The sequence below is a fragment of the Glaesserella parasuis genome, assembly GCF_017352235.1.
GTDB lineage: Bacteria > Pseudomonadota > Gammaproteobacteria > Enterobacterales > Pasteurellaceae > Glaesserella > Glaesserella parasuis.
On sequence record NZ_CP071487.1, the window covers coordinates 803,988 to 861,149 of the forward strand.

The 57,162-nt window shown below is 39.0% G+C and carries 60 protein-coding genes and 5 pseudogenes (2 of these 65 running past the window's edge); 50 read left to right on the forward strand and 15 right to left on the reverse strand.

Translation table 11 applies throughout. From position 1 onward, the window contains the following. From J1G47_RS04090 to hscA, 8 genes are all read left to right on the forward strand, one after another. Positions 1 to 1,473, forward strand: the 3' portion of a protein-coding gene (locus J1G47_RS04090) for a polysaccharide biosynthesis tyrosine autokinase (RefSeq protein ID WP_207326775.1). The gene continues 615 nt to the left of window position 1, outside the view; only the last 1,473 of its 2,088 coding nucleotides appear in the window; its start codon lies off the left edge, out of view; its stop codon occupies positions 1,471 to 1,473. A gap of 234 nt (positions 1,474 to 1,707) precedes the next feature. Beyond that, on the forward strand, positions 1,708 to 2,154 hold the full coding sequence (locus tag J1G47_RS04095; RefSeq protein ID WP_005713704.1) for an Rrf2 family transcriptional regulator: 447 nt from the start codon (positions 1,708 to 1,710) through the stop codon (positions 2,152 to 2,154). A gap of 31 nt (positions 2,155 to 2,185) precedes the next feature. Continuing rightward, complete coding sequence (locus J1G47_RS04100) at positions 2,186 to 3,406, forward strand: IscS subfamily cysteine desulfurase (protein ID WP_005713706.1); 1,221 nt, start codon at positions 2,186 to 2,188, stop codon at positions 3,404 to 3,406. Between the two features lie 164 nt (positions 3,407 to 3,570). After that, positions 3,571 to 3,954, forward strand: coding sequence for a Fe-S cluster assembly scaffold IscU (gene iscU / locus J1G47_RS04105; RefSeq protein WP_010785899.1), 384 nt, complete (start codon positions 3,571 to 3,573; stop codon positions 3,952 to 3,954). A gap of 330 nt (positions 3,955 to 4,284) precedes the next feature. Further along, on the forward strand, positions 4,285 to 4,608 hold the full coding sequence (iscA, locus tag J1G47_RS04110) for an iron-sulfur cluster assembly protein IscA (RefSeq protein WP_010785898.1): 324 nt from the start codon (positions 4,285 to 4,287) through the stop codon (positions 4,606 to 4,608). A 9-nt stretch (positions 4,609 to 4,617) separates the two neighbouring features. Next, positions 4,618 to 5,139: a Fe-S protein assembly co-chaperone HscB gene (gene hscB / locus J1G47_RS04115; RefSeq protein WP_016528206.1), complete on the forward strand. Its 522-nt coding sequence runs from the start codon at positions 4,618 to 4,620 to the stop codon at positions 5,137 to 5,139. Between the two features lie 120 nt (positions 5,140 to 5,259). Then, positions 5,260 to 5,895, forward strand: a complete 636-nt coding sequence (locus tag J1G47_RS04120) for a DUF2625 family protein (RefSeq protein WP_160404926.1) — start codon at positions 5,260 to 5,262, stop codon at positions 5,893 to 5,895. A 174-nt stretch (positions 5,896 to 6,069) separates the two neighbouring features. Further along, positions 6,070 to 7,926 carry a Fe-S protein assembly chaperone HscA gene (hscA, locus tag J1G47_RS04125; RefSeq protein WP_160428805.1) on the forward strand — a complete coding sequence of 619 codons (1,857 nt, stop codon included), beginning with the start codon at positions 6,070 to 6,072 and terminating at the stop codon, positions 7,924 to 7,926. Positions 7,927 to 7,964: 38 nt separating this feature from the next. Here hscA and J1G47_RS04130 read toward each other — a convergent pair whose 3' ends face one another. Next, a complete protein-coding gene (locus tag J1G47_RS04130) occupies positions 7,965 to 8,936 on the reverse strand; it encodes an IS110 family transposase (RefSeq protein ID WP_012621529.1) in 972 nt (323 codons plus the stop codon). Between the two features lie 246 nt (positions 8,937 to 9,182). Between J1G47_RS04130 and fdx the strand changes: the two genes are divergently transcribed. Both fdx and iscX read left to right on the forward strand, forming a co-directional pair. Continuing rightward, complete coding sequence (gene fdx / locus J1G47_RS04135) at positions 9,183 to 9,524, forward strand: ISC system 2Fe-2S type ferredoxin (protein WP_005711412.1); 342 nt, start codon at positions 9,183 to 9,185, stop codon at positions 9,522 to 9,524. Then, the gene (gene iscX, locus J1G47_RS04140) at positions 9,524 to 9,718 is read left to right on the forward strand and encodes a Fe-S cluster assembly protein IscX (RefSeq protein ID WP_005711410.1); all 195 of its coding nucleotides are present in this window, start codon (positions 9,524 to 9,526) and stop codon (positions 9,716 to 9,718) included. Before fdx ends, iscX begins: the two co-directional genes overlap by 1 nt. Before the next feature lie 84 nt (positions 9,719 to 9,802). Here iscX and J1G47_RS04145 read toward each other — a convergent pair. The 3 genes and pseudogenes from J1G47_RS04145 to luxS all read right to left on the reverse strand — a co-directional run. Then, positions 9,803 to 10,231, reverse strand: a pseudogene (locus J1G47_RS04145) (ATP-binding cassette domain-containing protein); the annotation flags it as partial. Then, positions 10,230 to 10,409, reverse strand: coding sequence for a hypothetical protein (locus J1G47_RS04150; RefSeq protein WP_160416548.1), 180 nt, complete (start codon positions 10,407 to 10,409; stop codon positions 10,230 to 10,232). The pseudogene J1G47_RS04145 and the gene J1G47_RS04150, both read right to left, overlap by 2 nt. A 116-nt stretch (positions 10,410 to 10,525) precedes the next feature. After that, entirely contained in the window at positions 10,526 to 11,035 is a 510-nt protein-coding gene (luxS, locus tag J1G47_RS04155; protein ID WP_021118024.1) for an S-ribosylhomocysteine lyase, read from the reverse strand. 263 nt (positions 11,036 to 11,298) lie between these two features. On the opposite strand from luxS, the gene typA reads away from it, so the two are divergent. Together typA and J1G47_RS04165 are read left to right on the forward strand one after the other, a co-directional pair. Beyond that, the gene (gene typA, locus J1G47_RS04160; RefSeq protein ID WP_005711406.1) at positions 11,299 to 13,146 is read left to right on the forward strand and encodes a translational GTPase TypA; all 1,848 of its coding nucleotides are present in this window, start codon (positions 11,299 to 11,301) and stop codon (positions 13,144 to 13,146) included. A gap of 48 nt (positions 13,147 to 13,194) precedes the next feature. After that, on the forward strand, positions 13,195 to 13,458 hold the full coding sequence (locus J1G47_RS04165) for a GrxA family glutaredoxin (protein WP_012621534.1): 264 nt from the start codon (positions 13,195 to 13,197) through the stop codon (positions 13,456 to 13,458). A gap of 391 nt (positions 13,459 to 13,849) precedes the next feature. Here the strand turns inward: J1G47_RS04165 and J1G47_RS04170 are convergent, their stop codons facing one another. Beyond that, complete coding sequence (locus tag J1G47_RS04170) at positions 13,850 to 14,194, reverse strand: DUF5339 domain-containing protein (protein WP_005711402.1); 345 nt, start codon at positions 14,192 to 14,194, stop codon at positions 13,850 to 13,852. A gap of 429 nt (positions 14,195 to 14,623) precedes the next feature. On the opposite strand from J1G47_RS04170, the gene J1G47_RS04175 reads away from it, so the two are divergent. From J1G47_RS04175 to cysS, 25 genes are all read left to right on the forward strand, one after another. Beyond that, entirely contained in the window at positions 14,624 to 16,174 is a 1,551-nt protein-coding gene (locus J1G47_RS04175) for a cytochrome ubiquinol oxidase subunit I (protein ID WP_005711400.1), read from the forward strand. A 13-nt stretch (positions 16,175 to 16,187) separates the two neighbouring features. Further along, entirely contained in the window at positions 16,188 to 17,336 is a 1,149-nt protein-coding gene (gene cydB / locus J1G47_RS04180; protein ID WP_010785889.1) for a cytochrome d ubiquinol oxidase subunit II, read from the forward strand. 11 nt (positions 17,337 to 17,347) lie between these two features. Further along, a complete protein-coding gene (locus J1G47_RS04185) occupies positions 17,348 to 17,446 on the forward strand; it encodes a CydX/CbdX family cytochrome bd oxidase small subunit (protein ID WP_005619000.1) in 99 nt (32 codons plus the stop codon). Position 17,447: 1 nt separating this feature from the next. Continuing rightward, positions 17,448 to 17,738 carry a cyd operon YbgE family protein gene (locus J1G47_RS04190; protein WP_005711396.1) on the forward strand — a complete coding sequence of 97 codons (291 nt, stop codon included), beginning with the start codon at positions 17,448 to 17,450 and terminating at the stop codon, positions 17,736 to 17,738. Positions 17,739 to 17,907: 169 nt separating this feature from the next. Continuing rightward, positions 17,908 to 18,306 (forward strand): tol-pal system-associated acyl-CoA thioesterase, encoded by a 399-nt coding sequence (gene ybgC / locus J1G47_RS04195; protein ID WP_005711394.1) that lies wholly within the window; start codon positions 17,908 to 17,910, stop codon positions 18,304 to 18,306. Between the two features lie 24 nt (positions 18,307 to 18,330). Beyond that, positions 18,331 to 19,011, forward strand: coding sequence for a protein TolQ (gene tolQ / locus J1G47_RS04200; RefSeq protein ID WP_012621536.1), 681 nt, complete (start codon positions 18,331 to 18,333; stop codon positions 19,009 to 19,011). 65 nt (positions 19,012 to 19,076) lie between these two features. Next, on the forward strand, positions 19,077 to 19,517 hold the full coding sequence (gene tolR, locus J1G47_RS04205) for a colicin uptake protein TolR (protein WP_005711390.1): 441 nt from the start codon (positions 19,077 to 19,079) through the stop codon (positions 19,515 to 19,517). Between the two features lie 16 nt (positions 19,518 to 19,533). Continuing rightward, positions 19,534 to 20,835 (forward strand): cell envelope integrity protein TolA, encoded by a 1,302-nt coding sequence (gene tolA, locus J1G47_RS04210; protein ID WP_176443549.1) that lies wholly within the window; start codon positions 19,534 to 19,536, stop codon positions 20,833 to 20,835. A 19-nt stretch (positions 20,836 to 20,854) separates the two neighbouring features. Next, the gene (gene tolB, locus J1G47_RS04215) at positions 20,855 to 22,141 is read left to right on the forward strand and encodes a Tol-Pal system beta propeller repeat protein TolB (RefSeq protein ID WP_005711387.1); all 1,287 of its coding nucleotides are present in this window, start codon (positions 20,855 to 20,857) and stop codon (positions 22,139 to 22,141) included. Positions 22,142 to 22,159: 18 nt separating this feature from the next. Then, positions 22,160 to 22,621: a peptidoglycan-associated lipoprotein Pal gene (pal, locus tag J1G47_RS04220; RefSeq protein WP_010785885.1), complete on the forward strand. Its 462-nt coding sequence runs from the start codon at positions 22,160 to 22,162 to the stop codon at positions 22,619 to 22,621. Between the two features lie 145 nt (positions 22,622 to 22,766). Further along, the gene (djlA, locus tag J1G47_RS04225; protein ID WP_207326776.1) at positions 22,767 to 23,627 is read left to right on the forward strand and encodes a co-chaperone DjlA; all 861 of its coding nucleotides are present in this window, start codon (positions 22,767 to 22,769) and stop codon (positions 23,625 to 23,627) included. Then, positions 23,627 to 24,250, forward strand: coding sequence for a DUF2238 domain-containing protein (locus tag J1G47_RS04230; RefSeq protein ID WP_075605301.1), 624 nt, complete (start codon positions 23,627 to 23,629; stop codon positions 24,248 to 24,250). Before djlA ends, J1G47_RS04230 begins: the two co-directional genes overlap by 1 nt. Before the next feature lie 49 nt (positions 24,251 to 24,299). Further along, positions 24,300 to 25,220, forward strand: coding sequence for a tRNA dihydrouridine(16) synthase DusC (gene dusC / locus J1G47_RS04235; protein ID WP_234924184.1), 921 nt, complete (start codon positions 24,300 to 24,302; stop codon positions 25,218 to 25,220). Beyond that, positions 25,220 to 26,266, forward strand: coding sequence for a TIGR01620 family protein (locus tag J1G47_RS04240; protein ID WP_160441368.1), 1,047 nt, complete (start codon positions 25,220 to 25,222; stop codon positions 26,264 to 26,266). The genes dusC and J1G47_RS04240 overlap by 1 nt, the downstream gene beginning before the upstream one ends. A gap of 273 nt (positions 26,267 to 26,539) precedes the next feature. Then, on the forward strand, positions 26,540 to 27,328 hold the full coding sequence (gene truA / locus J1G47_RS04245; RefSeq protein WP_005711374.1) for a tRNA pseudouridine(38-40) synthase TruA: 789 nt from the start codon (positions 26,540 to 26,542) through the stop codon (positions 27,326 to 27,328). A 68-nt stretch (positions 27,329 to 27,396) separates the two neighbouring features. After that, on the forward strand, positions 27,397 to 28,872 hold the full coding sequence (gene rng / locus J1G47_RS04250; RefSeq protein WP_021114665.1) for a ribonuclease G: 1,476 nt from the start codon (positions 27,397 to 27,399) through the stop codon (positions 28,870 to 28,872). A 158-nt stretch (positions 28,873 to 29,030) separates the two neighbouring features. Continuing rightward, the gene (locus J1G47_RS04255; RefSeq protein ID WP_149351288.1) at positions 29,031 to 30,071 is read left to right on the forward strand and encodes an extracellular solute-binding protein; all 1,041 of its coding nucleotides are present in this window, start codon (positions 29,031 to 29,033) and stop codon (positions 30,069 to 30,071) included. 137 nt (positions 30,072 to 30,208) lie between these two features. Beyond that, positions 30,209 to 30,787, forward strand: a complete 579-nt coding sequence (gene lptC, locus J1G47_RS04260) for an LPS export ABC transporter periplasmic protein LptC (RefSeq protein WP_075605303.1) — start codon at positions 30,209 to 30,211, stop codon at positions 30,785 to 30,787. A gap of 25 nt (positions 30,788 to 30,812) precedes the next feature. Next, a complete protein-coding gene (gene lptA / locus J1G47_RS04265) occupies positions 30,813 to 31,316 on the forward strand; it encodes a lipopolysaccharide transport periplasmic protein LptA (RefSeq protein ID WP_005711367.1) in 504 nt (167 codons plus the stop codon). 9 nt (positions 31,317 to 31,325) lie between these two features. Then, complete coding sequence (gene lptB, locus J1G47_RS04270) at positions 31,326 to 32,051, forward strand: LPS export ABC transporter ATP-binding protein (RefSeq protein ID WP_005711365.1); 726 nt, start codon at positions 31,326 to 31,328, stop codon at positions 32,049 to 32,051. A 43-nt stretch (positions 32,052 to 32,094) separates the two neighbouring features. Further along, positions 32,095 to 32,634, forward strand: coding sequence for a PTS sugar transporter subunit IIA (locus tag J1G47_RS04275; RefSeq protein WP_005711363.1), 540 nt, complete (start codon positions 32,095 to 32,097; stop codon positions 32,632 to 32,634). Next, a complete protein-coding gene (rapZ, locus tag J1G47_RS04280; RefSeq protein ID WP_005711360.1) occupies positions 32,625 to 33,485 on the forward strand; it encodes an RNase adapter RapZ in 861 nt (286 codons plus the stop codon). The genes J1G47_RS04275 and rapZ overlap by 10 nt, the downstream gene beginning before the upstream one ends. A gap of 1 nt (position 33,486) precedes the next feature. After that, positions 33,487 to 34,668 carry an FAD-dependent monooxygenase gene (locus J1G47_RS04285; protein ID WP_207326778.1) on the forward strand — a complete coding sequence of 394 codons (1,182 nt, stop codon included), beginning with the start codon at positions 33,487 to 33,489 and terminating at the stop codon, positions 34,666 to 34,668. A gap of 196 nt (positions 34,669 to 34,864) precedes the next feature. Then, complete coding sequence (locus J1G47_RS04290) at positions 34,865 to 35,278, forward strand: hypothetical protein (RefSeq protein WP_026916524.1); 414 nt, start codon at positions 34,865 to 34,867, stop codon at positions 35,276 to 35,278. 84 nt (positions 35,279 to 35,362) lie between these two features. Next, complete coding sequence (gene cysS, locus J1G47_RS04295) at positions 35,363 to 36,742, forward strand: cysteine--tRNA ligase (RefSeq protein WP_160405007.1); 1,380 nt, start codon at positions 35,363 to 35,365, stop codon at positions 36,740 to 36,742. A 66-nt stretch (positions 36,743 to 36,808) separates the two neighbouring features. Here cysS and J1G47_RS04300 read toward each other — a convergent pair. Both J1G47_RS04300 and J1G47_RS04305 read right to left on the reverse strand, forming a co-directional pair. After that, positions 36,809 to 37,345 (reverse strand): annotated as a pseudogene (locus tag J1G47_RS04300) (hypothetical protein). Between the two features lie 136 nt (positions 37,346 to 37,481). Next, positions 37,482 to 39,077 carry an ABC transporter substrate-binding protein gene (locus J1G47_RS04305; RefSeq protein WP_010785873.1) on the reverse strand — a complete coding sequence of 532 codons (1,596 nt, stop codon included), beginning with the start codon at positions 39,075 to 39,077 and terminating at the stop codon, positions 37,482 to 37,484. 308 nt (positions 39,078 to 39,385) lie between these two features. Here J1G47_RS04305 and J1G47_RS11795 point away from each other — a divergent pair. Continuing rightward, positions 39,386 to 39,595, forward strand: a pseudogene (locus J1G47_RS11795) (L-serine ammonia-lyase, iron-sulfur-dependent, subunit alpha); the annotation flags it as partial. 68 nt (positions 39,596 to 39,663) lie between these two features. On the opposite strand, the gene J1G47_RS04315 reads toward J1G47_RS11795, so the two are convergent. Beyond that, complete coding sequence (locus J1G47_RS04315) at positions 39,664 to 39,906, reverse strand: hypothetical protein (RefSeq protein WP_160412884.1); 243 nt, start codon at positions 39,904 to 39,906, stop codon at positions 39,664 to 39,666. 207 nt (positions 39,907 to 40,113) lie between these two features. On the opposite strand from J1G47_RS04315, the pseudogene J1G47_RS04320 reads away from it, so the two are divergent. The 4 genes and pseudogenes from J1G47_RS04320 to J1G47_RS04330 all read left to right on the forward strand — a co-directional run. Continuing rightward, positions 40,114 to 40,257 (forward strand): annotated as a pseudogene (locus J1G47_RS04320) (ATP-binding cassette domain-containing protein); the annotation flags it as partial. A gap of 4 nt (positions 40,258 to 40,261) precedes the next feature. Next, a pseudogene (locus J1G47_RS04325) lies at positions 40,262 to 41,351 on the forward strand (iron ABC transporter permease); the annotation flags it as partial. Between the two features lie 190 nt (positions 41,352 to 41,541). After that, positions 41,542 to 41,712 carry a TonB-dependent receptor plug domain-containing protein gene (locus J1G47_RS11800; protein ID WP_234924174.1) on the forward strand — a complete coding sequence of 57 codons (171 nt, stop codon included), beginning with the start codon at positions 41,542 to 41,544 and terminating at the stop codon, positions 41,710 to 41,712. A gap of 108 nt (positions 41,713 to 41,820) precedes the next feature. Next, complete coding sequence (locus J1G47_RS04330) at positions 41,821 to 43,068, forward strand: TonB-dependent siderophore receptor (protein WP_234924185.1); 1,248 nt, start codon at positions 41,821 to 41,823, stop codon at positions 43,066 to 43,068. A gap of 108 nt (positions 43,069 to 43,176) precedes the next feature. Here the strand turns inward: J1G47_RS04330 and glgP are convergent, their stop codons facing one another. The 4 genes from glgP to nhaB all read right to left on the reverse strand — a co-directional run bounded on the left by glgP (position 43,177) and on the right by nhaB (position 48,008). After that, the gene (gene glgP, locus J1G47_RS04335; protein ID WP_207326779.1) at positions 43,177 to 45,576 is read right to left on the reverse strand and encodes a glycogen/starch/alpha-glucan family phosphorylase; all 2,400 of its coding nucleotides are present in this window, start codon (positions 45,574 to 45,576) and stop codon (positions 43,177 to 43,179) included. A 159-nt stretch (positions 45,577 to 45,735) separates the two neighbouring features. Continuing rightward, positions 45,736 to 45,900 (reverse strand): DUF5363 domain-containing protein, encoded by a 165-nt coding sequence (locus J1G47_RS04340; RefSeq protein ID WP_005711342.1) that lies wholly within the window; start codon positions 45,898 to 45,900, stop codon positions 45,736 to 45,738. A 7-nt stretch (positions 45,901 to 45,907) separates the two neighbouring features. Continuing rightward, entirely contained in the window at positions 45,908 to 46,447 is a 540-nt protein-coding gene (gene dsbB / locus J1G47_RS04345; RefSeq protein WP_005711340.1) for a disulfide bond formation protein DsbB, read from the reverse strand. 16 nt (positions 46,448 to 46,463) lie between these two features. Further along, positions 46,464 to 48,008: a sodium/proton antiporter NhaB gene (nhaB, locus tag J1G47_RS04350; RefSeq protein ID WP_005711338.1), complete on the reverse strand. Its 1,545-nt coding sequence runs from the start codon at positions 48,006 to 48,008 to the stop codon at positions 46,464 to 46,466. A gap of 163 nt (positions 48,009 to 48,171) precedes the next feature. Between nhaB and fadR the strand changes: the two genes are divergently transcribed. The 6 genes from fadR to mnmA all read left to right on the forward strand — a co-directional run bounded on the left by fadR (position 48,172) and on the right by mnmA (position 52,305). Then, positions 48,172 to 48,894: a fatty acid metabolism transcriptional regulator FadR gene (fadR, locus tag J1G47_RS04355; protein WP_005711336.1), complete on the forward strand. Its 723-nt coding sequence runs from the start codon at positions 48,172 to 48,174 to the stop codon at positions 48,892 to 48,894. A gap of 195 nt (positions 48,895 to 49,089) precedes the next feature. Next, positions 49,090 to 50,142: an FAD:protein FMN transferase gene (locus tag J1G47_RS04360; protein ID WP_005711334.1), complete on the forward strand. Its 1,053-nt coding sequence runs from the start codon at positions 49,090 to 49,092 to the stop codon at positions 50,140 to 50,142. An 11-nt stretch (positions 50,143 to 50,153) separates the two neighbouring features. Further along, complete coding sequence (nqrM, locus tag J1G47_RS04365; RefSeq protein WP_021109364.1) at positions 50,154 to 50,408, forward strand: (Na+)-NQR maturation NqrM; 255 nt, start codon at positions 50,154 to 50,156, stop codon at positions 50,406 to 50,408. A gap of 24 nt (positions 50,409 to 50,432) precedes the next feature. Further along, entirely contained in the window at positions 50,433 to 50,855 is a 423-nt protein-coding gene (locus J1G47_RS04370) for a nucleotidyltransferase substrate binding protein (protein ID WP_026916556.1), read from the forward strand. Then, positions 50,834 to 51,154 carry a nucleotidyltransferase domain-containing protein gene (locus J1G47_RS04375; RefSeq protein WP_016528186.1) on the forward strand — a complete coding sequence of 107 codons (321 nt, stop codon included), beginning with the start codon at positions 50,834 to 50,836 and terminating at the stop codon, positions 51,152 to 51,154. Before J1G47_RS04370 ends, J1G47_RS04375 begins: the two co-directional genes overlap by 22 nt. Continuing rightward, positions 51,154 to 52,305, forward strand: a complete 1,152-nt coding sequence (gene mnmA / locus J1G47_RS04380) for a tRNA 2-thiouridine(34) synthase MnmA (protein ID WP_207326780.1) — start codon at positions 51,154 to 51,156, stop codon at positions 52,303 to 52,305. The genes J1G47_RS04375 and mnmA overlap by 1 nt, the downstream gene beginning before the upstream one ends. A gap of 195 nt (positions 52,306 to 52,500) precedes the next feature. Here the strand turns inward: mnmA and dxs are convergent, their stop codons facing one another. The 3 genes from dxs to J1G47_RS12200 form a co-directional block, all read right to left on the reverse strand. After that, positions 52,501 to 54,348, reverse strand: coding sequence for a 1-deoxy-D-xylulose-5-phosphate synthase (dxs, locus tag J1G47_RS04385; RefSeq protein WP_207326781.1), 1,848 nt, complete (start codon positions 54,346 to 54,348; stop codon positions 52,501 to 52,503). Positions 54,349 to 54,400: 52 nt separating this feature from the next. Then, positions 54,401 to 55,213 (reverse strand): inositol-1-monophosphatase, encoded by an 813-nt coding sequence (gene suhB / locus J1G47_RS04390; RefSeq protein WP_207326782.1) that lies wholly within the window; start codon positions 55,211 to 55,213, stop codon positions 54,401 to 54,403. Positions 55,214 to 55,530: 317 nt separating this feature from the next. Further along, positions 55,531 to 55,647 (reverse strand): surface lipoprotein assembly modifier, encoded by a 117-nt coding sequence (locus J1G47_RS12200; protein WP_075620685.1) that lies wholly within the window; start codon positions 55,645 to 55,647, stop codon positions 55,531 to 55,533. A 318-nt stretch (positions 55,648 to 55,965) separates the two neighbouring features. Between J1G47_RS12200 and mraZ the strand changes: the two genes are divergently transcribed. Together mraZ and rsmH are read left to right on the forward strand one after the other, a co-directional pair. After that, complete coding sequence (mraZ, locus tag J1G47_RS04405) at positions 55,966 to 56,424, forward strand: division/cell wall cluster transcriptional repressor MraZ (RefSeq protein WP_021116667.1); 459 nt, start codon at positions 55,966 to 55,968, stop codon at positions 56,422 to 56,424. Between the two features lie 18 nt (positions 56,425 to 56,442). Next, positions 56,443 to 57,162, forward strand: partial view of a 16S rRNA (cytosine(1402)-N(4))-methyltransferase RsmH gene (gene rsmH, locus J1G47_RS04410; RefSeq protein ID WP_207326783.1) — the 5' portion only. Its footprint extends 219 nt past the window's final position; 720 of the gene's 939 nt are visible here — the first part of the coding sequence; its start codon is at positions 56,443 to 56,445; the stop codon falls past the right edge of the window.

Below are 57,162 nucleotides of genomic sequence, written 5' to 3' on the forward strand. Positions count from 1 at the left end.
AAACAAATTTCGGTAACAGAGAGTGGTAAGCAGACAGGCATTATTGAAATTTCTATTAATGGAGAGAATAAAGCTCAAATTAAGAAGATAGTAAAGAGTGTATCTGAAAATTATTTGCTGCAAAATATTGTTCGTGATTCTGCAGAAGCGTCTAAGAGTTTAGAGTTTTTGTCTAAACAATTACCAGAACTTAAAGCTCGTTTGGCAGAGTCTGAGAATAATTTGAATGAATTCCGCTTAAAAAATGAATCAGTAGATCTCAGTCTAGAAGCTAAATCAGCATTAGATACTATAGTTCAGTTAGAAGCAGATTTAAATGAGTTAACATTAAAGGAGAGTGAAATTTCTCAGAAATTCACTCGAAATCACCCTGCTTATGTTGCTTTGATTGATAAGCGTAAAGTATTAAATGAGGAAAAAATTCGTTTAAATAAACAAGTAGAACGTTTACCTAATACTCAAAAAGAGGTTATTCGGTTAACTCGAGATTTGGAGGTAAACCAGCAAATTTATATTCAATTGTTGAATAAAATGCAAGAGTTAGAAATTGTTAAGGCTAGTACGGTAGGAAATGTTCGTATTTTAGATGAGGCGCAAGTTTTGCCTAATGCCGTTTCACCTAGAAAAATGATTGTGGTTGCCTCGGCATTTATGTTAGGACTTATCTTTGCCTCAGTTACTGCGATAGCGAAAACGCTACTGCATAGAGGTATTGAGGGAACATCTGAATTAGATGTGTTAGGCTTGCCAACGTATGCTATGATTCCATATTCAAATGAACAGCCTATTTTTTCTAAGCATAAGGTTCAGCATTTTAAATTATTGTCGGAGTCAACGCCTACAGATCCAGCAGTTGAGGCTTTGCGTAGTTTGCGTACAAGTTTGCATTTTGCAATGTTAGAAGCTAAAAATAATATATTAATGATTTCTGGAGCTTCTCCGTCTGTGGGAAAAAGTTTTATTTCAACCAATTTGGCTAATGTTCTTGCTAAAGCTGGGCACAAGGTGTTGTTAATTGATGCAGATTTAAGAAGGAGTTATTTGCGTCGATTATTAGGTTTAGCAAAAGAGGTTGGATTGAGTGATGTGATTGCACAGCAAATTCCTTTTGAACAAGTGATTCAACATTATGATAATTTTGATATTATTGTTAAAGGAGAAACTCCACCAAATCCATCTGAATTACTATCTAATGCTCGTTTTCAGGCACTATTAGAATGGGCGGCAAAAGAATATGATTTAGTGATAGTGGATACAGCGCCTATTTTGGCTGTTACAGATGCAGCTATTATTGGTAGGTATGCAGGAACATCTTTACTTGTTGGGCGTTTTGGTGAAACTACACTTAAAGAAGTTGGATTAGCTAAAGAACGTTTTGAACGTGCAGGGGTCTTTATTAAAGGTTTTATTTTGAATGGTATAAAACGTAAGGCTTCTAATCGTTATGATTATTATCAATATGATTACAAATAGTTGCTAACTTTGTAATCTTGATGTAAGCGGTGGGATTTTAACTATGGTTATAAAAATAGTTTAGAATTTCGCCGCTTAGTGTTTTATCTAAACTTTAAAATAATGTTTATGTGAATAAGATTAGCAAATTGATTAAAAAAACCTTTTGATTTAATTTGTGTAGAAATATTGACTAAATTAGTAGGGTATATAGAATTCTTTCTTAACAATCGAGCATTTTTAAAAGGTTTGAGTATGAAATTAACTTCACGAGGACGTTATGCTGTAACTGCAATTTTAGATATTGCGTTGCATGGCAAAGATATGCCTGTGAGTTTGGTAGATATTTCAGATCGCCAAGCCATTTCACTTTCTTATTTAGAGCAACTTTTTGCACAACTTCGCCGAGAAGGTCTTGTGCATAGTGTGAGAGGCCCTGGCGGTGGCTATCAGTTAGCAAAAACGCCTGAGGAAATTAATGTGAGCTTGATTATTGCCGCTGTGAATGAAAGTGTTGATGTATCTAAATGTAAAGGCAATGGGAATTGCAGTAATAACAGTCGTTGTTTAACCCATTCGTTGTGGGAGCGTTTAGAAAATCAAATCGAACAGTATTTACATACGATAACTTTAGCCGAATTAGTTGAAGAAAATAGCGATCACGATTGTGAGAGTTCTCACTGCCACGATCATCACCATTAATCTTATAAAAATCTCTTAGTTAGGAGTAACAATGAAATTACCAATTTATTTGGATTATGCCGCAACTACGCCCGTTGATGAGCGTGTTGCAAAAAAAATGATGGAATATATGACAAAGGACGGCGTGTTTGGTAACCCTGCATCTCGTTCTCACAAATTTGGTTGGGAAGCAGAAGAAGCGGTTGATGTAGCTCGTAATCAAATCGCTGATTTAATCGGTGCAGATGCTCGTGAAATCGTATTCACTTCAGGTGCAACCGAGTCTGACAACCTGGCAATTAAAGGTGCAGCACATTTCTACCAAACCAAAGGTAAACACATCATCACGGTTAAAACTGAACATAAAGCGGTATTAGATACGTGCCGTCAGTTAGAGCGTGAAGGTTTTGAAGTGACCTATTTAGAGCCTGAAACAACAGGTTTAGTGGATATTGCTAAATTAGAAGCTGCAATTCGTCCAGACACAATTTTAGTCTCCGTAATGCAGGTGAACAATGAGATCGGCGTTATTCAACCAATCGAAGAGATCGGTAAAATCTGCCGTGCAAAAAAAATCATTTTCCACGTGGATGCAACACAATCAGTAGGTAAAATCCCTGTGGATGTTCAAGCATTAAACGTAGATTTAATGTCTTTCTCAAGCCATAAACTTTACGGGCCAAAAGGTATCGGCGGTTTATATGTTTGCCGTAAGCCTCGTGTACGTTTAGAAGCGATCATTCACGGTGGTGGCCACGAGCGTGGTATGCGTTCAGGTACATTACCTGTTCACCAAATCGTTGGTATGGGGGAAGCATATCGTATCGCAAAAGAAGAAATGGTAACTGAAATGCCACGCATCAAAGCACTTCGTGACCGTTTATACAACGGTTTCAAAGATATGGAAGAAGTGTATGTGAACGGTACAATGGAAGCAGGTAAACGTGTTGATAGTAACCTGAATATCAGCTTTAACTTTGTTGAAGGCGAGTCAATGATGATGTCATTAAAAGACATTGCGGTATCTTCAGGTTCTGCTTGTACTTCTGCAAGTTTAGAGCCATCTTACGTACTTCGTGCATTAGGCTTAAACGATGAATTAGCACATAGCTCAATCCGTTTCTCAATCGGTCGTTGGACAACGGAAGAAGAGATCGATCACACTATCGAAATCGTGAAAAAAGCAGTAACAAAATTACGTGAACTTTCACCACTTTGGGATATGTTCAAAGAAGGTATCGACTTAAACTCAATTGAGTGGTCGCATCATTAAAATGAAATTCTTCCCCCATGTAATGGGGGAAGTACCTTGCGAAGCAAGGTGATGGGGGCAAATAATCAAGTAAATTTTTCTATATATTCAATCCCCCTTCGGTTTCGCTTCGCTCAACCACTTCCCCCGTAAACGGGGGCAGAATAAAACAGAGGAATTAAAAAATGGCATACAGCGATAAAGTTATTGATCACTATGAAAACCCACGTAACGTAGGTTCATTCGACAAAAAAGCATCAGATATCGGTACAGGTATGGTGGGCGCACCAGCGTGTGGTGACGTAATGCAACTTCAAATTAAAGTGAACGAACAAGGTATCATTGAAGATGCTCGTTTCAAAACTTACGGTTGCGGTTCAGCGATTGCATCAAGCTCACTTATTACTGAATGGGTAAAAGGCAAATCATTAGATGAAGCTCAAGCAATCAAAAACAGCGACATCGCAGAAGAGCTTGAATTACCACCAGTAAAAGTACATTGCTCAATTCTTGCAGAAGATGCAATTAAAGCAGCGATTGCAGATTACAAAGAGAAAAACGGTAAGTAATCTTTAACAAGCGGTTGGTTTTTGCGAAAAATTTGCAAATCTGACCGCTTGTGTTTTCGTTTATTGTTAATTTTAAAAAGGTTTTATTGTATCAGACGAATGAAAGAAAATTTACTTCGCTCTGCTCCCCTCTTTAGCAAAGAGGGGCTGGGGGAGATTTGGCAGAAGTAAAGAACGAAGAATATAAATTGTTTATTCCCAAATAACAGTAACTCTGTTCTGAATTATCTCTCACTTCGTTTATTCGTTTGACAAATCTCCCCTAACCCCTCTTTACTAAAGAGGGGAATGAGATCTTTTTAAAATTAACTATATTCACAAGGAGAAAAAATGAGTATCACCCTAACAGAAACTGCGGCAGATCGTGTTCGTACCTTCCTTGAAAACCGTGGCAAAGGCATTGGTTTAAGGTTGGGTGTTAAAACGTCTGGCTGTTCAGGGTTAGCTTATGTCCTTGAATTTGTTGATGTATTAAACGAAGATGATCACGTTTTTGAACAACACGGTGTTAAAATTATCGTCGATGAAAAAAGCCTTGTTTACCTGAGTGGTACAGAATTAGATTTTGTCAAAGAAGGATTAAACGAAGGATTTAAGTACAACAACCCAAATGTGAAAAACGAATGTGGTTGTGGTGAAAGTTTTAACGTCTAAGAGGTTCTGATGTCAAATCCATTTACGCTTTTTGATCTGCCTGTGCAATTCCAAGTAGATAATGCTCAACTCTCTGAGCGTTATTTAGCCTTACAAAAATCGCTTCACCCCGATAATTTTGCGGCAAGTTCTGCGACAGAACAGCGTTTAGCAATGCAGAAATCGGCGGAAATTAATGATGCGTTACATATTCTCAAAGATCCGATTTTGCGTGCTGAAGCGATCATCGCTATTCATACGGGTGAACAGCAAGATATTGAGCAAAAAAGTAACCGAGATATGGCGTTTTTAATGCAACAAATGGAATGGCGTGAAACCTTAGAAAGCATTGAAACCACAAAAAACGAAGCGGATCTCACCGCTTTCACCCAAGAGATTGAGCAACAGCAAAAAGTCATTTTGCAACAACTTGAACAGGCTCTCAGTGCTCAACAATGGACGGACGCACTAGCCATTAACGATAAACTTCGTTTTATTAAAAAATTATTGGTAGAAGTTGAGCGAGTAGAAGAGAAGTTGTTTGAGTTTTAATTGTGTGGTATTCGCACAAAAGAAAGTAGGGACGCCACGCTTGGCGTCCATTGAATATAGACTTTTCACTCATCTAAAGAATGGACGCCAAGCGTGGCGTCCCTACATAGAAAAATAAATATGAAAACCCTCGAAGAACTGAACGATAAACAAAAATCCGCTTGGCCAATTATGCAAGATTGGTTCAAGCAAGCGAATAACCATTATGAAATCCTGCCGAGAGATGTGGAAAATGCAGGGGCAGAATTGGTGGGAATGCAGTTACCGACAAGTACGCCACTGGGTGCGGTAATTTATGAAACGGGCGGTATTTTAGTCGATCACGGCTGGTTACGCATTTTAGGTTCGGGTAATGAGAAACTGCCACGCGGTTTGTTTGAGTGGAATTTTGGTAAAACCTTTGAACAATCGGGCGAAAGACCGTTTCATTTACTGATTGCTGATGATGCCATTGGTGGTTATTTTGCGGTGAACGGGGGCGGATTAGGCGAAAAAGTCGGTTTAGTTTATTATTTCCACCCGAAAAAGCAGAAATGGGAAAGTATTGGCTTAAATTATTCACAATTTATCGGCTGGGCATTAACTGCCGATACTGCTAGTTTTTACCACAGCCTGCGTAGTGAAAATTGGCAAGCTGAGATTGCAGATTTAAACGGCAATCAAGTGATAAATTTAGACACAAAACAAAAACAACCGATTGAACGCCATTATCAAGCGACATTTGCACCTGATGATATGGGGTATGCGGTGAATTAACATAATCCCTTCCCCCGTTTACGGGGGAAGGTGCCGAAGGCGGATGGGGGCAAACGAAGTTTGCAAAATTTTTTCAAAATCAAACCGCTTGTAGTTGTCCTAACGGACAATCCCCCCCTCCCTAGCCCTCCCCCGTAAACGGGGGAGGGGAATGAGTTATAGAGAGATAATAAAATGTCATTACTTCAAATTGCAGAACCAGGGCAAACGGCAGCGCCGCACCAACATCGCTTGGCGGTGGGGATTGACCTTGGGACGACAAATTCTTTAGTAGCAACGGTGCGTAGCGGACAAGCTCAGGTATTACTTGATGAGAAAGAGCGTGCGTTAGTGCCGTCGGTAGTACATTATGCTGCTGAGAATAAAGTTGTTGGTGTGGAAGCCTTTGAGCAAGCAGTAGCTGATCCGCAACATACAGTGATTTCTGTAAAGCGTTTAATTGGTCGTTCTTTGGCAGATGTTGAACAGCGTTATCCAAATTTACCTTATCAATTTGTTGCGACGGATAACGGCTTGCCGTTAATTCAAACGCTACAAGGCAATAAAAGTCCGATTGAAGTGTCTGCCGATATTTTAAGTCACTTAAATCAATTTACAGAAAAACGCTTAGCAGGCGAATTGGCTGGCGTGGTGATTACTGTACCTGCTTATTTTGATGATGCACAACGTCAAAGTACCAAAGATGCCGCTCGTTTGGCAGGGCTTAATGTACTGCGTTTATTAAATGAGCCAACTGCTGCGGCTATTGCTTATGGTTTGGACAGTGGTCAAGAAGGTGTTATTGCCGTATATGACTTAGGTGGCGGTACTTTTGATATTTCGATTTTACGCCTGAGCCGTGGTGTGTTTGAAGTTTTGGCAACAGGTGGCGATACCGCTTTAGGTGGCGATGATTTCGATCATCTGTTAGCGAATTGGATTGCGGAACAAGCAGGTATTCAGCCAAATACAGTAAGTCAGCAACGTGAACTACTTACTCTTGCCACTCAAGTGAAAATTGGCTTGTCACAAGCGGAGAGTTTTACTGCAAAATTTGCAAATTGGCAGGGTGAAATCAGCCGTTTGCAATTTAATGAGCTAATCCAACCGCTTGTAAAACGCTCGTTAATGACTTGTCGCCGAGCCTTGAAAGATGCTGGGGTAGAAGCTCAAGAAGTGCGTGAAGTGGTGATGGTTGGTGGTTCAACGAGAGTGCCTTTTGTGCGTGAACAAGTGGGCGAGTTTTTCGGCAAAACGCCATTAACCTCTATTGACCCCGATAAAGTGGTGGCGTTGGGGGCGGCTATTCAAGCGGATATTTTAGTCGGCAATAAGCCTGATGCAGAAATGTTGTTATTAGATGTGGTGCCACTTTCGCTAGGAATTGAAACGATGGGCGGATTAGTAGAAAAAATCATTCCACGCAATACCACTATTCCTGTGGCAAAAGCACAAGAGTTCACCACATTTAAAGATGGACAGACTGCGATGACGGTTCACGTTGTACAAGGTGAACGTGAGTTAGTCGATGATTGCCGTTCACTTGGACGTTTTACCTTGCGTGGTATTCCTCCGATGGTCGCTGGTGCAGCACACATTCGCGTGACTTATCAAGTTGATGCGGACGGGTTACTGAGTGTCACCGCAATGGAAAAATCAACCAAAGTGCAAGCCTCTATCCAAATTAAGCCGTCTTACGGTTTAACGGACGAAGAAGTCACTGAAATGATTAAATCGTCAATGACGAATGCGAAGCAAGATATGGAAGCCCGTCAGCTGGCGGAACAGCGTGTGGAGGCAGATCGTGTGATTGATAGCGTTGTCATTGCGTTGCAAGAAGATGGTGCAGAGCTACTTTCGGTTGATGAATTTAAAGGGATTGAAGCGGAATTACAGAAATTGATTTACGCAAAACAAGGAACAGATCGCCAAGCTATCCAGCAAGGTATTAAAGATCTTGATCTTGCCACCCAAGAATTTGCCGCCAGACGAATGAATTTATCCATTCAAAAAGCCTTAGCAGGTAAGGCGGTTGATGAGGTGATGGGATAAAATCCAGTAGCAACTGTGTTTACACACAAAAAAGTTATTCAATTTTGACCCACAGATTCTGTGGATAAGTAGCGTGTAGCATCCCATTTTTCATTGCGTCTAACCAACGCATTCATAATGGTTAGCAGTTTACGCATACACGCCATAATAGCGACTTTCTTCGCTTTGCCTTTTGCAACCAATCGGGTGTAAAAGGCTTTAAAAACAGGTTCAAAGCGAATTGCCGATAGTGCTGCCATATATAAGGCATTACGAACAATCGCTCGACCACCATAGCAAAAGGATTTTCCTTTCCATTGACCGCTTTCCTGTGGATGCGGAATAACGCCAACGAGTGAGGCAATTCTTTTGCTGCTTAGCTTGCCTAATTCCGGCAGGCTTGACATCATCACGGCGACGCAATTTTTGCCAACGCCTTTGATGTCTGAGATAAGGTCAGCTTTATCACTAAAATGCTTACTTTGGTCGTCGATATCTTTATCAAGTTCGGCGATTAATTTATCAAGCATTTCAATGTGTTGTTGGATATTGTCCAACTGGGTTTCGTGGCTTTGTTGCAAACGATTTAGCTCTGCTACTCGCATATCGACAAGCTGACGACGGCGAACCACAAGGGCTTCCAGCTGTTCTTCTTGCTCAGAAAGCGGAACATACAACTGATGCTCTACTTCGCCTTTAAGCTCACAAGTGAGCCCATAGAAAGCGAGATTAACCGCATCTTTTGCATCGGTTTTGGCTCTCGTTTGAGATTTTGCAAACTCACTGGCTTTCAGTGGATTAGCAATAAATACACGATAACCTGCTCGAGCAAGGGCTTTTGCCACGGGGATTTCTAATCCACCCGTTGCTTCAAGCGTTATCAGAGCCACATTAAACTGGCTTAAATAGTCCAAGGTATGTTGAATACCTTTGGCGTTATTGGTTTCGGTTTTGGTCTTTTTCTGATGGGAAAAACCAATCACGAAATTGCGTTTAGCAACATCAATACCACAATAAATCGGAGCGTTCATCGGTAACCTGCCTTGTATTCGGGTTTATATTTCAACTGTTCGGTTTTGCTGATGAAGTTATCCACGCCTACGCTACAGAACGAGTTTTAGCTCTAGGGACACCCAAGCTGTGGATAACGTTATGGTTTATGTTGCTAGTTTACTATAATTTTAATATACAAGGGACACACTGCGTGTGTCCGCAAAATAAATAACGGACACACGCAGTGTGTCCCTACAAATAAACAGAAGATATTAGAGGACATTATGCCAAAAATTGTTTTTCTTCCACACGAAGAATTTTGCCCAGAGGGTATGGTTGTTGAAGCTCAAACAGGTGAAAACTTATTAGAAGTTGCTCACAATGCAGGAGTTGAAATTCATCACGCTTGTGACTGTTCTTGTGCTTGCACTACTTGTCACGTTGTAATTCGTGAAGGTTTTGACAGCTTAAATGAAACATCAGATCAAGAAGAAGATATGTTAGACAAAGCGTGGGGCTTAGAAATCGACAGCCGTTTGTCTTGTCAATGTATCGTGGGTGAAGAAGATCTCGTTGTTGAAATTCCAAAATATAACTTAAATCACGCAAATGAGGCAGCACACTAATGAAATGGACTGATGTAAGAATGATCGCAGAAAATCTGTATGATATGAACCCAGATTTAGATCCAACCACCGTGCGTTTTACTGATATGCACAAATGGATCTGCGAGATGGAAGATTTTGATGATGATCCAGAAGCGTCAAATGAACATATCTTGGAAGCGATTTTAACGATTTGGTTAGAAGAGTATGAATAACCCCATAGGGCTGTAGAACAAAAAGTTGGTAATAATTATATTCCTGATTCTTACCAACTCTTTGATTTAAATAGTTCTTCTATCTTATATATTGTCCTGTAATTCCTGCAAGAACCCACCACTTTGATGAGCCCACAGTTTTGCATAGACACCATTGAGAGCTAATAATTCCTCGTGACTACCTTGCTCAACAATTTCGCCTTTATCTAATACAATCAAGCGATCCATTGCCATAATGGTCGATAAACGGTGTGCAATGGCAACGACAGTTTTCCCTTCCATTAATTCGGTCAAATTTTCTTGAATAGCGACTTCCACTTCAGAGTCTAAGGCACTGGTTGCTTCATCTAATAATAAAATCGGTGCGTCTTTCAACATCACACGAGCAATCGCAATACGTTGCCGTTGCCCACCAGACAGTTTAACCCCTCGCTCGCCAACATGTGCATCATAGCCTGTTCTGCCTTTAGCATCACTGAGAAGCGGAATAAAATCAGAGGCGGAGGCTCGCTCAACCTCGTCCTGATAAAAGCTCATACTTTGTCCGAGCATCAAACGCCACAAAATAGCTTCTCATTCCTTTGATGCTTTCAAAAATAAAAGAAATAACCTTTGCTCGAGGTGTATTCGGCATATCTTCTGGATAAGGATTAATGCGATTTTCAAACCAACCAAATAATTTATTTAACACGAGCTTTCCTTATAAGTATGATGGGGAGTAAAAATTGAAAGGTGATAAATGTAGCGGACACACTCAGTGCGTCCCTACCATTTGAAAAGAAACTATTGTTAGTTCCGTAGCAATAACTATGGATTTAGCAATTTCTCATCTAATGCTAAATCTTCGTTACGGTTAATACCAATCGGTTGTTTTAACACATTACGCGCAATTTCGTGTGCATCAGCTAAAGAGTGTTCTTTATAAGAGCCACATTGATATTCGTTTAATTCAGGAATTTTAGACTCATCAGGCACTTTTTCTAACGCATCACGCATAGAGGCTTCCCACGCTTTTGCCACTTCTTCAGCCGAAGGTGAACCAATTAACGACATATAAAATCCCGTACGGCAACCCATCGGGGAAATATCAATAATTTCAACGGTATCGCTATTGAGATGATCACGCATAAAACCAGCAAATAAATGTTCCATCGTATGAATACCACGAGGTGATAAAATCTCAATGTTTGGACGGACAAAACGCAAATCAAACACAGTAATCGTATCTCCCTTCGGGGTTGTCATTGTTTTTGCAACACGCACCGCAGGAGCGTTCATACGAGTGTGATCCACTTTAAAGCTATCTAGTAAAGGCATAACGATTCTCCAATAAATAAAATTATGTGGGGATTATAGCCTATTTAAGCCTGAGTTTTCATACAAGCGGTAAGTTATTCGAAATAATTTGCAAATTTTTACTTCAAACAAACCGCTTGCTTTCTAGTCAGTTCAATCAAAATTCTGTATAATCGCTCGTCTTTTGTGATCTTCATCACAATTTTGGATTTCGTCAGATGAGCTTTAGCTCATTATTTTTTATTCTCGGTGGGCGAGCCCCACCCTACAATTAAGTTATTTCAATGCAACAATTAGATACTCAAAAACTGCGTAATATCGCAATCATTGCTCACGTTGACCACGGCAAAACCACGCTGGTTGATAAATTATTAAAACTTTCAGGCACATTAGACACTTCTCGTGGTGATGTAGATGAACGTGTAATGGACTCCAACGACCTTGAGAAAGAGCGTGGCATTACCATTCTTGCGAAAAATACCGCAATTAACTGGAACGGCTATCGTATCAATATCGTAGATACCCCAGGACACGCAGACTTCGGTGGTGAAGTTGAGCGTGTACTTTCAATGGTGGACTCGGTATTACTTGTGGTCGATGCCTTTGACGGTCCAATGCCACAAACCCGTTTCGTAACCCAAAAAGCATTTGCTCACGGTTTAAAACCTATCGTGGTTATCAATAAAGTTGACCGCCCAGGTGCTCGCCCTGACTGGGTGGTGGATCAAGTATTCGACTTATTCGTGAACCTTGGTGCGACAGACGAACAATTAGATTTCCCAATTATTTATGCTTCTGCATTAAATGGTGTTGCAGGTTTGGATCACGAAGATCTTGCACCAAATATGGATCCGCTCTTTGAAGCAATTGTAGGGCAAGTTTCTCCGCCAGATGTTGAACTTGATGCACCGTTCCAAATGCAAATTTCACAGTTGGATTACAGCAAATATCTAGGTGTTATCGGTATCGGCCGTATCAAACGTGGTACGGTTAAACCTAACCAACCTGTGACTGTCATTGATGCAGAAGGTAAAACCCGTAATGGTCGTGTTGGTCAAGTGTTAGGTCACTTAGGCTTACAACGCTATGAAGCCACCGAAGCCTATGCCGGCGACATCATTGCGATTACAGGTTTAGGCGAATTAAACATTTCAGATACCTTATGTGACATCAACAATGTTGAAGCACTTCCAGCTTTATCTGTTGATGAACCGACAGTGACAATGTTCTTCTGTGTAAACACATCACCCTTCTGCGGTCAAGAAGGTAAATTCGTTACTTCACGCCAAATTTTAGAGCGTTTGAAGAAAGAGTTAGTGCATAACGTCGCATTACGCGTAGAAGAAACTGATGACTCTGATGTTTTCAGCGTATCGGGTCGTGGTGAATTGCACTTGTCTGTATTAATCGAAAATATGCGTCGTGAAGGTTATGAATTAGCGGTATCTCGTCCAAAAGTAATTTTCAAAGAGATTGATGGTCGTAAACAAGAGCCGTTTGAGCAAGTGACCATTGATATTGAAGAACAACATCAAGGGGCGGTGATGGAAGCGCTTGGTATCCGTAAAGGTGAAGTGCGTGATATGATCCCAGATGGTAAAGGTCGTACTCGTTTAGAATACATTATTCCAAGCCGTGGCTTAATCGGTTTCCGTAATGAGTTTATGACGATGACATCAGGTACAGGCTTACTTTACTCAAGTTTCAGCCACTATGACGATGTAAAAGCAGGTGAAATTGGTCAGCGTATTAACGGCGTATTGATTTCAAACGGCACAGGTAAAGCCCTTGCTTACTCGCTCTATGCACTACAAGATCGTGGTAAATTAATGATCGATCACGGTGCAGAAATTTATGAAGGGCAAGTAATTGGTATTCACAGCCGTTCAAATGACCTAACCGTAAACCCGCTTGAAGGGAAAAAACTCACCAATATGCGTGCGTCAGGTAAAGATGATGCTTTAACCTTAACAACGCCAGTTAAATTCAGCTTGGAACAAGCGTTAGAATTTATTGATGATGACGAGTTAGTGGAAGTAACACCAAAATCAGTGCGTATTCGTAAAAAATTACTCACTGAAGTAGAACGTAAACGTGCAAGTCGTACCACGACAAGTACCAGCACGAAGTAATGAGAAGTAGGGGCAACAATGCCCCTAATAATTTATAGGAGATTAAAAATGTTTGTAGAAATTTACGGCAGATTAAGTTGCCCTTATTGCGTTCGAGCAAAACAGCTTGCAGAAAAAATGAAAGCAGAATTACCTGATTTCGATTTTAAATTTGTCGATATGATCGCTGAAGGTATTGAAAAACAAGATTTAGAACCGCGTGTGGGTAAACCTGTTGCGACTGTGCCACAAATCTTTTTAGATGAGGTTCACGTTGGCGGTTATTCGGATTTTGCTCCTCTTATAGAAGAGAAGTTTGGAATTAAATTATAAGAAGATTTTAACTTACCCATTTGGAATTCGGTTAGTTAATCTGTAGCATTGCCTATAATAGGCTCCTGACATATGAGAGAGCTTTTTAAGGGATTGTATACAAAAATTTATATAAGAATTAGGTTAAAGCCTTATTGTTATAAGGCTTTAACTTTCTAATCAACAAAAATTATTCATTATTTTAGTCTATTAAAAATCGTTATATTTAGATATGAGATCAGTTTTTTTATGAATTTAGAATACTTATTTCATATGGGAACCTATTATGATGAATAGAATTATCAATATAGGAGCTGGTGTAATAGACAAAATAGCAATTAAGAAATCATTATAAATATTTAGACTGTCGGGAGTAATATCGCAGGGTATGAGATCACATAGATCGTGTTCTTTACTCTCCATTGCTATTGTGTTTCAGTCCATTAAGCGCAACCAGCCCTTTATTACAACTTTTTTTCTGCATGATGAGATCTAATTTGAGGATCTGTTGTTTTGATGAAGAGAGTTTGTTCTTCATTGTCTGCATTTGAGTATGTGTACCAGGTTGTTTTTCTGCATCAGCAATCAGTTTATCAACTTCTTGAAACATTTTTTGGCACTGTTCAGGTAATATGCCATTGGTTTGAGGTTTGGTCATTACCAGTGAAGATGTTTTCAATTCAGTAGTGAAACCACTTATTGCAATGAATAACGCACCAGTTGCGATAATCATTGAACGTAAAATAGCGTTTTTCATAGTGTTCCTAATGATTAGTTTAACTGTTAGATGAAAGTTACGCATATTAACATAGATCTCAAGGTATCGTCACGTACTATTTAAGGATCTTTATCTACGGTGTAAATAATTTGTTAAATCTAGAAATTCTATTCACAAATAATTTACAAAGCTGCTAAGCAGATAAATGAGTGGTATTTTGCCTAACTTGATTTATATCAAGTTGTAACAATATAAATTTCATATTTTTTAAATATTTAGCTCAAAAATGTGATCAATGTAATAATTTTGCTATTTTTTATTTGCTTATTTACGAGTAGAATAGATTCTTGACATTATTGCTACTTATTAATCTTTGATTGGTAACTGTGCAAAAACAATGTTGATTGGGGGATTACTTGGTATTCTTGTAATCAATAATTCAGACTTGTATATATAAAGAGGTTTGAGATGTTAGACGTTGTTGAACTCTCACGTTTGCAGTTTGCTTTAACTGCTCTCTATCACTTCTTATTTGTACCGCTTACATTAGGCCTTTCTTTCGTTCTTGTGGTGATGGAAACCTTATATGTAACAACAGGTAAAGAAGTGTATAAGGATATGACAAAGTTCTGGGGTAAGTTATTTGGTATTAACTTTGCTCTAGGGGTAACGACAGGGATTACAATGGAATTCCAATTCGGTACTAACTGGTCATATTATTCTCATTATGTGGGTGATATTTTTGGTGCTCCATTAGCGATTGAAGGCTTAATGGCGTTCTTCTTAGAATCTACCTTTATTGGTCTTTTCTTCTTTGGTTGGGATCGTTTATCAAAAGGTAAACACTTACTAACGACTTTTGCGGTCGCATTTGGTTCTAACTTCTCTGCTTTGTGGATCTTAGTTGCTAACGGTTGGATGCAAAGCCCTGCAGGTTCAGAATTTAACTTTGAAACAATGCGTATGGAAATGGTCAGTTTCTCTGACTTAGTGCTAAACCCAGTAACACAATCTAAATTCTTACACACTGTTTCAGCGGGCTATACCTGTGGTGCGATCTTCGTATTAGGTATTAGTGCATACTATATCTTAAAAGGTCGTGATCTTGGATTTGCTCGTCGTTCATTCTCAGTAGGTGCAAGTTTCGGTTTAGTCGCCATCATTTCTGTATTAATCATGGGTGATGAGTCAGGCTATGAAATCGGTAAAGCACAGCCTGTGAAATTGGCGGCAATGGAAGGTGAATTTGAAACTCACCCAGCTCCAGCTGCGTGGAATGCGTTTGTTATTCCTAACACCGCTGAAATGAAAAATGAAATGGCAATTTCAATTCCTTATGCTGCAGGTATTATCGCAACGCGTTCTTTAGACAAAGAAATTAAAGGTTTGAAAGATCTTCGTGAAGAGAATGTACAACGTGTACGCAATGGTATTGTTGCTTATGGTTTATTAGAAAAATTACGTTCTGGTAACTATACTGAAGCAGATAAAGAAGCATTTAAAGCGGTTCAAAAAGATCTTGGCTTTGGTTTACTTTTAAAACCATATACAGATAAAGTTATTGATGCAACAGAAGAGCAAATCTTAAAAGCAGCAGCGGATACTATTCCAAACGTAGGTCCAACATTCTGGTCATTCCGTATTATGATGATTGCCGGTGGTTTAATGTTATTACTCATTATCGCAGCATTTGTTCAAAATGTACGCGGTACAGTAGGTACTAAACCATTGTTATTAAAAGCATTGTTATGGGGTATTCCACTTCCTTGGATTGCGATTGAAAGCGGTTGGTTCTTAGCTGAGTATGGTCGTCAGCCTTGGGCAGTGTACGAAGTATTGCCAACAGGGGTTGCGAACTCTGCATTAACAGCGGCAGATCTTTGGATCTCAATCGGCTTGCTATGTGGTTTATATACCGTATTCTTGGTAGTTGAAATGTATTTAATGTTCAAATATGGTCGTCTTGGCCCAAGTGCATTAAAAACAGGTCGTTACCACTTTGAACAATCTGCGAAATAAGTAGGAGTAAAATATGTTAGATTATGAAGTTCTACGCTTTATTTGGTGGATTTTAATTGGTGTACTTTTAATCGGCTTTGCGATTACCGATGGTTTCGATATGGGAGTATTAACCCTATTACCAATGGTAGGTAAAAGCAATGTTGAACGCCGTGTAATGATTAACTCAATCGCTCCGCACTGGGACGGTAACCAAGTTTGGTTATTAACTGCAGGTGGTGCGATCTTTGCAGCCTGGCCAACGGTTTATGCAGCATCATTCTCAGGTTTCTATTTGGCGATGATCTTAGTTCTAGCGGCATTATTCTTCCGTCCAGTGGGCTTTGAATACCGTGCGAAAATTGATGATCAAAAATGGCGTAATACTTGGGACTGGGGATTATTTGTGGGAGGTTTCGTTCCATCATTAATCTTTGGTGTTGCATTCGGTAACTTATTACAAGGCGTACCATTCCACTTTAACGAGTTAAACCAAGTAACTTACGAAGGTTCAACCCTTTGGAAATTATTAGGCTTATTAAATCCATTTGCATTACTTTGCGGTGTGGTAAGTTTAATGATGCTCACCACTCAAGGTGCAACTTGGTTACAAATGAAAACAACGGGCGAATTGCGTAACCGTGTAAGAAATGTTGCTCAAGTGACCGCTTTAGTAGCGTTAGGTGCATTCTTACTTGCAGGTGTTTGGGTTTACTTCAAAGATGGCTTTGTGATTACCAGTGCTTTGGATCACAATGGTCAATCTAGTTTAGTGAACAAAACAGTCGTATTAGAAAGCGGTGCTTGGTTCAAAAACTACTTTGAAATGCCTGTATTATTCATCATTCCTGGTTTAGCGGTGATTGGTGCATTAGGTACTGTGGTTAGCTCTAAAGCAAATAATGGTGGACTTGCATTCTTATGTTCATCAATTATGCAAGCGGGCGTGATCTTAACGGCAGGTGTTGCAATGTTCCCATTCGTAATGCCGTCAATTACTCACCCAGAAATGAGTTTAACAATGTGGGATGCAACTGCAAGCCATAACACATTAACAGTAATGTTTATTGTGGCGTGTATCTTCGTTCCAATCGTATTAGCTTATACTGTGTGGACTTACTTCAAAATGTTTGGTCGTCTTGACGCTAAATATATTGAAGAGAAAAGTGCAAGTTTATACTAAGGAGAACCAATATGTTTTATGTAACTTGGGTACTAGGTGTGTTACTTGCTATTCTGTTTGCAACAGTAATCACTGTAAGTATTGAAAAAACAGGTAAGTTTGACGAGTAAGATGGTTAATTCACTCTATCAACTCACAAGAAAGGGCTGGCTACAAGCCCTTTCTTTTATCCTTTCTATTGCAATGTTTGCAATGATATTGCTCTATTCCAACACCTTTGCTCTCTACTTTGGTGGAAAAATTCCTTATTTAGTAGCAGGCGTTTTCTATGGTATGTTGATTTTATTTGTTCACGGTTTTGGCTTTGAGATTAAATCAACACGATGGCAAATGGTTTTTATGCCGTTGTTGGGATATGCCATTATCTTACCTTCATTAATTGCATTAGTCGTGCTGCATTAGCCTTTAAATTAAGAACCCAAAGCAATGGGTTCTTATCATATTGCTTGTTTTATATTTAATTTATTTCTAAAAATACTTGCACAACGATTTTTCTCTCTCTAAAATGGCGAGTAATTTACGCCTGATTTTTGGGCGTTTTTCGTTTTGGAAAGATAGATAGGGCATTGCAATGGATTTTCCTATTCGTGTGTATTATGAAGATACTGATGCAGGTGGTGTGGTTTATCACGCGCGTTATTTACATTTTTTTGAGCGTGCAAGAACAGAATTTTTACGTCAATTAGGCTTTTCTCAACAGCTATTATTAAGTCAATCAATGGCTTTTGTTGTGAAAAAAATGGATATTGACTATAAAAAACCTGCTTATTTAGATGATTTTCTCACAGTTAAAAGCATTATTTCTGAACTAAAGGGTGCAAAAATAGTCTTTAAACAGACATTATGGCGAGATGAGGAGTGCTTGTGTGAAGTGAGTGTGGTTGTCGTGAGTGTTGATCTAGCAAAAATGAAAGCAATCGCCATACCTGAAGATATTAAGCAGGCTTTTAACGCTATAATCTCAATGTAATTGTTTTATTTGGAGTTTTTATCAATGGCAACTGAATTTAATTTAGTTTCATTATTTATGGAAGCGAGTATTGTTGTTAAGTTAGTTATCTTAATACTGATCTCTTTTTCCGTGTTATCTTGGGCAGTGATTATTCAACGTAGCCGCGTATTAACAAGAGCTAAAAAAGATTCTTTAAACTTTGAAGATCGTTTTTGGTCTGGCGAAGATTTACATCGTTTACACGAAGGGTTAGAACATCGTCGAGATGGTTTAACTGGAGCTGAACAAATTTTCTACGTTGGTTTTAAAGAATTTAACCGCTTACAGCAAGCAAACCCAGATTCGCCAGAGTCAATTATTCAAGGTTCTAGCCGTGCAATGAATCTTGCATTAAACCGTGAATTAGAAGAACTTGAAAATTACATTCCGTTCTTAGGTACTGTTGGTTCGATCAGCCCATATATTGGTTTATTTGGAACAGTTTGGGGGATTATGCACTCATTTATGGGACTAAGTGCGGTAAAACAAGCAACCTTACAATCTGTTGCACCAGGTATTGCCGAAGCATTAATTGCCACAGCGATTGGTTTATTTGCAGCAATTCCTGCAGTAATGGCATATAACCGTTTGAACTTGCGTGTAGGCAAATTAGAGCAGAATTATGTGAACTTTATTGATGAGTTCACCACAATTCTACATCGCAAAGCGTTTGCGAAAAAATAAGTAAAAATTAAGTGAAATGCTACCGCTTGTTGTGGTAGTTTGAATGGATAGATAAAGAGGAAACTATGTCTTACCGTCGTCGTAAACGTAATGACATTAAATCTGAAATTAACATCGTGCCATTTTTGGACGTGTTACTGGTGTTATTGCTGATTTTTATGGCAACAGCACCGATTATTAGTCAAAGTGTGGAAGTGGAATTGCCTGAAGATCGCCATAGTCAATCCGTTTCAAATGAAGATAAAACCCCTGTTATTTTAGAGATCGCTGGGGTCGCTTTGTACAAATTGAAAATTGACGGAAACTACATTCAAGTTAATGAACAAGAGAACTTAGCGGAGCAAGAAGTCATTGCTTATGCTGGTGAGGCTTTCCAAAAAGACAATAATACCTTATTCCTTGTGGCAGGTGGTAAAGACGTACCTTACGAAGAGGTAATGAAAGGGATCTCATTATTAAAAGATGCAGGGATCAAAACCGTAGGTTTAATGACCGAAGGTAAATAGTCAGCGAGGATAGAGCGTGAAATATCAAAATGATAGATTAGAACTCGCTATAATTGTGTCAGTTTTACTGCATTTATTGTTGATAGGCTTATTAATACTGGGTTCTTTTTTCACTAATACTCACTTAGCTTCTGCTGGCGGAAGTGGCGGTGATAGTGAATCTCTTGAAGCTGTGATGGTTGATACTGGACAGGTAGCCGCTGAATATGGGCGATTAAAAGCTGAAAAGCAAGGGCAAGCGAAGGTTGAACCTAAAGAAGAGCCTAAAGAGGAAGTTAAGGAAGAGGTTGAAGATAAACCTACCCCAGAAGAAATTGCTGAACAACAAGAACGTGAGAAGGCAATTCAGTTAGCTCAGCAGAAGCAACAAGAAGAAAAACGTCAGCAAGAATTGGCTCGTCAAGAAGCATTGAAACAAGAGCAAATTAAGCAAGAACAGTTGAAAAAACAGCAGGAAGAAGCAACACAACGTAAACTTGCAGAAGCAGCCCGTTTGAAAGCTGAAGCTGAAGCAAAACGTTTAGAAGCCCTTGCAAAGCAAGCGGAAGAAGAACGGAAAATAAAAGAAGCAGAGCAACAAAAACGACTTGAAGAGCAGAAAAAGCTAAAAGCAGAGCAGCAAGCTCAAGCTAAAGCACAAGCAGAAAAAGAAGCAAAAGAGAAAGCAGAACAAGAAGCGAAGCTCAAAGCAGAAAAAGAAGCAAAAGAGAAAGCAGAACAAGAAGCGAAGCTCAAAGCAGAAAAAGAAGCAAAAGAGAAAGCAGAACAAGAAGCGAAGCTCAAAGCAGAAAAAGAGGCGAAAGAAAAAGCCGAGAAAGAAGCTAAGGCAAAAGCGGAAAAAGAAGCGAAAGCCAAAGCCGCTGCAGAGGCAAAAGCGAAAGCAGAAGCGGCTGCAAAAGCTGAAAAAGCGAAAAATAATAAAGTACTTGATGATTTTTTAAGTGGTGGCGAAGTTGGCGGTGGCACGAGCAACGGCGGTAATAAAAATAGTGCCGGCTCACAAGGCTCTGGCGGTACAAAAGGTTTAGGTCAGGGTGCTAATGTTGATGGTAATGCCTATGGGCAACGAATTAAGAAACTTATTCAGTCAAAATACCGTGTTGATCCGAGTTTTGCAGGTAAACAATGTGATGTGAAGATTTTCCTAGAGCGAGATGGTACTATTACCAACTATCAAGTCGTTTCAGGGGATAAAGCAGTGTGTGATGCAGCTGTAAGTGCGATTGTGGCAACCCGTAAAGTGCCGCCTGCACCGTCAGATGCAGTTTATCAGCAATATAGATCACCAACATTAGATTTTAGTTTAAAAGTTCAATAGTTCAACCTAGAGGGTTAAGATGAAATTAGTATCTCGTTTAACGAGTATTCTTGGTATTGTCGGATTATTTTTTTCTGTCGGTGTAAAAGCTGAGTCAGATGTCAGAATTTCGATTGACCAAGGTGTGAGTATGGCTCAACCGATAGCGGTTATTCCATTTAAAGCAATGGGGGGCGTACCTGATGATGTCGCTCAAATTATCGCAGATGATTTGAGAAATAGTGGTAAGTTTACACCGCTTGATCGTGCTAGTTTACCAGCTCAACCGAGTTCAGCAGCAGAAGTCAATCCTGAACAGTGGACAAATATCGGCATTGATAATGTGGTTGTGGGGCAAGTGTCTGCAGTAGGTGGTGGCTATAACATCGCTTATCAATTAGTGGATACTTTGGGAACTTCAGGAGCAGCAGGAAATGTGATTGCTCAAGGTTCATTTAATGTTCCAGCTGCCCAAATGCGTTTAGGGGCTCATACGGTAAGCGATCAAGTATTTGAAAAATTAACACAGATCCGTGGTGCATTTAGAACTAAAATCGCTTATGTGGTACAACGTGGAGTGTCCTCTTACGAGTTGCGTGTATCAGATTATGATGGTTTTAACGCCTTTACCATCGTAAAAAGTAAAGAGCCTTTGATGTCACCAGAATGGTCACCAGATGGTTCAAAATTAGCTTATGTGACTTTTGAAAACAAAAAATCACAGGTTGTTGTTCACGATATTCGTTCGGGAGCAAGAAAAGTGATCGGATCTCTTAGAGGGCATAATGGGGCGCCTTCATTCTCACCAGACGGTTCAAGAGTGGCGTTTGCTTCTAACCAAGATGGTGTATTAAATATTTATGTAACAGGGGTGGGCGGTGGTTCACCAAGACAATTAACCAGTAACGCAGGAAATAACACCGAACCAAGCTGGTCACCAGATGGTGGTTATATCCTGTTTACATCAGACCGTGGTGGCTTACCACAGGTTTATCAAATGAGTTCATCTGGTGGCGGTGCTAGCTTAATTGGTGGCAGCGGCAGTGGTAAAATTTCGGCAGATGGCAAGAATTTAATCATGGTTTCAGGTGATAGAATTGTAAGACGAGATCTTGTTTCAGGTAGCACAGAAGCAATCAGTTCTACGTTTTTAGACGAAAGTCCAAGTATTTCACCAAATGGAACAATGGTTATTTATAGCTCTACCAAAGGTGTGAGTAAAGTGCTACAATTGGTGTCCGCAGATGGGCGTTTCAAAGCTAATTTGCCGGGAGCAGGTGGACAATATAAATTCCCTGCTTGGTCACCTTATCTGACTAAACAATAATTCTTTTTGGAGAAAAAAATGAAAAAACTAGCTAAAGTTTTAATGATTGCGGCACCAGCTTTCGTTTTGGCAGCATGTAGCAGCTCAAACGACAATGCAAGTGCTAATGCAAGTGCTAATGCAGGTCAAACATTCGGTGGTATGTCTGTTCAAGATTTACAAACCCGTTACAACACTGTATATTTTGATTTCGACAGCTACACACTAAAAGCTGAAGATCAACAACTTTTAGATGCACACGCACAATACTTAGTTGCATCTAAAGGCAAAGTAACTGTTGCAGGTCACGCTGATGAGCGTGGTACTCCAGAGTACAACATCGCCTTAGGTCAACGTCGTGCTGACGCAGTTAAAGATTTTTTAGCAACTAAAGGTGCTAGCAACGTGGCAACAGTTTCTTACGGTGAAGAAAAACCAGCAGTATTAGGTCACTCAGAAGCTGATTACTCTAAAAACCGTCGTGCAGTGTTAGAGTACTAATTTTTAGTTTTCTAAAATGCCAAATAGTAAGGCCCCGAATTTTCGGGGCTTTATTTTTATGTGTAAATTCATCATTCCTTAATTATTTTTTAAGGATTTTCCGTTAAAATGCTCACAATTTTGAATAAGTAAATAAGGGCAATAGATGCAATTTATTGGGAAAATTCTCGGTTTCATTTTAGGTTATAAGTTTTTTGGCGGATTTTTTGGCGGTTTGCTAGGGCTTATTATTGGGCATTGGGGCGATAAAAAACTGTATGAGCTAGGTAGCGTATCTTCAACTATGTTTGGCAAAGCACTAACTCGTCAGTCACTCTTTATGCAGACAACTTTTGCGGTATTAGGACATATTTCCAAAGCAAAAGGACGAGTAACGGAAAATGATATTCAGCTCGCCCGTCAGCTAATGGCGAATATGAAACTTGACGCAAATAACCAGCAACTTGCCCAAAAAGCCTTTACTTTGGGGAAAGAGGCTAACTTTCCGCTACGCCAAGTTATGCAAGAATTTCGTGAAGCCTGCGGACAACGCCGTGATTTATTGCGTTTCTTCGTAGAAGTCCAAATGCAAGCGGCGTTACAAGATGGCAATTTAGATGGCAATGAGCAGCAAATTTTATTCACTATTGCTGAAACATTGGGAATGTCTCGCTTACAGTTTGAACAGATGATCGCAATGGTGGTGGCGGCTCAACGTTTCCGTTCAGGCTATTATCAATATGAACAGCACGGCTCAAGCCAACAAGGACAATATCAAGGAAATTATGGCGGTTATCAGCGTTCGAGCGGGCCAAGTTTAAAAGACGCTTATAGTATATTAGGGGTATCAGAAAGCGACGATCAAACGACGGTTAAACGTGCTTATCGTAAATTAATGAATGAACATCACCCGGATAAATTAGTCGCAAAAGGTTTACCGCCTGAAATGATGGAAGTGGCAAAAGAAAAAGCACAGCAAATTCAAGCCGCTTATGATCTTATTTGTAAATCAAAAGGATGGAAATAATGCAAACCCGTTCTCATATTGTTCCGCTTTTTTTAGCTATTGTAATCATCGTAATTGCCGTGTGGTCAGGACTTAATCCGACTGATCGTGCGGTGTGGTATGCCGAAGTTATGCCGATTTTTGTGGTGTTCGGCTTATTGGTGGTGACTTATCCTCGTTTTCAATTTAGTGGACTTGCCTATGTGCTGATGTCACTGTGGATGATTATGCACCTAATCGGTGCAAAATATACCTTTGCGAATGTGCCGTTTGACTGGGCAAATCAATATTTGACCTTTTTAGGCGAAGATCGTAACCACTTTGACCGTGTGGCTCACTACATTATCGGCTTTTATAGCTTCCCGATGGCGGAATGGTTATTGCGTAAACGTAAATGCGGCTTGGGCGTGGCATTCTTCTTTTCGCTCTTTTTTATTATGTCGGTTGCCGCTGCCTATGAAATTATCGAATGGCAATATGCGGTAATTGAAGGGGGCAATGCGGGCATTGAATTTTTAGGTTCGCAAGGTGATATTTGGGACGCTCAAAAAGATATGCTCGCTGATACACTAGGGGCAATTACCGCATTAATCATCTACTTAATTGCCCGACCTGACTTACGTTTGCGCCATTCTTCTTACTAACAAGCGGTCGGATTTTGTGGAAAATTTACCAAAAGTTATCCTTGCACCAATGCAAGGGGTGTTAGACCCTTTTGTGCGTCAATTATTAACGGCAGTCAATGATTATGATCTGTGCATTTCAGAATTTGTGCGAGTGGTCGATCAAAAACTGCCGAAGAAAATCTTTTACCGCCTTTGCCCTGAGCTACACAATAACGGCTTTACCCCATCGGGTACGCCTGTGCGTGTACAAATTTTAGGGCAACATCCACAATGGTTAGCGGAAAACGCAGCACTTGCCGTAGAGCTTGGCTCGCACGGGGTCGATCTCAACTGCGGTTGTCCGTCTAAAACGGTGAATGGCAGCAATGGCGGTGCGTCCTTGTTGAAACAACCTGAGTTGATTTACCGAGCAACAAAAGCAATGCGAGAAGCGGTGCCTAGCCATCTTCCCGTGTCGGTCAAAGTGAGACTGGGCTGGGATAGTAGCGAACAAGCCTTTGAGATCGCCGATGCGGTGGTGCAAGGCGGTGCAACGGAAATTACCGTACACGGCAGAACTAAAATGGACGGCTATCGAGCAGAACGCATTAATTGGCAAGCAATCGGCGAGATAAAAAAACGGTTGCCTATCCCCGTGATTGCGAATGGTGAAATTTGGGATTATCTCTCTGCTCAAAAATGCCGTGAAGTGACCGCTTGCGATGCGTTAATGATTGGGCGTGGGGCGCTAAATGTGCCAAATTTAAGCAAAGTTGTGAAATATAATCAGCCTAAAATGGCGTGGAACGAGGTATTACAGCTCTTATTTCAATATGTGCATATGGAAAACGAACTGGATACCGGTTTTTATCACGTTGCACGCATTAAACAGTGGCTACGTTATCTCGATAAAGAGTATCCCGAAGCGGTGCAACTGTTTGATATTCTCAAAACAGAACACGGCTATGAAGGGTTGAAACAGCATATTATACAAGCGGTGAAATTTTAATGGAAAAACGTATTTTTACTGAAGAAATAGTTGAAAAAGACGAAAAACATCAACCTAAACAAGAGTTTAGCAATGCCGATATTCAGCTTGACGAAGAAGAAAAAGCAGTTGAAGCAGAACTGATTATTGAAGAAAGTTTAAAACCATCTCGCTTTTGGCTAAGGTTATTTCTGGCGGCATTAGCCTTGTTTGGCATTGCGACTATTGCTCAATCGGTACAATGGTTGATTGATACTTGGCAAGCAAATCAATGGATTTACTTTGCCTTTGCCGTTGCCTTTTTTGGTATCAGCTTGGTTGGTGTTGGTGCTATCATCAATGAATGGCGGAAGTTACGTTGGTTGCGTAAACACAATTATAATCAACAAGTGAGCCAACAATTACTACTGGAAACAGCCGATACAAGCGGTGAAAAAGCACGAGAATTTTGCAAATTGGTGGCTAAAAATTTGGCTCAAACACCGATGGTTCAACAAGCGGAGCAACGTTGGCAGTCTCAGCTTGATGAAGCCTATAACAGCAAAGAAGTGCTGTATCTTTTCAGTGAAAATGTGTTAAGCCCGATTGATAACCAAGTCAAAAAGATGATTAGCAAAAATGCGGCGGAAAATGCAATTATTGTTGCGGTAAGTCCTTTAGCATTGGTGGATATTTTAATGGTGGCGTGGCGAAACATTGCTTTAGTCAATAAAATCACCAAAGCCTACGGAATGGAATTGGGCTATATCAGCCGTTTGAAACTGTTCCGAATGGTGATGACGAATATGGTCTTTGCAGGGGCGACGGAAATTGCCAGTGATGTTGGATTAGATTTTTTCTCACAAAATCTCACCGCTCGTTTATCAGTTCGAGCAGCACAAGGGATTGGTGTGGGACTGCTCACTGCTCGTTTAGGCATTAAGGCAATGGAATTTTGCCGCCCGGTGACGTTCCAACAAAATGAACGTCCAAAACTTTCTGTTGTCAGACAAGAGCTGATCGGCGTTCTAAAAGAACAAATGTTCAGTAAAAGTAGGGAAGAATTTGAGTTTTTCCACAATAATTAATTTTACAATATCTGCATGAGTTTACTGATGTTGTATTCTATTCGGGGGCAAAATTGTGTAGTTGTTTTAAATTAAATACTAATTTGGCATAATGCCCGAAGAGCGAATTAATCTCTGAATAAAATGATTTACTGGCTGTTTTTGTTTGGATGTCAATCATTAAATGATACGGCCAGCGGTATAAATAATACGATTTAGCTATAGTAACTTATCAAGTTACTTTCTTATGAAAAAAAGAGTTAATCAGATTAATTAAATGTTTTAGGTTGTCTAATGAAAATTGCCCTTGGAATTGAGTACGATGGTCGCCGTTATTGTGGGTGGCAGCGCCAACAATATGTTGATTCAGTACAGCAAAGATTGGAAGAAGCCTTATCAGTCATTGCAAATTCATCTTGTGAAGTGTTTTGTGCAGGGCGAACTGATGCTGGAGTACATGCTACTGGGCAGGTTGTACACTTTGATACGGATGTAAATCGACCTATGCAGAGTTGGTGTTTAGGGACCAATGCTCATTTACCAGAAGATATTGTGGTGAAATGGGCTATTGGAGTAAGTGACGATTTTCATGCTCGTTTTAGTGCTCTTGCTCGTCGCTATCGTTATGTTATTTATAATAATAAATTACGTTCAGCCATATTACCGAAAGGGATTTCTCATTATCACTATTCTCTGGATCATGAAAAAATGCATGAAGCAGGGCAGTTTTTATTGGGAGAGAATGATTTCAGTTCATTTCGAGCTGCGAAGTGTCAATCACATACGCCATGGAGAAATGTTCATCATCTCATTGTGAGTCGCCATCAAGACTATATTATATTGGATATTCAAGCGAATGCATTCGTTCACCACATGGTAAGAAATATAGTTGGTAGTTTGATTGAGGTTGGAAGAGGCGATAAACCTGTTGAATGGATTAAATGGCTATTAGAAAAACGAGATAGGACGTTGGCTGCACCAACAGCGAAAGCTGAGGGACTATACTTGGTTGAAGTTATTTATCCTGAGAAATTTAGTATTCCTCAGATGCCATTAGGACCTTTATTCTATTATGGTAAATAACTATTTATGTATATTTTAAGAAAATCAGTACTAGTATCTTTGTAAATGATTCTAGGGATAAATTTAAGATGAGTTGTGCAGAATTATTAGTCAATGTAACCCCAAGTGAAACGAGGGTAGCATTGGTTGAAAATGGTGTGTTAAAAGAAGTCCATATTGAGCGTGAGGCAAAGCGAGGTGTTGTCGGTAATATCTATAAGGGACGAGTGACACGGGTTTTGCCTGGTATGCAGTCGGCATTTGTTGATATTGGCTTAGAAAAAGCGGCATTTTTACACGCATCAGATATTGTTTCTCACACTGAATGTGTTGATGAAAGCGAGAAAAAGCAATTTGTTGTCAAAAATATCAGCGAGTTAGTGCGAGAAGGGCAGGATATTGTGGTGCAAGTGGTCAAAGATCCTTTAGGTACTAAAGGGGCAAGATTGACAACAGACATTACATTGCCCTCTCGTTATTTGGTTTTTATGCCAGAAAATAGCCATGTTGGTGTGTCGCAACGCATTGAAAGTGAAGAAGAACGTAATCGCTTAAAATCGTTAGTTGAGCCGTATTGTGATGAGCTAGGCGGTTTTATTGTAAGAACGGCTGCTGACAGTGTGAGCGAAGAGAGCCTTGAACAAGATGCGGCTTTCTTAAAGCGGTTATGGCGAAAAGTACTAGAGCGAAAAGGAAAATATCCTGCGAGATCTTTACTTTATGGGGAATTAGCTTTGGCACAACGAGTGTTGCGTGATTTCGTTGGAACGCATATTCATTCAATTCAAATTGACTCAAAAATGACCTATGAGCAGGTAAAAGAGTTCTTAGCTGAGTTTATGCCAGAGTTAGCCAAGAATGTGAGTTTATATAGTGGGACTTTACCCCTCTTTGATGTTTATCGCATTGAAGATGGTATTCAAAAAGCCTTGGATAAACGTGTCGATCTAAAATCAGGTGGGTATTTAATTATTGAGCAGACAGAAGCAATGACCACCATAGATATTAACACTGGGGCTTTTGTCGGACATCGAAATCTTGCCCATACGATTTTTAATACTAACATTGAAGCAACACAGGCAATCGCACATCAATTACAACTGCGAAATTTGGGCGGTATTATCATTATTGATTTTATTGATATGCAGGAAGAAGAACATCGCCAGCGTGTGCTAGAGTCCTTAGAACTTGCTTTAAAAGGTGATCGAGTCAAAACAAATGTCAATGGTTTTACCCAACTTGGGTTGGTTGAAATGACGCGTAAGCGTACCAGAGAAAGCCTTGAACGAGTGTTATGTTGCGATTGTTCTTCTTGTAAAGGGCGAGGTACGATAAAAACCGTTGAAACAGTCTGTTATGAGATTGTTCGAGAGGTCGTTCGAGTTCATCATTTATACAAGTCGGAACGTTATGTAGTATATGCTTCTCGTAGCGTGGCGGAATACTTGATTAATGAAGAATCTCACGCATTGCTTGCGGAATTAGAAGTCTTTATCGGTAAAAAAGTCGAAATTAAAATTGAGCCGTATTATCACCAAGATCAATTTGACGTAGTAGTAATGTAATATTAGGCTTGATAGCTTAAAAAATAAGCTATTTTGAAATAAAGTTGTTGCAAAATACAGGGGGGGGCTTAGAATGCCCCCGTCTTTTATTTGAAAGACTTGGTTTTTTGGAGTAATCCAACCTCTTCTTTATTTTACTCTTTTAGGAGAACACATTGATGAAAAAATGGGCTGTTGCATTCACTTCGGGTATGGTGATGTTAGGGGCAAATAGTGCATTAGCAAATGACACTGTACATCTTTATACTTGGACAGAATATGTGCCAGAAGGTTTGTTAGAAGAATTTACTAAACAGACAGGTATTAAGGTTGTGGTTTCAAGTCTTGAATCAAATGAGACAATGTATGCGAAACTCAAAATTCAGGGTAAAGATGGTGGTTATGATGTAATCGCACCAAGTAACTACTTCGTGTCAAAAATGGGACGTGAAGGTATGTTAATGGAGCTTGATCATAGCAAATTACCTGTGATCAAAGATCTTAACCCAGACTGGTTAAATAAACCTTACGATAAAGGCAATAAATACTCTTTACCACAATTATTAGGTGCACCAGGTATTGCATTTAATACTAATTTATACAATGGTGACAATTTCACCGCTTGGGGCGATTTATGGAAACCTGAGTTTAAAGGTAAGGTTCAATTACTTGATGATGCTCGTGAAGTATTCAACATTGCTTTATTAAAATTAGGTCAAGATCCAAATACTAAAGATCCAGCAGTGATTAAAGCGGCTTATGAAGAGTTATTAAAATTACGTCCAAACGTATTAGCATTTAGCTCTGATAACCCTGCTAACTCATTTATTTCTGGTGAAGTAGAAGTGGGTCAATTATGGAACGGTTCTGTACGTATTGCGAAAAAAGAGCAAGCTCCTGTAAATATGGTGTTCCCGAAAGAGGGCCCAGTATTATGGGTGGATACGCTTGCAATTCCATCTAATGCGAAAAACCCAGATGCAGCTCACAAGTTAATTAACTACTTATTGAGTGCACCTGTGGCTGAGAAATTGACATTAGAAATCGGTTATCCAACTTCAAACGTAAAAGCGTTAGAAAAATTACCAAAAGAGATTACCGAAGATCCAGCAATTTATCCGACCTCTGAAGTGCTACAAAAAAGCCAGTGGCAAGATGATGTGGGTGATGCGATTGAGCTCTATGAAAAATATTATCAAGAGTTAAAAGCTGCGAAGTAATTCCATAGACATCGCTTAAAAACCTCAAGGCTTACCTTGAGGTTTTTTGTATGAACTTTTCTTGCAATTTTCGTTCTATATTGCCGTAGAAATTTATGTTAAAATTCTCAGCTGTATCTAAACGAAGAAGAGATTGTATGAATATCCGTTTAAATATTATTCTAGCCACATTAGCAGCAGTACTTGCTGGTTGGTATTATAGTCAACAAAGCGATGATACTAGATTATCTCAGCTAATAAAAAAGGAAGGAAGTGCAGAGTATATAGGGCAAAAGATTTCTACAAGTGCTTATGATTTAAATGGAAAGCCGCAATATTTTGCTCAAGCAGAAGAGGTTAAACGTTACGAAAGTACGCAACGAATAGAATTTCTAAAGCCATTACTTAATTTATTTGATGCAGAAAGTGCATTAAAACAGTGGCAAGTCGAAGCCGATTATGCAGATGTTACCAAAGACAAAATATTGAATTTGCGTGGAAATATTAAAATTAATAGCTTAGATCCGACTTCTCGGTTACAGAAAATCGAAGCAGAAGTATTAAGCATAGATTTAAATACTCAAGATATTTTTTCAGACAGTATGGTGAAATCAACAGGCATTGGATTTACAAGTACTGGAATTGGCTTAAAAGGCAATTTGAAAAAACAAACGGCAACCTTAACCAAAGATGTGAAAACTTATATTGAACCAAAATTTATTAATGTTGATAAATAATTAGAGTTTTACATAGGGATATAGAATGAATTTTAGAACTAAACTTGTATTAATAATTGCATTGTGTCTTGTAAATCTATCGGTTAAGGCTTTGGAAACAGATAGAAATATGCCCATCAAAATTGATTCAGGTAGCCAGTCATTGGATATAGAAAGAAATATTGTGACATTTAGCGACAATGTTGTTATTACTCAAGGGTCAATTAAGCTTAATGCAGAAAAAGTTACAATCATTAGAAGGGATACTCAAAAGGAACTTATTGAGGCTTTTGGCACACCGGTTGTTTTTCAGCAGACCCTTGATAATGGTAAGATTGTTAATGGTACGGCTAATTCTGTACATTATGATTTAGATTCTGAATTTTTGATATTAAGAGGCAATGCCGAATTAAAGCAGCTAGATAGTGCCATTAAAGCAGAAAAAATTACTTATGATGTCAAAAAACAGAACCTTAAAGCGACGAGTAATGACCGACAAAGAGTAAAAACTGTATTAATTCCAAACCAATTGCAAAGTGATAAGAAATAGGAATTCTGTATGCCAACATTATATGCTGAATATTTGGCTAAAAGTTATAAAAGTCGCCAAGTTGTTAAAGATGTAAGTTTAAATATTAAATCAGGCGAAATAGTTGGACTATTAGGTCCTAATGGTGCAGGAAAAACGACTACTTTTTATATGGTAGTGGGCCTTGTGCGTCACGATCATGGTAAAATCCGTATTGATGATCAAGATATCAGTGTTTTACCTATGCATGATAGAGCAAAACAAGGTATTGGTTACTTGCCTCAAGAAGCCTCTATTTTTCGTCGCTTAAGTGTTTATGATAACTTGATGGCGGTGTTACAAATTAGGAAAGATCTAACCGATGCAGAGCGTCAAGCAAGAGCAGATGAATTAATCGCAGAATTTCATATTGAGCATATTCGTCACAGCTTAGGGCAATCTTTATCTGGCGGTGAACGCCGTCGAGTAGAAATTGCACGTGCGTTGGCAGCTAATCCTAAGTTTATTTTGTTGGATGAACCTTTTGCTGGGGTTGATCCTATTTCAGTGATCGATATTAAGAAGATTATTGTGAATTTAAAGGAACGAGGATTAGGTGTTTTAATCACAGATCATAATGTAAGAGAAACCTTAGATGTTTGTGAGCGTGCTTATATTGTGAGTAATGGTCAGATGATAGCTAGTGGGATTCCTCAAGAAATTTTACATAATGAGGATGTGAAAAAAGTTTATTTAGGTGAGCAATTTAGGCTGTAATATAAAATTCTTAAGATATTTTTTTGTCGTTTGATTTTTTATGATGCAATTAACCACATTTTTAGACATTAATAATATTTATTACAATGTTCCCATTTCTAATAAAAAACAGGCTTTAGAGTTTCTGGGGAAGGCGATGGCAGAAATATTAAATAATAGCCTTTCACCTACAGATAAACTATGTATTCATCCAGCAGAATGTTTTAGCTATTTCTTTAAACGTGAAAAATTAGGTTCTACCGGAATTAATAATGGAGTGGCTTTACCTCACGCAAAATTGTTGATGAGTCAAGAATTTCAGCTAGAGAAACCAATTGCTATTTTCCTGAAACTAGAGGCAGGAATAAATTTTGAATCAATAGATCATAAGGATGTGGATATTATTTATGCCATATTCTTTTCAGAAAAAATTTGTGTAGAATATAAGGATTCTTTGAGAGAAATAGCACAGCAATTAAGTGATAAGAATTTGTTAAAGCATCTAAGAGCTGCATTATCCAGAGAAGAAATTTGGCAAGTATTGAGTTATTATGATTATTCGGTAAACAAAAATTTAGAATCGAGGAATGTAATGTGGAATTGATTATTATGAGCGGGCGATCTGGTTCAGGAAAGTCTGTTGCGTTAAGAGCGTTGGAAGATTTAGGGTATTATTGTGTGGATAATATTCCTCTTGCTTTAATTCCCCAGTTAACAGATTATTTAGAAAAATTGAAGAGATCTGTTGTTGTTAGCCTTGATGTGAGAAATTTACCAGAAGATCCAGATGTGCTTGAGCAAGTATTACATGCGTTTCCCTCTCACATTTCAAAAACTTTAATCTTTCTTGATTGTCAGCGTAAGGCTTTAGTCCGTCGGTATAGTGACTCTCGTCGTTTACATCCATTATCTACCCATGATTTATCTTTAGAAAATGTGATTGATTTAGAAAATCATCTTCTTGAACCATTATTTCAGCATGCGGATTATATTATTGATACAACGTACTTTTCTTCACATGAGTTAGCAGAGAAATTAAGAGAATTATTAAATGGATCATCGGAGAAAGAATTAAATATTATTGTTGAATCTTTTGGTTTTAAGTATGGCATTCCTGCCGATGCAGATTATGTTTTCGATGTCCGTTTTTTACCTAATCCCCATTGGAATCTTGAGCTCCGTCCTATGACAGGATTAGAAAAACCTGTTATAGATTTTCTAGAAAATCAGTCAGAAGTCCATCAATTTATTTCTCATACTTGTAATTATTTAGAAGTGTGGTTGCCTTTATTGGAGCAAAATAATAGGAGTTATTTAACGATTGCCATAGGCTGTACAGGCGGAAAGCACCGTTCTGTATTTGTTGCAGAGAAATTAGCCAGATATATTGAAAGTAAAGGCAAAAAAGTAAGAGTTCGTCACTGTAGTTTAGAAAAACATTATAAGACATCGTAGAATGAAAACAGCAGATATTACCATCATTGGTGGAGGAATGGTTGGCTTAGCTTTAGCAGGATTACTTGCAAATAGTAATTGTCAAATCAAGATTATTGATAAAACAGTTCCCTATTTAAGTAAGTCAATCAGTAATAGAGTAAGTGCAATTAATTTTACTAGCCAAAGAATGCTTGAGGAAATAGGTGCTTGGTATCATATTTCTGAAAGTGATTTATCTCCTTATGACCAAATGTATGTCTGGGAAAAGGATAGTTTTTCAAGTCTCTGTTTTGACAATAAAGATCCCGTAATCAAAGAACTTGGACTAGAGCAGCTAGGATTTATTATTGATAATCAGCAGATTCGTTATGCTCTATGGAAGCAAGTCATTCATCAGCATAATGTAGAAGTGATATTGGATGCTCCTAAATTTTTAGGCATTAATGATAACTGCGCTTTTTTAACTCTAGAAAACGGAGAGATGATTACAAGTAAGTTAGTTATAGGTGCAGATGGAGCTCATTCTTGGGTTCGTCAACAAGCTAAAATTCCATTGATTAGTAGAGATTATCAACACACTGCATTAGTATGTAATGTGAGAACAACAGAAATGCATCAACAAGTGGCTCGTCAAGTTTTTTCACCTGATAGTATTTTAGCTTTCTTACCTTTAAAAGATGAACATCTTTGTTCTATTGTTTGGTCTTTGCCTACACTTGAGGCTAGTAGACTAGTTAATAGTGATGAAAAATCTTTTCTCAAACAATTGAATATTGCTTTTGATAATCAATTAGGAATATGTGAGTTACAAAGTGAAAGGGATGTTTATCCTTTGACCGCACGTTATGCTCGCGATTTTGCCCAGCAAAGGATTGCTTTGATTGGTGATGCAGCTCATACGATCCATCCTCTAGCGGGTTTAGGTGTTAATTTAGGTTTTGCAGATGCTATTCTATTGGCAAAAGAGCTACAGAAATTACTCTCCTTTGGAAAAGATATAGGAGAGTACCGCAATTTACGTCAATTTGAACGAGTTAGAAAGTTAGAAGCTATAAAGGTTTTAGCTGCAATGGAGGGCTTAAAGCACCTTTTCTCTGGCAATAATCCATTTAAAAAATTAGTTAGAGGTGTTGGATTATCTGCAACTAATCAAAATAGTTTTGTAAAAAAGCTACTTATTCAGCAGGCAATAAGTGTGTAATAACTGGATAAGAATGATTTATATGAATATATTTAATAAAGATTTTTTTAGTATTATTTGGATATTTTGAAATAAATAAGTTTATTAAAATTATTACCTTAGTATTATGTATGATGTTTTTATCTTCTTGTGATAATGTCGGAAAGCATGAGAGTATCAATAGTACTTCTTTAGAAAAAAAACATCAAAAGAAGATGTGCATACAGTGGAGAGTTCGGCTTCTATTGAAGCTGTGGAAGACTTTAATAAGTTGGTATTATGGAATATTAAGCAAGAACAGGTATTAGCAGAATTGCAACAAAAGCTGAGCAGTCAAGATAAATCTGAAATTGAAGATGGATTGAATATCTTTAAAACTAGAATATCTTCTATTATACAAAATCTAGAGATGATAGAGGTTAAAAATACGGATATTCAGTTATTGAAATTAAGGATTAAAGAAAATCTGATTTTATTAAATGATTTTATTATTGAATCAGTAGAAACTATGCAAAACCCGACTTTAGAAGGACAGGAAAAAATTAAAGAAAAGTCGGATAGATTATTGTTACTGAATAAAGAACTACAGAAATTTGAAAGCGATTTAAAAGAGAAATTTGGTATTAAATGAAGAATATAAATATAATTTTTTATAATATTTCCTCTTATTTTCTTAGATGGATTGACAATTTTTTATTAAATAATAGAGGAAATAATGCTCAAAATTTATAACACCTTAAAACGTGAAAAAGAAGAATTTAAACCTATCCACCCTGATCACGTTGGAATGTATGTCTGTGGTGTCACGGTTTACGATCTCTGTCACTTTGGGCACGGACGGACTTTTGTTTCTTTTGACGTGATCGCACGTTACCTTCGCTATCTCGGCTATAACTTACGCTATGTGCGTAACATTACCGATGTGGACGACAAAATCATCAAACGTTCGTTAGAAAATAATGAAACTTGCGATCAGCTTGTTGATCGTATGATCATCGAAATGCACAAAGATTTTGATGCGTTAAATATCCTTCGCCCTGATGTTGAACCTCGTGCAACGCAACATATCCCTGAAATTATTGCGATTGTTGAAAAACTCTTAGCGAAAGGTCACGCTTATGTGGCAGAAGATGGTGATGTGATGTTCAATGTCGAATCTTTCCAAAAATACGGTGCCTTATCTCGCCAAAATCTTGAACAGCTTCAAGCAGGGGCAAGGGTTGAAATTAAATCGGTCAAACGCAACCCGATGGATTTCGTATTATGGAAAATGTCGAAAGAGAACGAACCAAGCTGGGATTCCCCTTGGGGCAAAGGTCGTCCAGGTTGGCATATTGAATGTTCAGCAATGAACAGCAAAGAGTTAGGCAACCATTTTGACATTCACGGTGGCGGTTCTGACTTAATGTTCCCACACCACGAAAACGAGATTGCACAATCTTGCTGCGCTCACGGTGACGATTATGTGAATTATTGGCTACACACTGGAATGCTTACGATCAACGAAGAGAAGATGTCAAAATCGCTCAATAACTTCTTCACCATTCGTGATATTTTAAACAAATATGATTGTGAAAGTGTTCGTTACTTCTTCTTAACCGCACAATACCGTAGCTTGTTGGATTACAGCGAAGAAAATATCGGCTTGGCTCGCAAAGCGTTAGAGCGTTTATATACGGCATTGCGTGGCTGTGATTGGAATGTCGAACTTGTAGAAAACGATCAGTATGTGACCGCTTTCAAAGAATCAATGGACGATGATTTCAACACCCCAGGGGCTTTAGCAGTATTATTTGAGTTAGTCCGTGAAATCAACAAACTCAAAGCAGAAAATCAGGTGGAAGCGAACAAACTTGCAGCTCGTCTGAAACAACTTGCAGGCGTGCTAGGTTTGTTAGAGCAAGATCCAGAAACCTTCTTACAAGGTGATGCCAATAATGATGAAGTGGCAGAAATCGAAGCCTTAATTAAACAACGTAACGAAGCGAGAGCCAGCAAAAACTGGGCGGTAGCCGATGAGGCACGCAATAAGCTCACCGCAATGGGCATTGTGCTTGAAGATGGTGCAAATGGTACAACGTGGCGTAGGGCTTAATTGATTAACAAGCGGTGGGATTTGACGAAAATTTTGCAAATCCGACCGCTTTATAAATTAAATGTATTATTTACCCCATACCTCTTCAGCGATGTCTCGGATAAATTTTAATTTATTCCACTGTTGCTCTTCTGTTAGAATGTTACCTTCTTCAGTTGATGCAAAGCCACATTGTGGACTAAGACAGAGTTGGTTAATGTCTATGTATTGGCGCGATTGACTAAATAAACATAGTCTTTTGCGAGTTGTTCTAAATCGAACCCTCGAGCTTGATAAGCAGCTCGCTTCTCTTCTGAACAAAGCTCTCCCCAACTTGTATCATCTAATTGTAAATTACGGCAACCTAATGCATAGAATTTTTCTATTGCCTATTTATAAGCATCAGCAATATCATCTAATAGCTGGCTATTATTATTTTTGTTGCTCAACTAATTTTGTAATTTCAGCATCTTCAATTTGAGTCAGTTCACTACAAGATAAATTGCCACATTGGCATTGTTGGCGAGCATGTTTTAAGCTTTCAGGACGTAGAAAACTTCCCACAATATCAAAACGATAAGGGGCTTGGGTACGAGGTTGTGCATTGGGAAAGAGTTTAGACATAATATTTCCTTATTTTTAGTGTAGATATGAAAGGATTCTATCAACTGTGGATCAAAATAGTAAGTAAATGATGTAAACGATTTATTTTTAGAAAGACTTATATAAGGGAGCTTAATATTTTAAGCTCCCTAATAGATTAAGGCTTCAGACTTACGCCATAAAATGCGGTATAGCCAAACGGATTTTGAACAAAGCCTTGTACCCGTTTATTTAACGGTACGTAGTTAATGGAGTGGGCAAACGGAATGATCGGGCTGTTTTGTTGGAAAATTTCGACTGCCTGTTGATATAGTTTTGCACGTGTTTGTGTGTCTTGAATTTGTACCGCTGAGGCGAGTAGCGCCTCAAATTTTTCATCTGTCCAGCGAGAGTAATTGGTGCCGGGGATATTTGCTTGGCTAAATAAAGGGAATAGGAAATTATCAGGATCACCGTTACGACTTGTCCAACCATAAGTACCTGCGGCAAATTCGCCTTCACGGGTGCGTTTATTAAAATCCGCCCATTCATGTGTGACTAGTTTTGCTTTCACGCCAATTTTAGCCCAGTCTGCTTGAATAATTTCAGCCGTGCGGCGAGGGTTCGGATTGGATGGACGAACCACAGGTTGCACCCAAATTTCCGTTTCAAAACCGTTTGGATAGCCAGCTTCTGCCAATAATGCTTTTGCTTTTTCCAAGTTAAATTCATATTGTGGCAAATGCGGGTTATAACCTAATACTGCATCAGGGAACGGATTGGTTGCAACCGTTCCGCCGCCTTGATAAACCGCATCAACAATCGCTTTTTTATCGGTAGCATGGTGAAGGGCTTGGCGAACTTTTACGTTGTTTAGTTCAGGTTTGGTGGTATTTAGCCCAATGTAAGCTAAGTTTAATCCCTCACGCTCAAGTAGATTGATTTGAGGGTCTTTTTTCATCTGAGCAATGTCCGAGATATTCGGAAAATCAATCACATCACACTCGCCGGCTTTTAACTTGGCATAACGTGTTCCGGCATCAGGGGTAATGCTAAAAATTAAACGTTCAATGTCTGCTTTGCCTTTCCAATAATCTACGTTAGCAGTGTAACGTACCGCGTGGTCGGTCTGATAAGTTTGGAAAATAAAAGGCCCCGTTCCAATCGGTTGTTGATCAAGAGTTTCGGGCTTACCCTGGGCAAGAAGCTGATCGGCATATTCTTTTGAATAAATAGATAAAAAGTCCATGGCAACCGTGGTAATAAACGGCGTATTCGGTTTATTCAGCGTAATTTTAACGGTGTAGTCATCCACTTTTTCAACGGATTTTAAGATACTCGGTAAGTTCATCCAGTTAAAGTAGAAGTAGGTTCCTGCCGAAACATTATGATAAGGATGATTTTTGTCCGCTTGGCGTTGGAATGAGAACACCACATCATCGGCATTTAACGGGCGGGTTGGGCTAAAGGTTTTGTTGCTGTGGAATTTCACATTTTGGCGTAGATAAAATGTATAGACCAAACCGTCTTCACTGATTTCCCAACGTTCGGCTAGACCCGGCTCTACTTCAATTTTACCGGCTTTGAATTCGACTAAGCGGTTATAGACTTGTTGTGAGCTGGCATTGAAGTCATTAGCATCATTTGTAATTGCCGGACTAAGTTTCATCGGTGCTGTCGCAATACAGTTGACCAATGTATTTGTCGGTGCCGAAATCGCGGCACATGAAGCAGAAAGAAAACCCAAGCCGAGAAAGAGTTTTGAATATTGCATAATAAGTTCCCTAAGTTGAAAATTCCAGCTCAATCTACCGTTTTTAGTGAAAAAATTAAAATAACTGAAGGCTCTAACTTATAACCAAAATGATATACATACATCGGTAACATTCCTCTTATAGAGAACTTACGCTAAAATATGTCTTGAGTGGCTTATGTTTGAGTGTGTTTATGATTAGTGTCTTTGATATGTTTAAAGTGGGAATTGGGCCTTCAAGTTCCCACACCGTTGGTCCGATGAAAGCGGGTAAAGAATTTATTGATCATTTAATTGATTGCAAAAAATTGGCAGAAACTGACCGCTTGCAAGTCGATGTTTATTGTATTGAACGCAATGCGATTGCTTCGGTAAAAGCAATCAATGCAAGCCAAATGGCATTACGCCGAACGACACAACCAAGCGTAACCCTAGATAAAGTGATCGAAACGATGTATGAAACAGGGAAAGATATGAATGCGAAATACCGCGAAACTTCAACAGGTGGATTAGCAATTAAGATCTTGCCTTGTGAATGATAGATAGTATCTAGTGAATGTGTAAACACTAAAGGTAAAAGTTGAATTAAGTAATTTGATTTTGAAGATTAGCAGAGCTTACTCACCCATTCTTTCAACTCATCTTTCGGCAGTTTTTTCAATTTCGGGCAATTGCCACAGTAATCATTTTTGCTATCCAAGTGGGCGTGGCAACAGACTTTTCGTAAGCGGACGGGCTGTGGAAAAGGCAATTCGGGGAAGGAAATATATTCAACGGAGTTATAAAAAGGCGACCATTCGTATTCTGTCCATTTCTTTTCAAGCAGAATTTGACGGTAGGTTTCACTCACATCACAGGCTTTTCCACAAAAGTAAGCAAATTACGGCAATGTTTTAAGCGTTCTGAAAATAAGTTTTGACGAAGTGTGTTCAGTTCCGAGCAACTAAAAAGTAAATTCATAAATAGCATAAAGAAATGTAAATCTTATTTTAATGATAATAATTTCTAATTAGAATGCCAACTTTGTTTTAGAACTTTACACTTCACTCGGATTTTTATGTTTGTGGTTAAACAGGCAAGTTTTGCCATTCCAAATCGTACGTTGTTACAGCCGATTTCGGTGCAATTTGAACAAGGAAAAGTGTATGGATTGATCGGGCATAACGGTTCAGGTAAATCCACGTTAATCAAATTACTTGCCAATTGCCCTGTTTATCACGGCTATTTTTATGCCGAATTGGTTAGACATTAGCTCAAGTGCCATCGCATTAGTTGGGGCAGGCTTGAGCCTGATCCTTGTTTTAACTTTGGCAATGCGAAAAACAATGTCACCACTGTTACTGATTTTGGCTGGCTTGGTGGTTAATCTCTATTTCGGTTCATTCTCCGCCTTGATGATGTTGTTTTACCCTGAAGAAGCACGGGGCTTGGCACAATGGGGAGCTGGTTCTTTGGCACAAGAGAGCTGGCGAGATCCGCAATTTTTGGCAATACAAGCGGTGATTTGTGGCGGATTAATTGCCATATTGCTTCGTCCGCTTACCATACTTTCATTAAACGACAGCAATGCCCAAAGTCTTGGTGTGCCGGTTAATCGTCTGCGTTTTTTCGGGGTGTTTATCAGTGCTTATATGATTTCAGCGGTGGTCAGTTGTGTCGGTATGCTCGGTTTTATCGGGTTAGCGTCCGCCACCATTATTCGCCAACTTGGTGTGAGAACGCTGAAATGGCAATTACTCGGGGCGTTTAACAGAAACATCAACTCGCCTATCTCGCCGTTTTCATCGTTACACCTTACTGCCGATTGTGCTTGTCTTTGCACTCGTGCTATGGCTTGCACTCGTATTAGGCAAAGGCACAAGCGGTTGGAATGTATTGGAATTTAACGAATTTTACGCACCGCTTGTCGAGCTACGTTACCCACGCATTTTGACCGCCGTTGCTGTTGGGATTTTATTGGCAGTGGCTGGCGTGTTATTGCAATGTTTAACCCTAAACCCGATGGCAAGCCCTGAACTGCTTGGCGTGTCGTCTGGTACAAGTATGGGGATTTTGGCGGTACTGTTTCTTACCAACACAGCTCAAACAGAATGGTATTGGTTGGCAGGGATCACTGGGGCAGTTGTAGCACTGTTGGTGCTAATGGCAATTAACCAACGCAACGGAATGTTGCCCGAAAAAATACTACTCACAGGGATCAGCTTATCGGCACTGTTTGACACTTTGCAACGCATCGCCATTGCCAGTGGCGACCCAAGAGCGAACCAACTGATTGTGTGGACATCGGGTTCAACCCTACAATTTGGTATTAACACAAAGGACTTTAAAATGAAAAAAAACATTTGTTTATTCAACAATTTCTCAAGTAGTACTACTTGCCATTGCAAGCAATGCAATAGCAAATGAGACTGCAAACAACAATACCGCTGTACTCGATGAAGTGAGTGTGGTGGGGTCAGTTGCAAAGGCTGGGAAAGTTGATTATATGGCACCTCGATCTGTTAGTGTGATTTCGCAAGAGCAGTTAACGGATAGAGCCGTCCATCAATTAGATGAAGCATTACGCTATGAAGCTGGTGTTAATACCCAAATGTACGGTTCAGATTTAGATACTAATGACTGGTTTAGTATTCGTGGCTTAGGATCAAGTGTATGAGTAGATGGAACTTCATCATATAAAAATGCGTACTTTGGCTGGGAACCAAATGTCTATGGTTTAGAAAGTATTGAGATTATTAAATATGTAAGTAATAAACAATATGCTATTGGATATGAATTTACTCATAAATTTACCGATGACTTAACTTTCTCACAAAACTACCGCTTTGCCAAAACAGATAAAGAGCAATTTGTAACCTATTACTACGGCATGGAATGGGATCTTACAACAGGTGGCGCAAGTAATACTATGGCTAAAAAAGGCTTCCTATTTGCTGATGGTAAAACATATTCCCATACTATTGACACCCGTTTAAGCAAAGAATGGAAATCAGATAATATTTCAAATACCCTAACTGGTGGTTTTGATTATCAACACAGCAAGGTTGATGGGGTATATGATTTCCCTTGGCCTGCTACAAGCTATCATATTACTCAACTTGTTACCGCTCCAGTTACCTTGACTGATGTTCCAGTTTATAAAGATAAACAACGCCAGCTAGGCTTGTACTTGCAAAATCAATTACGTTTAAACGAAAAATTAACTGTAACTGGTGGCGTAAGACGTGATTTTGTTAAAGGTCACAGCGATATTCGAGGAACAAAATCAGAAAATAAAGTTAATCATACTACCTATTCAGCGGGTTTAATGTATATGACAGATTTAGGGTTAGCACCTTATTTTAGCTATTCTGAATCTTTTAGGCCTCTTTCAGGTAGTTTAGATAATGCTACAAACGGTTCATCAATTTATAAGCCTTATGAAGGTAAGCAATATGAAGTTGGCTTTAAATATTTGCCATCATTTATCAATGGGCAGATTTCTGTGGCTTATTTTGACTTAAAAGAGAAAAATGCTCTTGTCGCGGCTCGTAGTGGGGATGTCACCACAATGGCTCAGGTTGAAAAGCAAAAAAATCGTGGTGTAGAAATTCAAGCTGATTTAAATATTACTGAATCGTTATCTACTTCTTTAGCTTATAGTTATATATTTGCTCAATCCCATCGCTTAGATAAACCTCGTATTGATACTCCATTACAACCAAACCATACTTATTCTGCATTAGTTAATTATGCATTTAAGGATAATGTACTTAACGGCTTAACATTAGGGGTTGTGCCTCGTTATACTGGAACAACTCCAACAGAAATGGATGGCTACAATAATGCCAATATTCGCGTTCCAGCAAGAACACTAGTGGATCTGATGGCGAAATATAGCCTTTCAGAGAATTGGGAGACAAGAGTAAACGTAACGAATGTTGCGAATAAAAAATATATCAGTGGTTGTAGTTACGCTTGCTTCTTTGGCGAAGGACGTAAAGTCACTGCGAATTTAACCTATAAATTCTAATAATATCTAAATTAATTGGTGCGAGTGTCTAGCTCGCACCAGTATTTACAGTGTAATAGAGAACATAGTAGCTAAGAATACCAAAAATCATTTTTAGCTACCATATCTCTATTTCTTCCAAATCCGTGTCTGATAATCACGAATCGAACGGTCTGAGCTAAACATACCCAAACGAGCCGTATTAAGAATCGCAGATTCAACCCAAGCGGTTTGATCTTGATAACGTTTTGCGACTTCTTTTTGAGCTTCACGGTAGCTTGCAAAATCTGCTAACACACAGAAATAATCTTTGTTTAACAGATCATAAACTAACGGTTCAAAGGTATCTTTATTACCACCTGAGAATGTGCCGTCCGCTAATGCATCAATTGCTCGTTTTAATGCAGGATCTTGCTCATAGTACGTTTTAGACACATAACCTTTTGCACGCAATTCACGCACAGATTCAACGGTATGTCCGAAAATCACGACATTTTCTTCCCCTGCAAATTCTGCAATTTCTACGTTTGCACCGTCTAATGTGCCAAGCGTAATTGCACCATTGAGAGCTAATTTCATATTGCCCGTACCTGACGCTTCTTTACCCGCAAGAGAAATCTGCTCAGAAACATCTGCCGCAGGAATGATTTTCTCCGCAAGGCTTACACGGTAGTCTGGTAAGAATGCTACTTGTAATTTACCTTGCATATCAGGATCGTTGTTAATCACTTTTGCCACAGCGTTGATGGCTTGAATAATTTGTTTCGCCATAAAGTAACCTGGTGCCGCTTTACCTGCAAAGATAAACAGGCGTGGTACAACCTCTTGTTGTGGGTTCTCTTTAAGCTCTTGATAAGTGGCGATGATATTCAACAGGTTCAAATGTTGGCGTTTGTATTCGTGGAAACGTTTAATTTGAACATCGAAAATCGCATTGCAATTCACTTTTAAACCAAGTGATTGCTCAATTTCTTTCGCTAATAGCTGTTTGTTTTGCTGTTTGATGTGATTGTAATCTGCTTGGAACTGTGGATCTTTGGCAAATTTCTCAATTTGAGCCAACAATTCAAGATCTTTCGTCCAGTCACCTTTGATATATTTATCTAACAACGCACTTAGTAATGGGTTTGCTTGGCGGATCCAACGACGAGGGGTAATACCGTTAGTTACATTATGGAAGCGACCTTTAAACAAGCGGTTATAAGCTGGGAATAAATCGCTTACCACTAAATCCGAGTGAATTTGTGCCACACCATTGACAGCAAAAGATCCTACAACACAAAGGTTTGCCATACGCACACGGTGGTTCATTAAGACCGCTGTTTCGTCCCACGCATCTGCAAATTCTGCTTCGCTAAATTCCGCTTTCACTTGTTGATAAAGCTCGTGGTTAATGCGGTCAATGATGATTAAATGGCGTGGCAACAATTTCGCGACGAGATTTTGATCCCACTGCTCCAACGCTTCAGGCAATAAAGTATGGTTGGTGTAAGCAAATGTTTTTGAACAAATTGCCCAAGCTCGATCCCAACATAAACCGTATTCGTCAATCAAAAGACGCATTAATTCAGGAATTGCAATCGCAGGGTGTGTATCGTTTAACTGGATCACTTCAAATTCAGGCAACTGCTCTAAGGTTCTGCCTTGTGCAAGGTGATTTTTTAGAATATCGGCAACAGAGCAAGCACAGTGGAAATATTGTTGCATTAAACGCAACTCTTTACCTTCTTGATGATTGTCGTTTGGATATAGCACTTTGGTTAATTTTGACGCATCAACCACTTTGCTTTCAGACTCAAGATAGTCGCCGTCGTTAAATTGATCAAGATCGAAGGACGTTTCGCTATAACCTTGCCATAAACGCAACGGCTGTTGAACCCCTTTATAACCCACTACAGGTAAATCAAAGGCTTTACCATAAATTGTCCACGCTGGTTTCCATTCATATTTATCACCGTCACGATGCCATACTTCGCCACCAAAGCCAACGGTTTGACGAAAATCTGGGCGATGATATTGTTGAGCGTAGAAATCACGGCTCCACGCATCGCCTTCTTCACGCTGTTCACCTGCCCAGCCAAAGCTCTGTTTGAATAAGCCGTATTGATAGTGTAATCCGTATCCCACTGCTGGCTGAGCAAGGCTTGCCATTGAATCTAAATAACAGGCAGCTAAACGACCTAAACCGCCATTGCCTAATGATGGATCACGCTCTTCTTCGAGAATATCGACTAAATTTTTACCATATTGAGCAAGGGCTAAATGGACATATTGATAAACGCTCAGACTCATTAAGTTGTTACCCAGTAAACGTCCGATTAAGAACTCCATTGAGAGATAGTTTACTTTGCGAGTGTTTACAAGCGGTGCGTTTTTAGGAAAATTTTGCAAAATCGCCTGTTGGCTGACTTCGGCAATGAATTGATACCATTGTTGTGTAGAAAGTTGTTCAGGTTTTAAAAAACGCTCTTCACAGTAGTTTTTCAACGACTGTTCAAACAGCGTTTGGAATTGTTGAGTAGATGACATAAAGACTCCAAATAAAAATTTTCAAATGGTATAGAGATTATGAATAAAATTGCGAGAGTTAAATCATTCTTTTAGAAATGAATGGGGGGGGACATCATAGTATGACATGTTTAGAACGGATAAATGGGATAGATTTTTCTCTATCCCATTTAAGATAATTTAAACATCTTTTGTTTTTTCTCCAGATTTATCATCTTGTTCGGGATCAAATTTTACAACGGGTACACAGCCTCGACAAGCACCTTGGTCAACGTCAAGATCTTTACATAACTCGTTGTATTTCTCTAATAATGTACGAAAAAAAGATTTAGATTCGCTACTCATATTTCACCTAACGAAATAATGTTCTGTATGAAGAAGTTTGCTTGAATTGACTTATAATAATAACAGCAAAAACGACAATATAAATAGAGAAAACCACAATCAACCATTGTGGCATAGAGAGATCTAAAAATTGCCAGACCACTTTTCCACAATCGCCTTTACCTGTAGCTTCAAAGAGATCTGGGAACCATTTGTTCAATGGCAATGTTTCAGGGAAATCTACAAAAGGTGAACACTGGTTCCACGGAGCAGGATTGAGCTGATAATCCGTATGCTTAATTGCAAGGCTTAAACCTTTTATTGAGCCAAATAAACCAAGTAATAATGCAAGCCAACGTACGAGCGTTTTGCGGGGGGCTAAAAAGCCGATAATCCCCGCAATTAAAATCGCCAATAGAGCTAATCGTTCATAAATACACATCACGCAAGGGTTTAGTCCCATTCCGTGTTGAAAATAGAGCGCAGCAGCTTCTAGTGCTGTACAGCTTGCAGTGAGAAGTAGCCAAGCACTACGACTTATTGATAGCTCTTTAAAATAAGTTAGCATACGGTTCCCTTTATTTTTAACGAGTGATTAACCAGCCCCACTCCGTCATTAATTTTGTTAATTGTGGCAGTAAAAATTCTAATGCAAAGAACCCTACTCCTGATAAAACTACGGTATATGGTAATGCCATATAGACCATTCGTCCATAGGATAAACGAATTAATGGTGCAATAGCAGAAGTCAATAAGAATAAAAATGCAGCTTGTCCATTTGGAGTAGCAACTGATGGTAAATTGGTTCCTGTGTTAATTGCGACAGCAATCAGGTCAAATTGTTCCCTACTAATAATGCCAGCTTGGAAAGCCGCTTTTGCTTCGTTAATGTAAACGGTTCCAACGAAAACGTTATCCGAAATCATTGAAAGCAATCCATTAAATGTATAGAACAGCACCAATTGTGAGCTTGGTTCAGCGGACAGAACAAATTGAATAATTGGATCAAAGAGTTTCAAATCTACAATCACGGCAACGATAGAGAAGAAAGCCACAAGCAATGCGGTAAATGGTAGCGACTCTTGGAAAGAACGTCCTAAGGCGTGTTCATCAGTGATACCACAGAAAGCTGTACAGAAAATAATAACAGAGAGACCGATTAATCCTACTTCCGCTAAATGCAATGCCAACGCAATGACTAACCAAACACCTGCTATGGCTTGAATAACCAATTTCATTCGGTCTCGTTTTGTCATCTCTTGTTCTTTACGCAAGTTATAATGGGCTAATACCACCCAAACTTTACGCGGCAAGCGGTCACCATAACCAAAAAGTTTGTATTTTTCTACGAGATAACAGGTTGCAATACCTGATACAAGCACAATGATACTAATTGGAGCTACCCGTAAGAAAAATTCCCCAAATCCCCAATCAGCTTGAGCAGCAATAATTAAATTTTGCGGTTCACCGACCATTGTCATCACGCCACCTAACGCACTACCTACTCCAGCGTGCATTAATAAGCTACGCAAGAAACCACGAAATTGTTCTAAAATTTGTTTGTTTGTAATTAATTTATCATTTGAAGCATCATCGGACTCATCATCGTCCAAAAGCCCACCTGATGCGACCTTATGGTAAACTTTATAGAATCCCATTCCAACACTAATAATCACCGCAATTACCGTTAAAGCATCGAGGAATGCAGATAAGAATGCCGCACTTAAACAGAAAGTGAGTGCAAGCATTTTTTTAGAATGGATGGAAATCAGTAGCTTAGTGAATGCATAAAGTAACAAGCGTTTCATAAAGTAAATGCCTGCCACCATAAAGATCAACAGTAAGACAACTTCAAAGTTAGCGAGGATTTCTTTTTTGATATGTTCAGCACTCGTCATTCCAATAACGATAGCTTCAATGGCAAGTAAACCACCTGGTTGTAGAGGATAACATTTTAATGCCATTGCTAACGTAAAAATAAATTCAGCCACTAATGCCCAACCAGCAACAAATGGACTAATGAAAAAATAGAGCAATGGATTGATAATTAAGAAGGCAATAATACAAGCCTTATACCATTCTGGTGCGTTACCGAGAAAATTTTTATAAAAAGCGTCAAGATTATTCATAGATTTAACTAAAAAAGTAAAAATGATTGTGGATTGTAATCTAGTTTAGATTAAACGATAATAGCCCAAGAGCCATTATATGGAAGGCAATATCATTTTTGATAAGTACATCACACTTTTTATTATTTATTTGAAGTATTTCTTCATTTTTTGAGATAAATCAATGAATCAATCAGACATTTTAAGAGCCCAAAGCCCAGCAGCCCTTGCTGAAGAATATTTAATCAAAAGTATTTGGAGTAACCGCTTTCCTGCTGGTTCAGATTTACCTGCAGAGCGTGAACTTGCAGATATTATTGGTGTTACGCGTACAACGTTAAGAGAAGTTTTACAGCGTCTTGCGCGTGATGGTTGGTTGAGTATCCAACACGGTAAACCAACCAAAGTAAATAATATTTGGGAAACAGCGGGTCCAAATATCATTAGTACATTAATTCATTTAGATGAGTCTATCACACCTACGATTATTTCAAATGTTGTTTCGTTGCGTACTAGAATGGGGGAATACTTTATTCCCAAGGCAATTAAAGCTGATCATTTAGCTTCTTCGTCACTTTTAAAAGATCTTGAATCGCTTCAAGACACGGCACAAGCTTATGCTGAATTTGACTATAAGCTATATCGGGAATTTACCTTTATTGCCAATAAGCCTGTTTATGGGTTGATTTTAAATAGTTTTAAAGATCTCTATTTAAAAACGGCATCTTTATTTTTCTCCAATCCTAGCTCTCGTCAATTAAGTTTTGCATTTTATCAAGCACTTCGAAGCGCTTGTGAAACTAATGATTATGAAAAAGCGGTAGAATGTTTAGCAATGAGTCGTCAGCGTAGTGCAGAAATTTGGACTGAAATGTTAAAAATTTTACCGAAAAATTTTGGTGAATAAAACTGCTAAATAGTAAATTTTATATCATAAAAATCTATTGTGTTTTACAAATGGAGCATTTTCCACATACTGAATCTAATAGATTATGCTATAATTCTATGTAGGGTATTAACAATCCAATAATGGAAAATAGATAAGGAAATCGCCCTTGTCTATTTTCCATTATTAATTTAATTATTCGTTTTGGGAGGATGTATGAAAATCAAAACGTTACTAATGTGGGCAATTTCGGCATTTTTCGCTGTAATGCTTTCTGCTTGTAATAAAGAACCCCAACAAATTGCCTTTGAAGGTAAAACAATGGGAACAACCTACCATATCAAATATATTGATGATGGTAGCTTAACAAATTTACCTAAACCAGAAGAAGTTCAACGTCAAATGGATACGTTGTTAAAAATGGTAAATAACGAGATGTCCACCTATCAAAAAGACTCTCAAATTAGCCAATTTAATCAAATGAAAGAGGCAGATAAACCGTTTGAAATTGCCTCTGATTTTGCCAAAGTGGTCAAAGAAGCGGTACGTCTAAATAAAGTGACAGAAGGTGCGTTAGATGTGACCGTTGGGCCTTTCGTTAATTTATGGGGATTTGGACCAGATAAACGCCTAAATAAAGCACCAACGGAAGAACAAATTGCAGAACGTGCCACTTGGGTTGGTATTGAAAAATTAGTCTTAGATGATAATGCTACAAAAGCCACATTAACAAAAAAAGTACCAGAGCTTTATCTTGATCTTTCAGCAATTGCCAAAGGATTTGGCGTAGATAAATTAGCGGATTACCTTGAGCAATTAGGAGTACAACATTATCTTGTTGAGATCGGCGGTGAATTACGCGGAAAAGGACTAAATTTAAAAGGGCAACCGTGGCGTATTGCAGTTGAAAAACCTGAATTTGCTCAAGGAACATCAAGTCAAATTGTTGTGCCATTGCATAATTTAGGTATGGCGACTTCGGGTAATTACCGCAACTATTTTGAAGATGAACAGGGTAATCGCCTATCTCACATTATCGATCCAAAAGCGTTACGTCCGATTAGCCATAACTTAGCCTCAATTACTGTATTTGCACCAACCACAATGACTGCAGATGGACTTTCAACAGGCTTATATGTGTTAGGAGCAGAAAAAGCACTGGAAGTGGCAGAACGTGAAAATTTAGCAATTTTCTTAATTATCAAAAAAGGCGACGGATATGAAACTAAAATGTCGAGTGCCTTTGAAAAATTAATTAATCAAAAATAATAGGACAAAAAATGGAAACAATTTTACTGACCTTTGCTTTCTTTGTAGCCATTGTATTTATGATGTCAATCGGCTTTATTGTCAAAGGTAAAACAATTAAAGGTAGTTGTGGCGGTATTTCTGCACTAGGAATGAAAAAAGTCTGTGACTGCGATGAGCCTTGTGATAATTTAAAAGCAAAATTAGAAGCTGGCGATGAAGCTGCTAAAGCCGAATATGAAGAAAAATTTGCCAAGAAAGAGGCTCAGTTTTACGAAGTAAAATAATTTTTTCATCAATAGGAAGGAAAAATGGAGCAACAAGATATTCGCTGGAAACAGCGTTTTGAAAATTATCAACAGGCTGTTGCTTATCTAAAAGATGATGTAGAAAAGTATGCAGATACTGATCTTGATATTATCAAAAAAGGGATTATTCAAAGTTTTGAAATCGCTCACGAACTTGCTTGGAAAGTAATGCAAGACTATTTGAAATATCAAGGTCTTTTAGATGCAAATGGACCTAGAAACGTAACTCGAATAGCCTTTCAATATGAGCTTATTTTTGAGGGGCATCATTGGATGGAAATGTTGAATAGCTGTAATATGACAGTTCATATTTACGATGCTCAAATTTTGTTGAAAGAATTTGAAAAAATCGTTCACATTTACCTTCCCCTTTTCCTTGCATTAGAAAAGAGAATGATGGAATTATGGCAGAAAAGTTTGGATTAAATGAACAATCTATTAGGGTAATTACTGATATTCTCAAGAAATACCCCGAAATTGAGCAGGCGATTATTTATGGTTCTCGAGCAAAGGGTAATTATCGGATAGCTTCTGATATTGACTTAACTTTTAAAGGACCAAATCTTAATCAGAGCATATTGGGTAAAATCAGGTTAGATTTAGAAGACTCTAGCCTACCTTATCTGTTTGATCTTTCAATTTATCACGAACTGGCTCACGAAAATTTTATTCAGCATATCGACAGAGTGGGACAGCAATTTTATCAACGGACAGAACAACAATAATGAAATCAAAAACTTACCTACAACATTTTCCTGCACTTACCGATGAACAATTAGCGGAAAATGCAAAGAAAAAAGTGATCTGCGGAATGTCAGGAGGCGTAGATTCTTCGGTTTCTGCCTTTATTCTTCAACAGCAAGGCTACCAAGTGGAGGGCTTGTTTATGAAGAACTGGGAAGAAGACGATGATACGGATTACTGCACGGCGGCGGCAGATTTAGCCGATGCACAAGCCGTTTGCGATAAGCTGGGTATTAAACTGCATAAAATCAATTTTGCCGCAGAGTACTGGGATAATGTGTTTGAGCATTTCCTTGCAGAATATGAAGCTGGACGTACACCAAACCCTGATATTTTGTGTAACAAAGAGATCAAATTCAAAGCCTTTTTAGAATATGCTGCAGAGGATTTAGGGGCGGATTTTATTGCCACTGGGCATTATGTCCGTCGTCCACCGCTTGAACAACAGCCAAAATTATTGCGTGGACTTGATAGTAACAAAGATCAAAGTTATTTTCTCTACACCCTAAGTGAGCAACAAGTCGCACAAAGTCTTTTCCCTGTGGGGAATATTGAAAAACCGATTGTGCGAGCCATTGCAGAAGACTTAGGTTTAGCGACGGCGAAGAAAAAAGATTCGACAGGTATCTGTTTTATCGGTGAACGTAAATTCAAAGATTTCCTTGCTCGTTATTTACCTGCACAAGCCGGGGAGATTAAAACCGTCGATGGGCAAGTGATTGGTCGTCACGATGGCTTAATGTATCACACCTTAGGACAACGCAAAGGTTTAGGTATTGGTGGTGTCAAAGGGGCGAGTGAAAATGCGTGGTATGTAGTGGAAAAAGATCTGGTGAATAATGTGCTAATTGTCGCTCAAGGTCAGGATAATTCCGCGTTGCTTTCAAGCGGTCTGATTGCAAGCCAACTTCACTGGGTAGATCGTCAACCGATCCGTGAAAAACTACGTTGCACAGTAAAAACACGCTACCGCCAAGCGGATATTTTATGTGAAATCCAACCGCTTGATGACGAAACCATTCGAGTGATTTTTGATGAACCTCAAATCGCCGTTACCCCAGGACAGTCCGCCGTATTTTATCAAGGCGAAGTCTGTTTGGGTGGTGGGATTATTGAAGAGCAGTTGAAGTAATATCTCCTAATAGTGATATTGTGGAAGATAGATTTATGGCATAAGAATGGGGATAATAGACAAATTTGCTGCTAATATTTAGAAAAAATAAACATTAGTAACTAGTTTGTCTACTGTGCCCATTTGTCTGCCATGCCTAAGAATGGGCAACTTAGGTTTAGTATCTTAGCTTTTTAATGAGATTTGGAAATTAACTCATTTCATAGATAGAATCTTCTGCTCAATCCCTTTCGCATCTAACCCTAAATCCGCATAGGATTCGGCTTGCGTAGCTTGTGGGATAAAGAAATCAGGGATACCCAACATTAATAGCGGTTTGATTTTGCCGATATGTTGCAAGTATTCGTTTACTGCACTACCAGCCCCACCTTGAAGGGCATTTTCTTCAAGGGTGACTAATAATTCGTGGCGGTCGACAAGCTCTGCAATTAAGGCTTCATCTAGCGGTTTTGCAAAACGCATATCAACGAGGGTGTAATTATGGGCTTCTGCCACTTGTTTGGCTTCGTTTAATAATGCTCCGAAATTGAGAATAGCGACCTTTTTCCCCTGTTTTAACACTTTGCCTTTGCCGATTTCAAGGGTTTGCATCGGTTGAAGCTCAACGCCTTGTGCATTGCCACGCGGATAACGCACGGCAACAGGGCTGTTCATTGTGTAAGCAGTGTAAAGCATTTGACGCATTTCATTTTCATCACTTGGACACATTATCGTCATATTTGGGACACAACGCATAAAACTTAAATCAAATGCGCCTTGATGGGTCTGCCCGTCTGCTCCCACAATACCAGCACGGTCAATTGCAAAAATGACAGGTAAGTTTTGAATAGCCACATCGTGAATAAGTTGGTCATAAGCACGTTGTAGGAAGCTAGAGTAAATCGCCACCACAGGCTTGTAACCTGCAATCGCAAGCCCTGCTCCAAAGGTCACGGCGTGCTGTTCGGCAATCGCCACATCAAAATATTGTTGTGGGAAGCGTTTAGAAAACTCAACCATTCCCGATCCTTCACGCATCGCAGGAGTAATGCCGATAATTTTCGGATCACGCTCTGCCATTTCGCAAAGCCAGTCGCCAAAAATATTGGAATAGGTCGGTGCGGATTTTGTTTGTGGTAGCTTACCGCTTGTGTGGTCAAATTTCGGTACGCCGTGGAAGCCGATAGGGTCCTGTTCCGCTGGGGTATAGCCTTTGCCTTTTTTGGTTTTAATATGTAAGAACTGTGGTCCTGACATATTACGCATGTTCTTTAATGTAGATACTAACTCTTCAATATCATGCCCATCAATCGGGCCGATATAGTTAAAGCCAAGGGTTTCAAACATTGTGCCAACAGGCGAAACAAAGCCCTTAACGTGTTCTTCTGTTTTTCGCACAAACTCTTTGATCGACGGAATGCCTGAGAGCAGTTTTTTGCCCCCTTCACGTAAAGTACCATAAAGCGAACCAGTGAAAAGGCGAGCTAAGTGATTATTTAATGCTCCCACATTTTCTGAGATGGACATTTCGTTGTCATTTAAGATAACCAGCATATTGGTATGAATTGAACCTGCGTGGTTAATCGCTTCAAATGCCATACCTGCAGTGATTGCGCCATCACCAATCACACAGACCGTTTTACGCCCTGCGTTCTCTTTTTCTGCGGCAACGGCAATGCCTAAACCAGCACTAATAGAGGTAGAAGAGTGTCCAACGCTCAATACATCAAAAGGACTTTCTTCACGCCAAGGGAATGGGTGTAAGCCGTCTTTTTGACGAATAGTATGCATTTGGTCACGGCGACCCGTTAAAATTTTATGTGGATAGGCTTGGTGTCCTACGTCCCAGATAAGTTGATCGAATGGGGTCTGATAAACATAATGCAAGGCAACGGTCAATTCGACCACGCCTAATCCAGAGGCTAAGTGACCGCTTGTTTGACTGACGGACTCTAACAAATAGGCACGCAGTTCATCACAAAGAGGTTGAAGTTTATCTTTTGGTAATAAACGCAAATCATCAGGTGAGTTGATTTGACTGAGCAATGGATAGGTCTTTTGCATAAGCTTATCTTTAATCGTTGGGTGGGCAACTGCCCATCAAAAAAATCTATTATTAGGCTTTGAGTTCTTCAGTTAAGGTCGGTTGAATACTGTTTAAAATTTCTTTTAAAACACGACCGCTACCTGCCACTACATTACCTGATTTTAAGTAATCTGTACCACCAACAAAGTTGGTCACTAACGCACCTGCTTCACGAGCAATTAAATCGCCTGCAGCACAATCCCACGGTTTTAATCCGATTTCAAAGTAACCATCAACACGACCAGCAGCCACATAAGCTAAATCTAATGCTGCAGAACCAGTACGGCGGAAATCTGCTACGCCATTGTTCATCAAGGCTTCAATCATATTTAAGTGAGCAGTACGATGTTTTGCGACTTTAAACGGGAAACCTGTTGCTAACACTATGCCTTGTAAATCACGATGTTCATTACTAATGCGAAGGCGGAATTCATTTAATTTTGTACCTTCGCCACGCACAGCGGTAAATAATTCGTTACGAATAGGATCATATACAACACCTACCTCAGTACGACCATTCACACGAATAGCAATCGACACCGCAAAATGTGGCAAGCGTTTAACAAAGTTTGTTGTGCCATCTAATGGATCAATCACCCATTGTACATCGTTATTTGTGCCAGCTAAAACGCCTGATTCTTCGCCAACAATAGCATGATCAGGATACGATTTACGGATCACTTCAATAATGGCTGCTTCTGCTGCTTTATCAATTTCGGTAACATAGTCATTTGCGCCTTTTTGAGCAACTTGAGTGTCTTGAGGCACTTGCTCATAGCCTTTAGCAATAATATTGCCTGCTTTTCGTGCTGCACGAATAGCGATATTTAACATTGGGTTCATAATTCCACCAGATTTTAAAGAACATAAGAGGATTAGGATTATAGAGAAAGTTAGGGAATAAAGGAATAGGGCGACGAGATCAATTTGTTTTAAATAAGATTTTATCTGGTGTTGTGTAGCAGCTGCACAACAGCTAATTTTAAGAAAAGTTATGTAAGAGGGGATTTTCGCTTGTTTCCTCGTTAGATTGGTCAAAGGCAAGGAAATAGAGATCGAAGCGGATAGTCCCTATCCCTACAATTTAAAACTGGCTTTCAACTAAGATATTGACGTTTTTATCCGTACAGGAATAGAGCGTTGGCAAATTACTATTTTGCTTACGATAGGTAAATTGTAGCCCTAGGTGTTACTTCTAACCAATACCAATTGCGCTTCCATAGCGTTAAATTTAAGCTATATACTTTGTCAGAACGAACTTTGTCTAAATTGATGATTCCACCGAACTCTGTTTTTCATGTAAATAAGCTTAAAAAGCTCTCCTATTGTAAAAACGTTTACAAGTAAATGTACTGTGTTTTACAACAATTACAAATGTTTTCGTTTGCTTGATTTTGAGGCAATGTAAAGTAGTTTGTTGTTTTTGCTGCGGGTAATGAATTCTATTTATAATTAAATATATTCGTATTTTTCTGACAAATTTCTTGCCCCTAATCTACGAAAACTATAAAATTCTCCAATTAAAGTGGGAAAAAGTGGTGTTTTGTGGAATTTTTTCCAAATTTCCGAATCTCTAAGGTTAAGTGAGCAAAAAAATGTTTCGTGGAGCAACTTCAATCAGCATTGATAGCAAAGGGCGGATCGCTATTCCGACCCGTTATCGTGCCGAGCTTTTGGAGAGTTACCACGGGTCATTTGTTTGTACCGTAGATATTCGCCAGCCTTGTTTATTACTGTATCCGTTGCACGAATGGGAAATTATCGAGCAAAAATTGCTCGCTCTGTCTAACTTCGATCCTGCACAGCGTCGTATTCAACGGGTTATGCAAGGTTTTGCGACAGAATGTGAAATGGATTCTGCTGGACGGATTTTACTTAGCCCGACTTTGCGTCAGCACGCTCAATTAGAACAGCAGATTATGTTGGTTGGGCAGTTAAATAAATTTGAAATTTGGCAAGATCAACAATGGCAGAAACAGATTAGCGAAGATCTTGCAATTGGTAGCTCAGAAGAAATGCTTCATTGTGAGGCATTAAAGAACCTTTCTTTATAACAATAACGGATAATCAAAATGAGTGACTCACCCAAACATATTACGGTGTTATTACACGAAGCAGTTGATGGTTTAGCCATTAAACCCAACGGTATCTATGTCGATGGTACTTTTGGGCGTGGTGGGCATTCACGTCTTATTTTAAGCAAATTGGGTGAACAGGGTAGATTGATTGCGATTGATCGTGATCCGCGTGCGATTGCAGAAGCGAACACGATCACTGATCCCCGTTTTCAAATTGTTCACAGTGCTTTTTCATCCATTCCTGATATTTGTGACGAACTTAATTTAGTCGGCAAAATTGACGGTATCTTACTCGATCTTGGCGTATCTTCCCCACAACTTGACGAAGCAGAACGTGGTTTTAGTTTTATGCGTGATGGACCATTAGATATGCGAATGGATACCACCAAAGGCTTGTCAGCAATGGAGTGGTTAGCACAGGTGTCTGTTGATGATCTCGCTTGGGTGTTAAAAGAGTTTGGCGAAGAGCGTTTTGCCAAACGCATTGCACAAGCGGTCGTTTCTTACAATAAATCTGCAACTGAAAAAATTTCCCGTACTTTGCAACTGACCCAAATTATTGCAGATGCCGTGCCGTTTAAAGATAAGCATAAACACCCAGCAACTCGCTCTTTTCAGGCAATCCGTATTTACATTAATAGTGAGTTAGATGAATTAGAAAAGGCATTAAATTCAGCCCTAACTGTACTCGCACCTGAAGGGCGTTTGTCTATT

Coding starts and splice junctions, on each gene's coding strand:
- J1G47_RS04175 (WP_005711400.1), top strand. CDS start 14,624: ATGTTAGACGTTGTTGAACTCTCACGTTTGCAGTTTGCTTTAACTGCT.
- J1G47_RS04230 (WP_075605301.1), top strand. CDS start 23,627: ATGCAAACCCGTTCTCATATTGTTCCGCTTTTTTTAGCTATTGTAATC.
- fdx (WP_005711412.1), top strand. CDS start 9,183: ATGCCAAAAATTGTTTTTCTTCCACACGAAGAATTTTGCCCAGAGGGT.
- tolQ (WP_012621536.1), top strand. CDS start 18,331: ATGGCAACTGAATTTAATTTAGTTTCATTATTTATGGAAGCGAGTATT.
- pal (WP_010785885.1), top strand. CDS start 22,160: ATGAAAAAACTAGCTAAAGTTTTAATGATTGCGGCACCAGCTTTCGTT.
- hscB (WP_016528206.1), top strand. CDS start 4,618: ATGTCAAATCCATTTACGCTTTTTGATCTGCCTGTGCAATTCCAAGTA.
- mraZ (WP_021116667.1), top strand. CDS start 55,966: ATGTTTCGTGGAGCAACTTCAATCAGCATTGATAGCAAAGGGCGGATC.
- iscU (WP_010785899.1), top strand. CDS start 3,571: ATGGCATACAGCGATAAAGTTATTGATCACTATGAAAACCCACGTAAC.
- typA (WP_005711406.1), top strand. CDS start 11,299: ATGCAACAATTAGATACTCAAAAACTGCGTAATATCGCAATCATTGCT.
- nqrM (WP_021109364.1), top strand. CDS start 50,154: ATGGAAACAATTTTACTGACCTTTGCTTTCTTTGTAGCCATTGTATTT.
- cydB (WP_010785889.1), top strand. CDS start 16,188: ATGTTAGATTATGAAGTTCTACGCTTTATTTGGTGGATTTTAATTGGT.
- J1G47_RS04130 (WP_012621529.1), bottom strand. CDS start 8,936: ATGAACGCTCCGATTTATTGTGGTATTGATGTTGCTAAACGCAATTTC.
- truA (WP_005711374.1), top strand. CDS start 26,540: ATGAAAATTGCCCTTGGAATTGAGTACGATGGTCGCCGTTATTGTGGG.
- J1G47_RS04255 (WP_149351288.1), top strand. CDS start 29,031: ATGAAAAAATGGGCTGTTGCATTCACTTCGGGTATGGTGATGTTAGGG.
- dsbB (WP_005711340.1), bottom strand. CDS start 46,447: ATGCTAACTTATTTTAAAGAGCTATCAATAAGTCGTAGTGCTTGGCTA.
- J1G47_RS04375 (WP_016528186.1), top strand. CDS start 50,834: ATGGCAGAAAAGTTTGGATTAAATGAACAATCTATTAGGGTAATTACT.
- J1G47_RS04120 (WP_160404926.1), top strand. CDS start 5,260: ATGAAAACCCTCGAAGAACTGAACGATAAACAAAAATCCGCTTGGCCA.
- cysS (WP_160405007.1), top strand. CDS start 35,363: ATGCTCAAAATTTATAACACCTTAAAACGTGAAAAAGAAGAATTTAAA.
- J1G47_RS04360 (WP_005711334.1), top strand. CDS start 49,090: ATGAAAATCAAAACGTTACTAATGTGGGCAATTTCGGCATTTTTCGCT.
- hscA (WP_160428805.1), top strand. CDS start 6,070: ATGTCATTACTTCAAATTGCAGAACCAGGGCAAACGGCAGCGCCGCAC.
- dxs (WP_207326781.1), bottom strand. CDS start 54,348: ATGCAAAAGACCTATCCATTGCTCAGTCAAATCAACTCACCTGATGAT.
- J1G47_RS04165 (WP_012621534.1), top strand. CDS start 13,195: ATGTTTGTAGAAATTTACGGCAGATTAAGTTGCCCTTATTGCGTTCGA.
- tolB (WP_005711387.1), top strand. CDS start 20,855: ATGAAATTAGTATCTCGTTTAACGAGTATTCTTGGTATTGTCGGATTA.
- lptA (WP_005711367.1), top strand. CDS start 30,813: ATGAATTTTAGAACTAAACTTGTATTAATAATTGCATTGTGTCTTGTA.
- J1G47_RS04185 (WP_005619000.1), top strand. CDS start 17,348: ATGTTTTATGTAACTTGGGTACTAGGTGTGTTACTTGCTATTCTGTTT.
- suhB (WP_207326782.1), bottom strand. CDS start 55,213: ATGAACCCAATGTTAAATATCGCTATTCGTGCAGCACGAAAAGCAGGC.
- rng (WP_021114665.1), top strand. CDS start 27,397: ATGAGTTGTGCAGAATTATTAGTCAATGTAACCCCAAGTGAAACGAGG.
- J1G47_RS04305 (WP_010785873.1), bottom strand. CDS start 39,077: ATGCAATATTCAAAACTCTTTCTCGGCTTGGGTTTTCTTTCTGCTTCA.
- djlA (WP_207326776.1), top strand. CDS start 22,767: ATGCAATTTATTGGGAAAATTCTCGGTTTCATTTTAGGTTATAAGTTT.
- mnmA (WP_207326780.1), top strand. CDS start 51,154: ATGAAATCAAAAACTTACCTACAACATTTTCCTGCACTTACCGATGAA.
- dusC (WP_234924184.1), top strand. CDS start 24,300: ATGCAAGGGGTGTTAGACCCTTTTGTGCGTCAATTATTAACGGCAGTC.
- tolR (WP_005711390.1), top strand. CDS start 19,077: ATGTCTTACCGTCGTCGTAAACGTAATGACATTAAATCTGAAATTAAC.
- lptC (WP_075605303.1), top strand. CDS start 30,209: ATGAATATCCGTTTAAATATTATTCTAGCCACATTAGCAGCAGTACTT.
- iscX (WP_005711410.1), top strand. CDS start 9,524: ATGAAATGGACTGATGTAAGAATGATCGCAGAAAATCTGTATGATATG.
- glgP (WP_207326779.1), bottom strand. CDS start 45,576: ATGTCATCTACTCAACAATTCCAAACGCTGTTTGAACAGTCGTTGAAA.
- J1G47_RS04100 (WP_005713706.1), top strand. CDS start 2,186: ATGAAATTACCAATTTATTTGGATTATGCCGCAACTACGCCCGTTGAT.
- J1G47_RS04240 (WP_160441368.1), top strand. CDS start 25,220: ATGGAAAAACGTATTTTTACTGAAGAAATAGTTGAAAAAGACGAAAAA.
- ybgC (WP_005711394.1), top strand. CDS start 17,908: ATGGATTTTCCTATTCGTGTGTATTATGAAGATACTGATGCAGGTGGT.
- J1G47_RS04370 (WP_026916556.1), top strand. CDS start 50,433: ATGGAGCAACAAGATATTCGCTGGAAACAGCGTTTTGAAAATTATCAA.
- lptB (WP_005711365.1), top strand. CDS start 31,326: ATGCCAACATTATATGCTGAATATTTGGCTAAAAGTTATAAAAGTCGC.
- J1G47_RS04095 (WP_005713704.1), top strand. CDS start 1,708: ATGAAATTAACTTCACGAGGACGTTATGCTGTAACTGCAATTTTAGAT.
- J1G47_RS11800 (WP_234924174.1), top strand. CDS start 41,542: ATGGCACCTCGATCTGTTAGTGTGATTTCGCAAGAGCAGTTAACGGAT.
- J1G47_RS04275 (WP_005711363.1), top strand. CDS start 32,095: ATGCAATTAACCACATTTTTAGACATTAATAATATTTATTACAATGTT.
- J1G47_RS04190 (WP_005711396.1), top strand. CDS start 17,448: ATGGTTAATTCACTCTATCAACTCACAAGAAAGGGCTGGCTACAAGCC.
- fadR (WP_005711336.1), top strand. CDS start 48,172: ATGAATCAATCAGACATTTTAAGAGCCCAAAGCCCAGCAGCCCTTGCT.
- luxS (WP_021118024.1), bottom strand. CDS start 11,035: ATGCCTTTACTAGATAGCTTTAAAGTGGATCACACTCGTATGAACGCT.
- J1G47_RS04285 (WP_207326778.1), top strand. CDS start 33,487: ATGAAAACAGCAGATATTACCATCATTGGTGGAGGAATGGTTGGCTTA.
- iscA (WP_010785898.1), top strand. CDS start 4,285: ATGAGTATCACCCTAACAGAAACTGCGGCAGATCGTGTTCGTACCTTC.
- J1G47_RS04340 (WP_005711342.1), bottom strand. CDS start 45,900: ATGAGTAGCGAATCTAAATCTTTTTTTCGTACATTATTAGAGAAATAC.
- J1G47_RS04170 (WP_005711402.1), bottom strand. CDS start 14,194: ATGAAAAACGCTATTTTACGTTCAATGATTATCGCAACTGGTGCGTTA.
- nhaB (WP_005711338.1), bottom strand. CDS start 48,008: ATGAATAATCTTGACGCTTTTTATAAAAATTTTCTCGGTAACGCACCA.